We start from the raw sequence: 57,671 nt of genomic DNA on the forward strand, positions 1-57,671 counted from the left end.
ACCTCCGGGTGCAGGGTGGTCAGCCACGGGGGCGGCGAGGAGGTGCCGGTGCCCAGGTTGAGCCGGATGCCGCCGGCGTGCAGCAGGCCGACGACCTCGTCCAGGTCGTCGAACTCGTACCGGCCGGGGCTGGGCTCCAGGCTGGACCAGCCGAAGATGTTCACCGCGACCAGACCGACGCCGGCCTCGCGCATCAGCGCGACGTCCTCGCGCCAGACGTCGGGTGTCCACTGCTCCGGGTTGTAGTCACAACCCAGGACGATCTCGCTCATAAAACTCCTGGTCACCGATGTGTGCACGTGCACACATGTCGCCGCGCCGACGAGCGTGTTACGGATGTGTGAACGTGCACACAGTAGGACCGGGTTGGCGGAAGGTCAATAGCGCCGCCGGCGCTATCGTGATCGCATGCCCCAGCCCCCGAAACGCGCCACGGTGCACGACATCGCGGCCGCCGCGGGCGTGTCCCGGGGCACTGTCAGCCGCGTCCTGAACGGCGGATATGTCTCCGCCGAGGCGCGCGCCGCCATCGAAGCCGCCATCCTCGAGGTCGGCTACGTGCCGAACACGGCCGCCCGCACCCTGAAGATGCGCCGCTCGCAGGCGGTCGGCTTCGTCGCCCTGGAGCCGCACTCACTCTTCCTCGACGACCCGAACATCGGGGCGATCATGCTGGGCGCCAACGCCGCTCTCTCCCTCGCCGACCACCAGATGGTCAGCCTGGTGGTCGAGTCGGCGCGCGACATGGAACGGGTCGGCCGCTACCTGAGCGGCGGCTTCGTCGACGGGGCGATCGTCGTCTCGGCCCGGACCCACGACCCGATCATCCGGGTGATCAGCGACCTGCGGCTGCCCGCCGCGTTCGTCGGGCATCCGCCCGACCTGGAGCGGACCATTCCGTACGTCGGCATCGACAACCAGGGCTCGGCCCGCGCCGTCACCGCCCGCCTCGCCGCCACCGGCCGCCGCCGGATCGGCATGATCGCGGCCGCTCTGGACCGGGACTCCGGCATCGACCGGCTGGCCGGGTTCCGCGCGGCGCTCGGCGCGACCTTCGACCCGGAGCTGGTCGCCGAGGTCCCGCACTACGACTACGGCTCCGGGGTGAAGGGCATGCGCCTGCTCCTGGAACGCGACCCGGCCATCGACGGCGTCTTCGCCGCCTCCGACGCGATCGCCGCCGGCGCCCTGGAAACCCTGCGCGAGGCCGGCCGCACGGTCCCGGGCGACGTCGGCCTGGTCGGCTTCGACGACAGCACCTGGGCGGTCCGCACCCAGCCCCAACTCTCCACCGTCCACCAGCCGGCCAAGGAGATCGGCGCCGTCGCCGCTCAACTGATCCTCCGCCAGCTCTCCGGGGAGCAGCCCACCCCGGCCGGCCAGCTGCTCCCCACGCCGGTGATCTGGCGCGACTCCGCCTGACCCGCACCGGACCACGGCGCGCCGACGGCACGGCTCGGCGTCCGGGCGAGCCGACGGGTCCGCCGAGGCGGCGGGCGGGGCGGATCGGCTGCGGGCGGGCCGGTGAGGGTGGCTCAGGTGCCGGCTGTCGAGGTAGGCGAGGACGGCTCGGAGGTGGTGGCACGCCAGTCAGGCGCTCGGCCTGCACCTTGCGCTTGACCTTGGTCTTGCCCTCCTTCTTGGACTTGGTGGTGACCGTCTCCAGGCTGACCTCGCGCGGTCCGGAAACGACCAGCAAGACAGCGGCGAATCGCTCGGCCGGCAAGGTGGCGGTGAGGACCGAGAAGGCCGAGCACCTCGTGACCGACGGCCGGGTCCAGGGTGCCGGTCGGCTCGTCCGCGCAGATCACCTCGGGACGGCCGGCGGTAGAGGGGGGCCGGGAAGGTGGCCGAGACACCGGCCAGGGCGCGCACGCCGGGGTAGCTCTTCGTGACGTCGATCAGCTCGACGGCTGGGGTGTTCCGCATGCCGTCGAGCCTGGTCGAGACGAGGGCCCCGGAGAACACGGTGAGCCCTTCACCCGGGGTAGGGCAGACCCTACCTTTCGCCCGGCGGAGCGCTCATCGCGTACCCGAGAGCGGGTTTCAGGGTTTGAACGCGGAGCGCAGGCGGTGGGCGAGCGAGGAGGGTGACGGCGGCGGGGCCGGGCGGCCACCCGGGGCTGGGGTGGAACGGCCGATCGGGCGGTCGTAGTCGGCGGTGGCGACGGCGGTGATGATCTCGTCGTCGGTGAAGTGCTCGGAGCCGGGGATCGACGGGACGAAACCGACCAGGACACCGTCGCGCATGACCTGCGCCTCGAGGCCGGCGGTGCCGTCGTTGTCCCAGATGGCCTCGCGACCGTCGGGGAGCACGACCCGGATGCCATATTGCGTCAGGCCGGCGTGCGGAAGTTTCAGATGGGCGAAGACGTTGCGCTCGCGCAGTCGCTCGACGACCCGGCGGGCCCGGTTCTCTTCCATGCCGGCGACCGTAGCCCGGTTTTCTGGAGACACGCTGAAGGGCGGCTCCGCAGCCGTTGAGAACTCGTGACAATCCGCTCATGTAACATCACCCGGAGCCATAACTCCAGGTCACATCGATGCATGTTACTACCCTGTAACAGGAAAGTCACCGGATTCCATTTCTCACGCCCTTGACTTACTGTGCGGTAACCGAAGCGCTTCGGCCCCACCATCCCCTCGGGATACCGGAGGCCATCGATGAGTAGGGCTACCGTCCTCGCCTGTCTCGTCTCCTCGTCCATCCTCGCGCTCACCGTCGCCGCCTCCCCCGCCCAGGCGGCCGGCGCCGACTACGTCGCCCTCGGCGACTCCTACTCGTCCGGGGTCGGCGCGCCCGGGCAAAGCGGCAGCTGCCTGCGCAGCAACTACAGCTACGCGGCACAGTGGGCCGCGAAGAACAGCCCGGCGTCCTTCCAGTTCCTGGCGTGCAGCGGCGCGGTCACCGACGACGTCGTGAACACCCAGGTGCCGGCCATGAGCAGCGGGGCCGACCTGGTCAGCATCACCATCGGCGGCAACGACGCGGGCTTCGCGCCGACCGTGCTGACCTGCCTGACCAGCAGCGACGCCACCTGCGTCAGCAAGGTGAACGCGGGCAAGGCGTACGTCGCGAACACCCTGCCCGGCAAGCTCGACGCCGCCTACCGGGCCATCCGGGCGAAGGCGCCGGCGGCGAAGGTGGTGGTGCTGTCGTACCCGAACATCTTCGACACCGCGGCGGCGTTCTGCGAGATGAGCGCCACCAAGCGGAAGGCGCTGAACAGCGGCGCCCAGGCCCTCGACGACATGATCAAGTCGCGGGTGGCGGCGGCCGGGTTCACGTACTCCGACGTACGGGACAACTTCGCGGGGCACGGTGTGTGCGCCTCGAGGCCGTACCTGAACGGGTTGACGATCATCCCGCCGCAGAACTCCTACCACCCGAACAGCAGCGGTTACACGTACGGTTACCTACCCGCCCTGACCAGCGCCGCCTGACCGGTCCCGGGTTGCCGCGGCGAGCCAACGGCCGCCGCGGCAACGTCAGCGCAACCCCGCCGTGACCGGAACTGCCGCCCGCGGTGGGCAGGATCGCTGGCATGGCCCGAGTCAACACGCTGCTCTTCCTGGTCACCGTCGCGCTCGTCGTGGTGGCGGCGATCGACTGCCTGGCTACCGACGAGTCCCGGGTGCGGCACTTCCCGCGCGGCGCCTGGCTGCTGCTGGTGCTCTGCTGCCCGGTGGCCGGGGCGATCGCCTGGTTCCGGGCCGGGCGGGCGAGCGCCGGCGAGGTAGCGCCCGCCGCGGTGCGCAGCGCGCCGGTCGGGCCGGAGGACGACCCCGAGTTCGTGCGGATGCTCGCCGAGGTCGTCCGGAACCGCTGAGCCGCGACGTCAGCCGAACAGCCGGCGCCAGACGTGCCGGCGCTTCCAGGCCTCGTCGCCGGCGAGGAACTCGACGAGCAGCCGCTCCGCCTCGGCCCGGTCGGCCGTCTCGGTGCGGAAGTGCCGTTCCGGGCCGCCCTCCCGGTACTCCAGGGCGTACTCCCCCGGCGCGGCCCCGGCCGCCGGGCCGTAACCCACCTGCACGAACCACCCGTCCGCCCGCTCCAGGATCGCGAAGTGGTCATCCGGGCCGAGCCGGCCGACCATCCGCGCGATCCGGTCCGGGGTCGGGTCCGGGATGTCCGGGCCGGCCGCCGTCGTCAGGGTGAAGCCGGCGGTGTGGCTCGGCGCGTTCGGGTTGAGCAGGTGCGACTGCGGCTCGTAGCAGACCAGTCCGTGCTGGCGGGCCAGGGCGACCACCGCCGCGCCCACCTCACCGGCCCGGGACCAGTCCACGGTCAGGTGCAGGACCAGGTCGGACGGCACCGGGGCGCCGCTCCACGCGCCGGAGTCCGGCGGGAAGCTCGCCAGCAGGGCCGCGTGCATGGCCAGAACCGCGGGGTGCGGCCGGAAGACCCCGGGTTCCTCCTCGAGCCAGCGCCGCAGTTTGGTCTCTGCGATCGCCGGCGTGATCGACTCCGGCTCGTGCCAGACGTACAGGTCGAAGCTCATGACGGGTAGCCCCCTCCCGTGGTATTGATGGATCTTAGTGGGCTACGTCACCAGGTGAAGACACGGCCTCGTGCGGTGTTGGTCGACGACTGGCCGTCGCGCTCGTACCGGTACGCCATCACCACCGTGTAGTCGCGCCCCCGCCGTGGCGCCGCCCCCGCCGGACCGCACTCCCTCGTCATCGCGCCCCGGGTGAACGTCAGGCCGGCACACCTGGTCGGCCCGGCCACGGTGGTCCCGGTGTCGGCGTCCCGCAGGGTCACCTCGATGTCGGCGCGACCGCCGGCCGGCGCGGTCAGCGACGCCTGGAAGCGCACGTTCCGGCCGACCGAGTGGCACGGGCGCGGGACCAGCGGGCTGCGGGTGGACAGGTCGATGACGAAACCCTGGGCGCACTGCCAGGGCCCGTATGCCTCCGGCTCCGGCGACCGGGTCGTCCGATGCGGCCGGGCAGCGGGTCGTTTCACTCGCACCGCCGCCTTCTTCCGCGCCCGCGACGGGGCCGGCGAGTGCGGCGCGACCCGGGCCGGGTGCGGCTTGCTGGACATGGACGCCACCTGCGGCTGAACGTGCGGCTCGAGGCCCGGGTGCCACCACGACGTGGCGATGCCGGTGGCGAGCAGCACCCCGGCCAGCACGGCGATCAGGGCGCTGGACCGGAGCCACCGGTGTCGCGGGGCCACGTTCCGGGGCCGGCGCGCCTGCGGCACGGCATGCCGCCCCGGCAGCCGGATCCCGTCGCGCAGTTCGGGCGGGTCCACCGCCATGTCGTCCGGGTCGGCCGGCGCCAGGCGGGGTGGCGGGGGCGGCGGCAGCGCCGCGATCCCGGCCAGTTTGCGGGACAGCAGGCGCAGGTCGCGGACCAGCGCCGGGGCGGCCGGGCGCTGCCGGGGCTTGGCGTGCAGGCAGGCCCGGATCAGTTTCCACAGCTCGTCCGGGATGCCCCGGCGGCGGTGCGGGCGGCCCTCGGCGTGCAGGCGCATCAGCTCCGGGACCGAGTCGCTGAGGTAGGGCGGCTGCCCGGAGACCAGCTCGTAGAGGAGCACGCCGAGGGCGTACACGTCGGTGGCCGGGCTGGGCGTGACGCCGTGGAACGCCTCCGGCGCCATGTAGTGCGGCGTGCCGACCACCGCGTTCGGCGTGGTCATGCTGGGCACGTTGAGGATCCGGGCGATCCCGAAGTCGGTGAGCCGGGTCTCGAGCCGGCCGTCGCGCTCCAGCACCAGGATGTTGTCCGGTTTCAGGTCCCGGTGGATGATCCCCAGCTCGTGCGCCTCGGCGAGGGCGTCGGCGACCTGCGCGGCGAGCCGGGCCGCCTCGGCCGGGGCGACGGTCCGCACCCGTTCCAGGTGGTCGCGCAGGCTGCCGCCGGCCACCAGGTCCATCACCAGGCCGAGCGTCTCGCCGACGCTGAACAGGTCGCGGACCCGCACCACGTTGCGGTGCCGCAGCATCAGCAGGATGGTCCGTTCCTGCACGAACCGGGTGACCAGCCGGGGCTGGCGCAGCAGGCTCTCGTGCAGCAGCTTGACCGCGACGGGTTCCTCGGTGGCGCTGTCCACACCCTGCCAGACGGTGCCGGTCGCGCCCTGCCCGATCGGTTTCACCAACCGGTACGAATTTCCGACCGAGCGTCCGGCAAGTTCCACGCTGTCCGTGGGATCCTGCATCAGTCCGGGGTTCCTTCCACCTGACGGCAGTGCCCCGGAATACTGCGTTTTGTCCGGATGAGCTGGCAAGTCCCCCGCCGCAGATTCGCACGGTCCGGGAGGACTCCCACGCTCGCCGTCACGGATTCCGCCAGCGCTCGTTCCCCCGTACAGACCGGATCGCGGTCCCTATGGCGCCTTCCGGCACGGATCGCGGTCCGCTTCGACTTCTTCCGGCACGACGGATCGCGGTCCGCTTCGGCTTCCGATCGCCATTTTCCGGTACGACTCGGAGTCCCGTGGCCGTCGGCTCGCGAGGCCCGGCCCCCTTCCGGCCGCCACGCGTGTCGTGCGGGCCCGCCGCCCCTCCCGGTCAAACCCGGCTGGTCACCACGGTCCCCTCAGACCCCACGACACCACCACCACAACCAGCCGCAGCCGCCCGGCTGGCCACCACGGTCCCTTCACACCCCGCGAGACCACCACCACGACCAGCCGCAACCGCCCGGCTGGCCACCACGGTTGCCTCAGACCCCGCGAGACCACCATCAGGACCAGCCGCGGCCGCCCGGCTGGCCACCACGGTTGCCTCACAACCCGCGACACCACCACCACGACCAGCCGCAACCACCCGGCTGGCCACCACGGTCCCCTCACACCCCGCGAGACCACCATCAGGACCAGCCGCGGCCGCCCGGCTGGCCACCACGGTCCCCTCACAACCCACGACACCACCACCACGACCAGCCGCAACCACCCGGCTGGCCACCACGGTCCCCTCACACCCCGCGAGACCACCACCAGGACAAGCCGCGGCCACTCGGCTGGCCACCACGGTTGCCTCACGGGACGGGGGACCACCATCGGGAGCGGTCGGAGGGGTGGGTGCGCTCGGGGACGGTGCTCCGGGCGTACCGTGAATCGGTCTACTCTCGGGTGGGCTGGGGGCCGCACAACGAGCGGATCGCGCCCAGCAGCGTCGATCTGGTGAACGGCTTCTCCAGCAGCATGCTGTTCTCGTCGAGGTGCAGCTGCGGGCCGAGCGAGGCGGCCGTGTAACCGGACATGTAGAGCACCGGCAGGTCCGGCTGGTGGGTGCGCAGCGCGCCGGCCAGTTCCGGGCCGGTCATCGTCGGCATCACCACGTCGGTGATCAGCAGGTCCGGGCGGGCGCCGGAGGCCACCTGGGTGACCGCCATCAGCGCGTCGGTGGCCACCGCGATCTCGTAACCGGCCGGCGCGATCAGCCGCTGCACCAGCTGCGCCACGTCCGGCTGGTCCTCGACGATCAGCACCCGGCCGATCACCGCGTTCTTGTCCTTGCGCTCCCCGGCCGGCTGCGGGCGCTCCTCGGCGGCCGGCAGGTAGATGTGCACGGTGGTGCCCATCCGCGGCTGCGACTCCAGCTCGATGTGCCCGCCCAGGTTCTGCACGATGCCGGCGGTGGTGGCCAGGCCCAGGCCGGCCGCCGTCGGGCGGGTGGTGAAGAACGGTTCCAGGGCCCGCTTGCGGATCGCCTCGTCCATGCCGGTGCCGGTGTCGGTCACCACCAGGTGCACCAGCTTGCCGGTGGGCGCGCCCTCGGCCAGCTGGCCGGGCTCGACCACCTCGTTGGTGGCGGCCACCCGCAGCATGCCGCCGTGCAGCATCGCGTCCCGGGCGTTCGCCGCCAGGTTCACCAGCGCCTGTTCCAGCGGACCGCGCTCGGCCCGGACCGGCCAGACGTCCGGATTGAAGGTGAGGTCGAGGCCGATCCGCTCGCCCAGGGTGCGGCTGAACAGCGACTGTACGTCGGTCAGCAGGTCCGGGATCGGGATGACCTCCGGCCGGTTCCCCTCGCTGCGCCCGAACGCGAGCAGCTGATGGGTGAGCGTCCGCCCGGTGGCCACCGCGTCCATGATGTCCTGGGCCAGCTGGTGCTGCTGGCTGCCCTCCTCGGACTGGCTGAGGATCATGTCGGCCGAGCCGGCCACCACCGTCATCAGGTTGTTGAAGTCGTGTGACAGGCCGCCGATCAGCTGGCCCAGGCTGTCCAGCCGGCGCAGGTGGTCGAGCTGCCGTTTGAGGCCGCGGGCGTCGATGTGGTCGGTGGTGTCGGTGATCATGCACAGCACGCCGCCGAAGTCGCCGTGGTCGTCGCGGACCGGCATCATGCTCATCCGCACGCTGCGCCGCGACCCGTCGGCGCGCATCAGCCGACCGGCGCCGACGGTGGACCGGCCCTGCTTGCACTCGGCGATCCGGCGGTCCAGCTCCTTCTGGCCCACGTTGTCCAGGAAGCCGCGCAGCGACACGCCGATCAGCTCGCTGCGGGGCATGCCGAGGACCACGCCGATCGGCTCGTTGGCGTAGGTGGCCACCCCTTCCGGGTCGAGCTGCAGCACGCCCTCCGGGATGGTCTCCAGCACCCGGCGGTACCGCTCCTCGGCGGCGCGCAGCCGTTCCTGGGCGCGGGCGCTGGACACCGCGAGGGACAGCTCGCCGGCGATGTCGCGGGCCAGCTCCACCTCGGGGGTCGAGTAGAACGCGTCGGGGGTGTGCCGGGTCAGGATCAGGTACCCGGCGTACGTGTTGTCCACGATGACCGGGCTGAGCACCGCTGCCGTGATCCCCTGCTCCGGCGTGGCCAGGGCGGCGGCCGAGTCACCAGCCAGCACGATCGGGCGCCGGCTGGCGGCGAGCGTGGTCGAGTACTCGTCGTCGGGTGCCTGGCCGGCCCGGTCCAGCACCCGGGCCAGCGGGCCGGAACGGTCGTCCTCCACGTGGTGGTACGCGATCGGCTCGTACTCGCCGTCGTCGCGCAGCAGTTGGACGCCCGCGCCGTCACCGATCATGTCGGCGGCGGCACGGGCGGCGGTGGACCGCACCTCGACCGGGTCCGCCACGGCGCGGCTGAGCGCGAGGGCAAGGTCGGCGAGCGCGTACCGGAGGGGGTAAGCCATGACACCCATGTGCACATTTTTCGGGTTAAGTGACTGGCGTGCGGGGTGTTCGGCGAACTTAGTGGAAGAGAGCGCTCACCGACTCGCCGTTGTGGATCCGGCGCATCGCCTCGGCCAGCGCCGACGCCACCGAGATCACGGTGAGTTTCTCGTGCCGCTTGGCGGCCGGGATCGGCACCGTGTTGGTGCAGACGATCTCCTCGATCTCCTTCTCGGCCGCCAGCCGGCGCACCGCGTCGTTGGTGAACAGGCCGTGCGTACAGGCCACCCGGACGCTGCGCACGTTCCGCTCGCGCAGGCGGTCGAGCAGCTCGAACACCGTGCTGCCCTTGGCGATCTCGTCGTCCAGCACGATCACGTCCCGGTCGGCGACCTCACCGATGATCGAGTTGATCACCACCTTGTCGTCGGCGAACCGCTGCTTGGCGCCGGCCGCCACCTCGATGCCGAGCAGCCTGGCGAACGCCGCGGCCTCCTTGGCGTTGCCCAGGTCCGGGGAGACCACCACGGTGTTGCTCAGGTCGTAGCCGCGGAAGTGGTGGGCCAGCTCGCGCAGCGCGTGCAGGTGGTCGACCGGGATGCTGAAGAAGCCGTGCACCTGCGGCGAGTGCAGGGTCATGGCCAGCACCCGGTCGGCGCCGGCGGTGGTCAGCAGGTCGGCGACCAGGCGGCCGCCGATCGAGATGCGGGGGGCGTCCTTCTTGTCGGACCGGGCGTAGGCGTAGTGCGGCAGGACCACGGTGATCCGGCCGGCCGACGCACCCCGGGCGGCGTCGAGCATGAAGAGCAGCTCGGCGAGATGCTCCTGGGTCGGAGGGACCAGCGGCTGGATCAGGAACACGTCCCGTTCCCGGCAGTTCCCCTGCAGCTGCACCTCGATGCAGTCGTTGGCGAACCGGGAGATCTTGGTCGGCATCAGCGGGACCGCGAGATGCTCGCAGATCTCCGCGGCCAGTTCAGGATGGGCAGATCCGGTGAAGACGGCGATGTCGCGCACGGCCACATGCTAGGTGCCCCGGTTACGGGGTCGTCAGGGACGGTCCGGCACCGTTAGCGTGCTCTCATGAACGGACTGGCGGTCGCGTGCCGGCGGGTGGTGCACATCTACCGCGCCGAGGCGGGGGACGTGGTGGCCCTGGCCGGGGTTGACCTCTCCATCGCACCGGGCGAGACACTCGCCCTGGTCGGGCCCTCCGGGTCCGGCAAGTCCACCCTGATCGCGCTGCTCGCGGGCCTGATGCGCCCGTCCGCCGGCCGGATCAACGTGGGCACCTACGACATGGGCAAGCTCTCCGACGCGGAGATCTCCCGGCTGCGCGGCACCGAGGTCGGCGTGGTCCTCCAGGGCGCCGCCCGCAACCTGCTGCCCTATGCCACGTTGCACCGCAACATCTGGCTGGCCCAGCGCCGCGCCGCGCACACCCGCGGCATCAAGCTCGACGATCCGGACCGCATCCTGGACCTGGTCGGCCTGCCCGGTCAGGGCCGCCGCAAGCTGGCCGACCTCACCCCGGGTGGCCGGCAGCGCGCCGCCCTGGCCGTCGGCATCGCCACCGGCCCGGGACTGCTGCTGGTCGATGAGCCGACCAGCCGCCTGGACACGGCCGGCCGCGACGAGGTCCTGGACGCACTCGAAACGGTGAACCAGGAACGGGAGACCACGATCGTGGTGGTCACCCACGACAACGAGGTCGGCTCCCGCCTGGGCCGCGCGGTCACCATCCGCGACGGCCGGGTCGGCGCGGAGGGCCGCGACGGCCAGGACTTCGCCGTGGTCGCCGGGGACGGCACGGTCCAGCTGCCGCCGGAGGTGCTGGGCTCCTATCCGCCCGGCACCCTGTTCACCGTCCAGCACGTGGACGGCGAGGTCACGCTGGTCCCCGGCGGCACCGAGGCCGCCTGACGGTCCGCGCGGCCTCCGGCGCGGATCCGGCCCGCTCGGCGGTCACGGATCCAGCATCACGCCAAACCCGATTCGGTACGCCTGTGCGGAGTCCCGCCGAGCAGCGCGAGGCAGTCCCGCCCCCGGACCGCCCGGCGACCGCCGGGCGGATCGTCAGTAATAGCGGCGCCGGCGGCGCTGGCCGGGCCACATCTTCCGGGTGAACAGCAGCGCCGCGCCGAAGCTGGCGACCACCACCACGATGACCAGCGGGGAGCTGAGGCCGCCCGAGCTCTGGTTCGTGCCGACCGCGGCGAGCGCCGGTGCGGGCGCAGCCGCCGAGGTCGTGGCGGCGGCCGGCGGCGGCGCGGTGGGCAGCGCGGCGAAGTCGACGATGTTGCTGCTCTCCAGCAGGGTCATGTGGGTCATCACGAACTGGTTGGCCCGCTGCGCCAGCTTCCGCACGCTGTCGTTGCGGGTGCTGGCCCGGATCGTCGCGATCGCCGGGAAAATCTTGCCGTGCGCGGCGCGCAGCCGGTCGATGTAGATCTGGTCGAAATCGGCCCCTTCGGCGTTGCGCATCTCGCCGAGCCAGCCCTGCTGATCGGCGTTGGGCGCGTTGGGCAGCGTGATGCCCAGCTTCTTGGCGGCGGCCCGGTCCATCCGGTCCAGCACCACGTGCTGGGCGGCGATGTTCTTGCCGATCTGCTGGATCCGCGGGTCCTTCGACTTCTCCTGCGCCATCTGACCGGCCGGAATCTCCCACAGACCGGCCAGCCGGACCTTCACCACGAAGTCCCGGTCGGCCGCGGAGACCGCGCCGTCCCCGGTGTCGGTGATCAACTGGTTCGGTGGGTCCGGCACCCCCGGCTCGCTCGCCTGGGCGGCCTGAGACTGCAACAGGACCAGCGCCAGGACGGCGAAGACGAGCCCGATCCATCTCCGTTCGGTGGCGGCCACACGAACCTCCTTCACAGCCCTCGCACAGCTTCTTATGCACGAGAACGGATCCGGACCACCCGATGGATCAATCCGCGCCAGAGTCTTTCGGCCCTGGCGAAATCTTCGTCGAACCGCTAGCCCGTCTCCGGGTCCTCACCCGGCCGCGATCCCGCACGCCGCACCACGGAGGCTCGGAGTCACCTCTAGACCGAGGCTACGGCGTGGACCCGCATCGCGCCCGGCAGCAGCCGCCGTACACCTAACCGCACCGCACGCCGACCCTCGCCGCACACCTAACCGCACCGCACGCCGAATCGCAGCGCACGCCGGACGCCGCCGCACGCCGCACGCCGGACGCCGGACACCGGACGCCGCCGCACGCCGCCGCGCGCTCGGCCGGCTGCCGAAACGCCGCCTAACCGACCCGGCGGCGGAGATCCCGCCCGCCGGCCACGGCCGCCACCAGGTAGGGCAGCAGGACCGCACCCGTCCACCAGAGCAGCACACCCCATCGGGGCTGACCCGGCAACGGCAGGTCCGGTGGGTTCACCCCGGCGAGCGGCAACGCCCACCCGGTCAACCGCCAGCCGGCCACCCCGACCAGCATGCCCACCAGCACCGCGGCCGTCACCAGCACCGGATAGGTCCAGAACGTCGCCTGCCCCGCCGGCCCCCGCCGCAGCCCCTGGATCCGCATCGCCACCAGGTCCTCGGTGCGCCGCCCGCGATCCACCGCGACGGTCAGCACCAGCGCGCCCACCCCGAGCAGCGTCGCCAGCCCGGCCGCCAGCAGATAGAACCCCAGCGACAGCGCCGGCCCCTGCCGGTCCAGCCGCTCCCGCACCGCCGCCGTCCCGGTGTCGTCCACCACCGTCAGCCCCTGCGCGGTGAGCCGGTCCACCACGTCCGGCGGCGCCGCCGGGTTCAGCCACACCTGCGCGGCCTGGGCGCGTCTGGTCCCGGAGGTGAGCAGCCCGGTGTATCCCAGGTCCACCAGGTACGCTCGCCGGCCCAGCTGCGGCACGGCCGGCAGCGCGGCGACCGGATCGACGCGCAGGGTGTCGTCGGCCAGCCCCTTGATCGCCTCGGGGGCCGCTCCGGCGTACGCGATGGGCAGCGGATCCGGCACCCCGGCGGGCCGCAGCCGGGCCACCTCGCCGTAGGAGGGTGCGACGGTCACCGCGAGGGTGACGCCGTCCGGCCCGGTGGTCAGCTCGCCGGACTTGCCGGCCAGCCACCGGTCCCCCAGCGAGTGGATCGTCATCCGCGCCTTGACCTGTGTCGCCCCGCTGCCGCCGACCTGCAGCCCGTTGATCCGGCAGCCGTGGCGGCAGACCAGTGGCTGCTGCCGGTACGTCGCGCGCCCGGCCCGCAGCCGCCCGAGGTCGACGGTCGCCTCGCCGTCCGGGGAGGAGACGCTGACGCTGAGCTGGAGCCGATCGCTGTCGCTGGTGACGTCGACGGCGAGTTCCGGCCCCTCGATCACCGTCGGTTCCGCCTCGACCGGGCGCAGCCGCTGCGCCACGGTGGCCGGCGACTCGGCGTCCAGCGGCCAGGTCGCCACGGCGGCCAGCGCCCGGCTGTCCACGGCGAGCCCGGCCACCGGGACGTCGGTGCCGCTGGAGAGCTGGGTGACCGCCATCGCCCACCGCCCGTCCGGGTCGGCCCCGCGCACCGCGGCCAGCAGCTGCCGGGCGGAGACCGGCTGCACGGTCAGCACCCGGGCCGCGCCGGAGCCGAGCCGGGCCTGGGTGTCCCGCCCGCGCGCCCCGGTGTCGATGGCACAGGCCGCGTAGCCGGCCACCGCGGCGGCCGCCACCAGCAGCGCGAACAGCCGGGACGCGCCGGGCCGGCGGGTGACCTGCAGGCCGGCCAGGGCCGGGCCGAGGCGGCCGCGGCGGAGCGCCCCGGCGGCGAACCGGCCGAGCACCGGCAGCAGCGCCCGGGACAGCAGCAGGGCCAGGGTGAGCAGGATCAGGGCGGGCGCGAACAGCCCGATGCCGGTCAGCGAGCCGTCCGACAGCACCAGCTGGACGCCGGTCAGCACGGCGAGCACCAGCAGCACCGCCTCGCCGAACGGGACCCGGCCGGCGCCCGGCGCGGGAATCCGCCGGAGCAGCGCGGCGACCGGGCGGGTGAGCTGGCGTCGCTGGGCGGCGACCGCGGCGAGCAGCGCGATCAGGGCGGCGATCGGGGCGTAGCGCAGCGAGGACCAGTCGGCGGCCTGGCCGACGCCGGGGAACCGGACGGCGGCCACCGCGTTGATCAGGACCTGCCCGGCGAGGCAGCCGGCCAGCGCGCCGGCCAGCACCGCGACCAGGCTCTCCCCCGCCGCCAGCCACCAGCGCGACCACCACCGGGCGCCGCGCAGCGCGACCACCGCCAGCTCGCTCTGCCGGCCGTCGGCGCCGTAGCCGACGGTCAGGTGGATGCTGAAGCAGGCGAGCAGCACCAGCGGCACGGCCAGCACCGGGACCAGCAGCCGGGACGCGGCCCGGCCCTCGTCGATCCGGTCCAGCAGTTCCGGGATGTCGGTGTCGATCTGCAGGGTGTCGTCGAGCTCGGCGGCGGCCTGGTCGAGGCGGCGCAGCTCGGCGCGCAGGCCGTCGATCCGGTGCACGTCGAGCACCCCCGGGGCGGCGACCCCGTCGATCGCCATCTCGGTGCGCACCCGGTCGGTGGCGGGCATGGTCATCGAGGTGGTGAAGACCGGCTCGCCGGAGCCGACGTCGGCGCCGCCGACGAAGTAGCCGTGCCGCCCCCAGTACGTCCCGCCGGGCTGCACGGCTCGATAGGTCCCCGCCACGACCAGCGCTTTCGGCTTGCCGGCCGGCACGAAGCGCGGGACGCCGGCGGAGCCGTCCGGGCTGGCGGCGGCCAGGGTGATCTCGTCGCCCGGGGCCAGGCCGAGCCGGTCCGCGGTCCGCTCGCCGAGCAGCACGTCGCTCTCGCCGAACAGGCAGCGGCCAGCCACTATCGTGACGTGGGCGCAGACGTCCTGCCGGAAGACCAGCCGGGTCGGGTACCGGTCAGTTTTCTCCAGCCCGACGGTCGGCGTCTCGGCGGAGTAGAAGTAGCGGAAGCCGGGCAGCGCGATCAGGGTGCCGCCGAGGTTGGCGAAGTCGTCGGTGCCGCCGCCGGCCGTCGCGTCCTGCACGCCGCGGACGGTAAGGGTCAGCTCGCCGGTGGACGCGGTGGCGACCTGCCCGGCCGCGACCGCCCGGTCGGCGGCGATCAGGTACGCCGGGGCGGCCACCGCCGAGGCGACCGCCAGCAGCGACAGCAGGGCGAGCGTGACCGCCTGGCCGCGGCGGTGCCAGACCATCGCCAGGACCAGCGTCAGCATCGGTGCAACCCCCGGATCAGGGGGCGCAACGCGAGCCAGCCCACCAGGCCGAACAGGATCAGGGCGGCCAGCGCGGCAAGTGTCACCACGCCGGGCGACAGCGGCGCCGGCGTGGACAGCACCCGCCAGCCGTCGGTGAAGGCCGGCACCGGGGTGCCGGTCGCCGCCACGCTCAGGATCGCGGCCAGCACACCGGTCAGCACGCCGGTGACGATCAGCGCGGCCGGGCCGGAATAGCCGGCCCCCACCGCGACCCGGGCGGGCAGTCCCTGCCGGCGCAGCGCGGTCAGCTGGTCGGCGAGCGAGCGCCGCTCGGCGGCGATGCCGACCGCGACGGTCACCGCGGCCAGCAGCATCGCCGCCGTCCCGGTCAGCAGCGCGAACCGGACCACCGCGGCCGGGCCCTGCCCGCGCAGGCGCTCGGCGAGCTGCCCGGCGGTGGTGTCGGTGCCGATGGTCAGGCCGGCGGCGGTGAGCGCGTCGACGATCCCGGACGGGGCGCCCGGGGCCAGCCAGACCTGGAACTCGCCGCCCGGGTCGGCGACCCCGGACAGCCGCCGGGTGGCGTCCAGGTCGACCAGCACCCCGGACCGCCCGACCACCGGGAGCGCCGGGACGGTGGCGGTCACCTGGACCGGGGCCGGTTCCCCGTACGCCTCCAGCAGCGCGTCCGAGTACCGCCACGCCTCCGGGGTGGGGCCGGCCAGCACCACCGGCAGCGGCCCGCGCGTCCCGGCCGCCCACAGCTCGGCGCCGACGTGCTGCTGGCCACCGGAGTTCCGGTCGGCGATCAGGCGCAGCGCGCCGCCGGTGGCGGCCACGTCCAGCGCCGACCCGACCGTGCCGGGCCGCCACCTGGCGATGTCGCCCAGTGTCGTAACGTCCAGCACCACCGGCTCGGCCCCGTCCTGGCGCAGCTCGCGAACGGTGACCGCGGCACCGGGCGGCGGTGGCCGGGTGCGGCCGGTCCGATCGGGTGCCGAGGTGAGCGACCAGTTGACGATCTGGCAGCCGGGCGCCTCGGCGCAGCCACCGACCGGCACGTCGACGGTCCGCTCGCCGGCGCCCAGCACCCCGAACGAGACGGTGACCGGCGCCCCGGTGGCCTCGTGCCGCAGGCTCAGGCTCAGCGCCACCGGCTGCGACCCGTCCCGCCGGTAGCGCAGGGTCAGCCGGTCGCCGGTGATCGGTGGCAGGCCGCCCTGGTTCGCCGCGGCGGTGGCCAGCGGCAGCGCGGTGACCGGGCCGTAGTCCGGGCGCCAGGCGGCGATCGCGGCGAGCCGGGTGGTGTCCACCTCGAGCACCCGCACCTCGCTGTCCTGGCTGACCACGGCGGCCATCGCCGCCCGGCCACCCGGGTCGGCCCGGCGAACCGCTTCGACGAGCGCGGTGCGGTTGGTGCCGGGCACCGTGAGGACCCGGACCGCGCCCAGGTCGGCGGTGCTGCGCTCGGTGCGGGCCGCGCCCTCCGCCCACTGACCGCCGGCCGCCGTCAGGAACCCGGCCACGCCGACCACGACCAGCGCGAAGAGACGCTCCGCGCCGGCCGAGCGGGACAGTTGCAGGGCGCTCAGGCCGAGCCGCAGCCGGCCGCCGCGCAGTGCCGCGCGACCGGCGCGGGCCGCGACCCGCCCCAGCAGCCGGGCCGCGAGCAGCCCGACGGCCAGGGCGACGAGGGCCGGCGCGGCAGCGTCGACGCCCACCGCGGCGCTCCCGGACCGGGCCTGGAAGAGCGCGGCCGCGGCGACGGCGAGCAGCAGCGCGTCGGCCAGGGCGGCCCACCACGGGTTGCCACCGGGGGCCACCGGGCGCAGCAGCGCCGCCACCGGCCGGCGCAGCACCGCGGCCTCGATCAGGGCCAGCACCGCCAGGCCGCCGAGCAGCACCGCGCCGGCCGCGACCGCCGACCAGGTCAGCGCGGCGGACCGGTCACCGGCGCCGGGGACCCCGCCGATCAGGACCCGGGCCAGCAGGACGCCGATCGGGGCGCCGAGCAGCACACCGAGCGTGAGCGGCACCAGGTGCTGGCCCCAGACCAGCCGGAGCACCCCGGAACGGCCGACGCCGCGCAGTTTGAGCAGCGCGGCGTCCGCGCGCCGGGCCCGGGACGTGTAGCGCCCGGCCAGGCCGATCGCGAACCAGGTGAGCACGACCAGCTGCACCCCGGCGGTGAGCACGCCGCGCAGCACCGTGGACCGGTCCCGCGCGATGGTGCCGAGCAGCCGGCGGGTGTTCGTGCTGAGCTGCACCTCGTCGACGCCGAGCCGGCCGTCGGCGGCGGCCAGCTCGGCGGCCAGCGCCCGGTCGCCGCGGATCATGGCGTCCGGCAGGACGACGTCGTAGACGCTCGTCGCGGTCCACAGAGTCTTGTCGCGGAACGTGGCGACCGGGACGAAGACCGGGTCGAGCCCGCCGGAGCCACGGAACGGATCGCTCGCCCAGTAGGGCCCGTCCGGGTCCTGCCGGGTGTAGAGCGCGACGACCCGGACGGTGACCGTCCCGGAGACCATCGAGGTCTGCGTCTCCAGCGTGCCGCCCCGCCCGACGCCGAGCCGCCGCGCCGACTCCTCGCTGATCGCCGCCTCGCCCGGCGCCGACGGGCACCGGCCGTCGAGGCGGGCGTGCTCGCAGAACCCGTCCCGGAACGCCACTCGCACCGGCACCCCGGACGCGCCGCGCACCAGGGTCAGCGAGGCGAACAGGCCGGTGACCGGCTCACCGATCGGCAGGCGCAACCGGTCGCGGACCCGGCCGGCGAACGCCGTCAGCGCGCCGGCCGGATCGCCCGCGGTGTTCACCCCGCGCTGGGCGGTGAGCACCCGCTCGGCGGCGCCGGCCGCCGCCAGGTCGGCGGTCGCCGACCTGTCGGCCGAGGCATAGGCGAACCACGGCCCGGCCACCGCGACGGCGGCCGCGACGGTGGCCAGCACCAGAATCGTCAGCACCTGTGCGGTCCGGGTCCGCACCGCGCCGAGCACGAGCGCGAACATCGATCCTCCCCGTTTCTCCGGGCAGGTTACGCGCTCGACGCCCGCCGTGGTGCCCGCAAGTTCCGGCCTGTGGACAACTCAGCCGCGAGCCCAGGTCGCGGCGCCGTCGACCAGGTGCAGTTCCCGGTCGCAGACCGCTGCCGCCTCCGGGTCGTGGGTGGCCAGCACCACCGTCGCGCCGCGGTCCGCCTCGGCGCGGAGCAGCTCCAGGACCTTCTGCCGGTTGGCCGCGTCCAGCTCGCTGGTCACCTCGTCGGCCAGCACCACCTCGCCGCGCAGGGCCAGTCCCCGGGCGATCGCGGCGCGCTGCTGCTGGCCGCCGGACAGCTCCTCGATCAGCTGGTTGGCCTGCCCGGCCAGGCCGACGGCGGCCAGCGCGTCGGCGGTCCGGCGGCGGGCGTCGGCGGGCGATCCGCCGGTCGCGATCACCGCCACCGAGATGTTCTCGGCGGCGGTGAGGATGGCGGCCAGCCCGTTCTCCTGCGGGATCAGCACCACCCCGCGGCCGACCGCGGCGTCCCGGTCGCCGAGTGGGTCACCGGCCACCGTCACCGCGCCCGAGCGGGGTGCCAGCAACCCGGCCATCGCGCTCAGCAGAGTCGTCTTGCCGGCTCCGGAAGTTCCGGTGATCGCGAGCACCTCCCCGGGGCGCGCGCTGACTGTCACGTCGCGCAGCACCGGTTCACCCGTCCCGTACCCCAGATCCACCGACGCCAGGTCCACCGAAGTCATCCGTTCCTCCCGTTCACGGTCTTCGCCTCAACGCGATTGCGCAGGTCACGCCCGGTGGCCAGGGCCACCAGGAAGAGCACGGCGGCCACCGCGCCGCAGGCGCCCAGCATGGCGCCGGGCCGCGGCCAGGCCGGCAACGGCAGGTCCGGCGGGGTGAGCCCGGCCAGCGGCAGGGTCCACCCGGTCAGCGCCCAGGCGCCCAGGGCGACGAGCAGGCCGACCACCGTCGCGGCGAAGACCAGGACGGCGTACGTCCAGAGCGTCGCCCGCCCGGCGGCACGCCGTCCCAGCCCCTGCACCCGCAGCGCGGTGAGGTCCTCGACGCGCCGCCCCCGGTCCACCGCCGCCGCGAGCACCAGCCCACCCGCGCCGAGCAGCACCGCGAGACCGGCCGCCAGCAGGTGGAACCAGAGCGCGAGCGCCGGACCCTGCGCGGCCAGCCGCAGCGCGGTCAGGCCGGCCCGATGGTCGCCGGTGACGGTCAGGCCCCGCGCCGACAACCGGTCCACGATGTCCGCCGGGGCCCGGTCGTTCAGCCACACCTGGGGCAGTTGCGCCTCGGCGGCGTCGACCGCCACCCGGTCGGCGTACTCCAGGTCGACCAGGGTGCCGTGCCGGCCGAGCAGTGGCACCGCCGGCAGCTCGGCGACCGGTACGGCCGGCAGCGGATCGGCGTCCAGCCCGGTCAGCACCGCGCCGGGCGGCAGCGGACCGGCGTGCGCGACCGGCAGCGGCCACGGCGTGTCGGCCGGTTGCACCCAGGCCGCCGCGGACAGCCCGCCCGAGGCGTCCAGGTCGATCCGCAGCCCGTCCGGGTCCGCCGCCAGCCTGCCGTTCGCCGCCATCCGCCACCCGCCAGGGTCCCGCAGGCGCTCGGCCGGCACCGCCGTGGCGACCGGGTTCACCGTGCCCAGCTCGTTGATCACCACGCGGCCGGTGATGCCGAGCGCGGTGCCGACAGCGGTCAGCCCGATCCCGTTGAGCCGGCAGCCGCCCTGGCAGAGCCGCACCCGCTGCTGGTACACCCGCCGCCCGGGCTGGAGCAGGCCGAGCTGTACCTCGGTGTCGCCGCGCCCGTCCACCGAGCTCAGCGCCAGGCTCAGCCGCAGCCGCCGGCCCACGCCCAGGCCGGTCGTGGTGGCCGCCACGCTGATGTCGGTGCCGGCGAAGGCCGCCGGCTCGGCCGCGTCCGGGCGCAGCCGGGCGGCCACCGCCCGCACCGCCGGAGCGCCGTCCGGCCAGGCGGCGACCGCGGCCAACCGGGTGCTGTCCACCGCCAGGCCACTCGGCACTGCCGGGCCGCCGCTGGGCAGCCGGCTGACCGCCATCGCGAAGTCGCCGTTCCGGTCGACCGCGCGGACCGCGGCGAGCAGCTGTTGCCGGTAGACCGGCCCGATGTCGAGCACCCGGGCGGCGCCGGTGCCGAGGACCGCCTCGACGTCCCGGCCGCGGGCCGCGGTGTCCACCCCGCAGGCGGCGTACCCGGCCACCCCGACCGTGGCCACCAGCAGCGCGAACAGGCGTTCGGCGCCGGGCCGGCGGGACAGCTGGAACCCGGCCAGGGCGGTGCCGGGCCGGCCCCGGCGCAGCGCCCGGGCCGCCCCGCGGGTCAGCACCGGGACCAGCAGCCGGGCCGCCACCAGCGCGAACGCCAGGATCAGCAGGGCCGGGGCGAACAGGCCCAGGCCGGTCAGCGAGCCGTTCGAGAGGGCCAGCTGGAGGCCGGCGACCACGGCGAGGACCACCACCACCGCCTCGGTGATCAGCACTCGGCGGCCGCGCCGGGCCGGGTTGCGGCGCAGCAGCGTGCTGACCGGGCTGAGCAGCTGGCGGTGCTGGGCGGCGACCGCGGCGGCCACCGCGGCGACGGCGGCGAGCGGGGCGTAGCGCAGCGACGACCAGCCCGGGTCCACGCCGACGCCTGGGAACCGGCTCGCCGCCACCACGTTGACCAGCAGCTGCCCGGCGAGACAGCCGGCCACCGCGCCGGCCAGGACGGCGACCAGGCTCTCCCCGGTGGCCAGCCACCACCGGGTCCACCAGCGGGCGCCGCGCAGCGCGACCACCGCGAGCTCGTCCTGCCGTCCCTCGGCCCCGTAGCCGACCGCCAGGAAGATGCTGAAGCAGGCGAGCAGCACCAGCGGCACGGCCAGCACCGGGACCAGCTGGCGGGCGGCGGCCCGGCCGGCGTCGATCCGGTCGAGCAGGCCGGGCAGGCCGGTGCTCAGCTGCACCCCGGAGCCGAGCTTGGCGGCCGTGTCGCCGAGCCGGTCCACCCCGGCGCGCAGGTCACCGAGGCGGTCCACGTCCAGCGCCGCCGGCCCGGCGGTGCCGTCGATCGACACGTCGCTGCCCGGATGGTCCATCGCGGCCACCGTCGCCATGAGCGTGAAGACCGGCTCGCCCGGCCCCCGGCCGGGCGTCGCGGTGAAGTAGCCGTGCGAGCCCCAGTACGCCTCGCCGGCGTCCCGGATCGTGTAGGTGCCGACCACGGTGAGCCGCTGCGGCACCGCCGCCGGCACGTACCCCGGGGTCTGCGCGTCGTCGTTGAACCGGGCCCCGGTCAGCGTGACCGGGTCGCCGGGGCGCAGCCCGAGCCGGGCCGCGGTGCGCTCGCCGAGCAGCAGCTCACCCTCCCCGGCCGGACAGCGGCCGGCCCGCAGGGTCAGGTGGTCGCAGACGCCCTGCCGGAAGACCATCCGGGAGGCGAACTCCAGGCTCGGCTCGATGCCGACGGCCGGATACTCGGTGGCGTAGACGTAGTCGAACCCGGGCAGGTCGACGAGCGCGGCGGCGACGGTGGTGAAGTCCAGCGGCGGCGGGGCGAGCGGGTCCGCACCGGCCCGCGGGTTGAGCGACGCGGCGATACTCAGACCCAGCTCGCCGGGGGCGGCGGTGGAGATCTGCCCGGCCGCGACCGCCCGGTCGGCGGCGATCAGGTAGGCCGGCGCGGCCACCGCCGACGCGACCGCCAGCATCGCGAGCAGGGCCAGGGTGACCGCCTGGCCGCGGCGCCGCCAGACCATGGCGAGGACGAGGCCGGTCACAGCGCCGCTCGCAGGCGCCGGACGAGCGGCTGAACGGCCAGCCAGCCGGTCAGGCCGAGCAGGGCGGAAGCGGTCAGCAGGCCGAACCCGAGGGCGAGGCCGCCGAGCACCGGGGGCAGCGGCAGCACGTCCCAGCCGTCGGTGAACGGCGGCACCCGGGTGCCGGTCAGCGGCCCGGTGAGCAGCGCGGCGAGGGTGCCGCCGAGCAGGCCGGCGAGGATCGGCGCGGCGGTTCCGGCGTACCCGGCGGCGACCGCCACCCGGGTCGCCAGTCCCTGCACCCGGAGGGCGCGCAACTGGTCACCGGCGCCGCGCCGGTCCACCGCCGCGGCCACCGCGCAGGTGGCCGCCGCGAGCAGCAGCCCGGCCAGCCCGGCGAGCAGCCCGAATGCGGTGACCGCGGCCGGGCCCTGCCGCCCCAGCTGGGCGAACCGGCCGGCCCGGGTGCTGTCCCCGGTCACCTGCAGCCCGGCCGCGGTCAGCGCCGCGACCAGGCGGTCCGGCGCGCCGGCCGCCAGCCACACCTGGTACTCGCCCGGCGGCTCGGTGTCGCCGGTCATCCGGCGCAGCGCCTCCAGGTCGGTGAGCACCCCGGAACGGCCGAGCACCGGCAGCGCCGGCACGCGCCCCCGGATGCTGATCGGTATCGGACCGGACCCCAGACCGAGGACCGGGTCGTCGAGCTGCCGGGCCTGCGGTCCGGGCCCGGCCAGCACCACCGGCAGCGGCAGCGTGACGTCCGCCGCCCAGGCCTCCGCGCCGGCCACCGGCAGCATCATCGCGTTCTGGTCGGGGGCCAGGCGCAACACCCCACCGGCGGTGGAGACGTCGAGCGCGGCGCCGTCGCCACCGGACCGCCACCGCCGCACATCACCGAGTTCGGCCGGGCCGAGCAGGTCCGCCGCCGGGTTCGCCTGCCACATCTTCCGTACGCCCACCGCACTCCCCCGCGGCGCCACCTCGGCCGTCACCTCCGGACCGGCGGGCGTGGTCACCGCCCAGCGGACGATCCGGCAGCCGGGCGCCGTCGCGCAGCCCCGCACCGGCGCGCTGACCTGCTGCTCCCCCGGCCCGAGCACGCCGAACGACACCGTCTCCGGCACGCCGGTCCCGTCCTGCCGCAGGGTGAGCGTGAGCTGCACCGGAGCCGGACCGTCCCGGCGCACCCGCACGGTCAGCCGGTCACCGGTGACCAGCGGCAACCCCGGCCCGGCGGTCCCGGTCCCGGGCGGTGACACGGCCAGCGGCTCGCGGTCGGCGACCGCGGCGTACCGTCCGCTGTCCACCGACAGCACCGGCGGGTCGGTGGTGGTGTCGACCACCGCGGCCATCGCGGTTCGGCCGTCCGGGTCGGCCGCGCGGACCGCGGTGAGCAGGGCGGTCCGGTTCGCCGCCCGCACCCGCAGCACCCGGGGCGCGCCCTGCTCGGCGGCGCCGCGCTCGTCCCGGGCGACGCGTTCGCCGGACCAGGCGCCGGCCGCGGTGAGGAAGACCGCTACCGCCACCACCAGCAGCGCGACCACCCGATCGGTGCCGGGCTGCCGGGACACCCGCAGCGCGGTGAGCCCGGCCGGCAGGTGCCCGCCGCGCACCCAGGCGGCGCCGCCCCGATCCGCGGCCCGGGCCAGCAGCCGGGCCAGCAGCAGCGCCACCGTCAGCGCGAGCAGCGGCGGGGCGGCGCGGGCCAGCCCGCTGCCGGCGCCACCAGCCCGGGACTGGTAGACGGCGGCGCCGGCCACCGCCACCAGCAGCAGGTCGACCAGGCCGGACCGCCAGGTCGCGGACGTCGCGGCGCCGGCCCCGCGCAGCAGGTCGGGCACCGGCCGCCGGAGCACCAGCGCCTCCAGCACGGCGAGCACGAGCAGGCCGCCGGCCAGCACGGCGGCGACCGCGGCGAGCGACAGCAGCAGCGCCGCCCGCCGGTCGCCCGGGTCGGTGACCGGGCCGGCCAGCAGCCGGGCCAGCAGATACCCGGCGGGCGCGCCGAGCAGGGCGCCGGCCAGCAGCGGGACCAGATGCTGGCCCCAGACCAGGCGCAGCGTGCCGAGCCGGGTCGCGCCGCGCAACTTGAGCAGGGCGGCGTCGGCGCGGCGGTCCCGGCCGGTGTAGCGGCCGGCCAGGCCGACAGCGAACCAGGTGAGGACCAGCGTCTGCACGGCGGCGGTGACCACCCCGTCGCGGATGGTCACCCGGTCCCGGTGCAGGGTGGTGAGCAGGCCGGCGCTGGTGGTGACCAGGCGGACCTTGGCGGCGGCCAGCCGGGCGTCGGTCTCGCGCAGCTGGGCGGCCAGGTCGAAGCCGCCGGCACCGCGGAAGAGCCGGTCCGGGATCCGGCCGTCGAGGGTGAGCGTGGGCGACTGGAGCGCCTCGGCGGCGAATGTCGACAGTGGGGTGAACGCCGGGTCGAGTCCCTGGTCCTTGCGGTACAGCGGATCACTCCAGTACGGACCGTCCGGTTCGGCGGGCGTGTAGCGGGCCACGACGGTGAGCACCACCGGGACCCGCCCCGGCGTCTCGACCAGGCTGACCCGGTCGCCGAGACCGAGGCCGAGACGCTGCGCCGCGTCCCGGCTGATCGCCGCCTCACCGGCTCGGCGCGGGCACCGCCCGTCCAGGCCGGCCCGGTCACAGAACTGCTCGCGGAACGCCGCGGCGAGCACCGGCCGGGTCGCGCCGCCGGCTACGTTCAGGGGCTTGACCAGGCCGAACACCGGCTCGTCGAGGGGCATCGGGAGCATCCGGCGTACCGAATCCCGGAAGTCCTCCAGGGCCCCGGCGGCGTCGCCACCGGTGAGCGCACCCTGCCTGATGGACAGCATCCGCTGCGCCGCGGGCGCGGCGGCGAGATCCGCCTCGGCGGCCCGGGCGGTGGCGGCCGCCGCGTACCAGGGCCCGGCGGCGACGACCGCTGTGGCCACGACGGTCAGCGCCAGAATGGTGAGCACCTGCGCGGTCCTGGTCCGCACGGCACCGAGAACGAGCGCAAGCATCCATCACCCCCGATAACCGGGGACGGTACTAGGTTCTGTCGCGGGATTCACGTGCGAGCGAGGCGAGGTTCAGGTGGGGGCTGCAGGGCCCGCGTGAATCCCGCGACAGAACCTATAGCCAGCCGCGTTTCTTGAGGTAGAAGAAGAGGGCGCTGGCCGAGACGGCGATCAGTGCGAGGCTCTGCAGGAATCCCCAGAACTTCCCGAATCCGGGATAGGGCAGGTTCTGCCCGAAGTAGCCGGTGAGCGCGGTCGGCACCGCGATGATCGCGGCCCAGGCGGCGAGCTTGCGGGTGACGTCGTTGAGCACGTTGCTCTGCTCGGCGAGGTCGGCGTCGAGCAGCTCGTTGATCCGGGTGAGCGAGTGCTCGATCGACTCGACGGTCCGCTGGGCATGGTCCTCGACATCCCGGTAATACGGCTTCAGATGGTCGTTCACCAGCTCGATCTCGGCCCGGTCGACCTCGTGGACCAGGTCCGGCATGGGAGCCACCGCCCGGCGCAGGGCGGCCAGCGCGCGGCGCAGGGCGAAGCCGCGCAGCCGGACCGGCCGGGGCGCGCCGCCCTCCCCGAGCATCACGTCCTCGACCGAGTCCATCGCCTCGTCGATCGCCCGGGCCGCCGCGTACTGCCCGTCGACGACCAGGTCGAGCAGACCGTAGACCAGGTAGTTCACGCCGCCCTGGACGGCCAGGTGCGGTTCGGTGTCCCAGCGCTCGATCAGCCGGCGCACGTCGGAGTCCGCCTTGCGCACCGTGATCAGCACCCGCTTGGTGATGAACGCGCTGATCTCGGTCTTGTCTGTCCGCGGACCGGTCTCGGCGGGCCGGTACTCCACCGCGTAGACGTTGATGAACAGGTGACCGGGATAGTGGTCCAGCTTGGGGCGTTCGTGCTCGGCGAGGGCGTCCTCGACGGCGAGCGGGTGCAGGTCGAACTCCTCGGCGACGGCCGCGAGATCGGCCGGCTGCGGCTGGTAGAGGTCCACCCAGGCGAACGACGCGGGATGCTCACGCAGGTGGCCGGCGAGTGCGTCGAACCCGAAGTCCTGCTCGATCACCCGGCCCTCGGCGTAGAGCCGGGTCTGCACCGGACAGGAGATCACTGTGGTCACCGTCCCACTATGCCCAACGGGGGAAACGGGTCTACCTTGAGCCGTGACTTGGCTCGACCATCTGCTGACCTCGTTCTACACCGCCAAGTGGCAGGTGACCCCGGACCAGGCGATCTACTGGCGCGAGATCGTCGGTAACGCGTTCGGGCTCGGTTCGGCGCTGTTCGGCCTGCGCCGCAACGCCTGGGCGTGGCCGGTCGGGATCGTCGGCAACGTGCTGCTGTTCACCGTCTTCCTGGGCCAGGCGCTCGGCAACGACCAGGGCACCCCGCTGTACGGCCAGGCCGCCCGCCAGGTGTTCTTCCTGATCACCAGCGTTTACGGCTGGTGGCGCTGGCAGCGCAACCGGCGGCTCGACCACGGCACCGCGGTGGTCCCGCACTGGGCCGGCCACCGGCAGCGCCTGATCTTCGTTCCCGCCGCGCTGGCCGCCGTGGCCGGCTGCTTCTTCGTGTTCCGCGCGATCGGCGCCGGCTTCCCGGTCCCCTGGTGGTACTACCTGGCCGACTCGTGGATCTTCGTGGGGTCGATGCTGGCGACGTTCGCGATGGCCCGCGGCTGGGTGGAGTTCTGGCTCTGCTGGATCGCCGTCGACCTGGTCGGCGTACCGGAGCTGCTGCACTTCGGCTACTACCCGTCAGCGGTGCTCTACGCGGTCTACGCGGGCTTCGTCATCTGGGGTTTCGTCGTCTGGCTGCGGCTCTCGCGGCGCTTTGAAACGCGTCAGGACCAGGTGTACGCCCACACCGGCGACTAGTCCCCAGAAGGCCGCGCCGACGTGCGCCACGGTCATCCCGGACGCGGTGGCGGCCAGGGTGACCAGGGCGCCCTCGCGGGCCGGCCGGTCGTCGAGGGCGCCGGCCAGGCTGCCCAGCAGCGCGCCCAGCAGGGCGACCCCGCAGACCGCGGCGACCAGCGGTTTCGGCAGCGCGGTGAAGAAGCCGACCAGGCCGGTGCCGAGCAGGCCGCAGACCAGGTAGAAGGCGCCGCAGGCGACCCCGGCCACGTAGCGCAGCCGCGGGTTCGGGTGGGCCTGCTCGCCGGTGCAGATCGCCGCGGTGATCGCCGCCAGGTTGATCCCGTGACTGCCGAACGGGGCGAGCAGCACCGAGGTGAGGCCGGTGCCGGTGAGCAGCAGCCGGTCGTCCGGCTGGTATCCGCTGCTCTTCAGCACCGCGAGGCCCGGCGCGTTCTGCGAGGCCATCGTGACGATCAGCAGCGGCAGGCCGATGCTGACCAGCGCCGACCAGTTGAGACTCGGCACCGTCAGGTGCGGGAGGGTGATCCGCACCGGGATCCCGCCGAGGTGCAGGTCGTGGCCGAGCGCGGCGACCAGGGTGCCCGCCGCGAGGGCGAACAGCACCGCGTAGTTGGGCAGCAGGCGCCGGCCCAGGAAGTACCCCACGAGCACCGACAGGACGATCGCCGGCGCGCCCGGCAGCTGGCGGAACGCCTCCAGCGCGAACGGCAGCAGGATGCCGGCCAGCATCGCCGAGATGATGCCCCGCGGCACCCGGGCCAGGATCCGGCCGAACAGCCCGGAGAAGCCGAGGATGGTCATCCCGGCGGCGGCGAACAGGAACGCGCCGATCGCGTCCGAGTATCGGTACGCGCCCAGCGAGCCGACCAGCAGCGCCGCACCGGGCGTGGACCACGCGGTGATCACCGGCATCCGGGTGACCAGGCTGAGCACCAGGCCGGACAGACCACTGCCGACAGCGATCGCCCAGACCCACGAGGTGGTCTGGGCGGTGGTCAGGTGGGCGGCCGAGGCGGCGGTGAGCACCACCACGAACGGGCCGGAGAAGCTCACCAGGACGGCGACTAGGCCCGCTACCAGGGCGCTGATCGGTACCTTCACCCGGAGAAGTCGACCACGGCGGGCCGACTTCTCCGATACCGGGCGTCAGACCGTCTCAAGAACAGGGACCGGCACCCGCTCCTCGCTGACCCGCGCCCGCCGCAGCATCCAGAGGCTCACCGGTACCCCGGCCAGCACCAGCAGCGCGGCGACGACCATCGAGAACTGGTACCCGACCAGGTAGCGGTGCAGCTCGCTGCCGGTGGTGGCGCCGGCCCGGTTGCTCAGGATGGCGCCGAGCACCGTCACGCCGAGCAGGCCGAAGACCTCGCGGGAGACGTTGAGCATGCCGGAGGCGACACCGGCCCGCTCGGGCGGGAGCGCGCCGACCACGACCTGGCTGAGCGGGATCAGCAGGCCGCCGCCCACGCCGTAGAGGGCGAACCAGGGCAGCAGGTCGAGGTACTCGGTGCCCTCGCCGTACCGGGCGATGCCGGCGATCGCGGCACCCATCACGGCCAGACCGAAAGCGGTCACCCGGGCGACGCCGAAACGGGCCTCGAAGCGGGGTGCCAGGACCGCGCCGACAGCGGTGATCAGTGCCAGCGGGACGAAGCCGGCGCCGGCCTCGGTGGGCGAGAAGCCGAGCACGTTCTGCAGGTAGATGGCCATGTAGAAGTAGATGCCGAAGACCCCGAAGGCCCACAGGCCCATGGCCAGCAGGCCACCGGTGAACATCCGCAGGCGGAAGAAGGCCAGGTTGACCATCGAGTCGGCGGTGCGGGCCTGCTGGACGACGAAGGCCACTGCCGCGGCGGCGGCGACCGCGAATGATCCGAGGATGAGGCCCGAGGTCCAGCCCTTGGCGTCACCCTCGATGAGGGCGTAGGTGAGGGCGAACAGCGCGAGCGAGGAGAGCGCCAGGCCGAGCGGGTCCAGCCGGCGCAGCGAGCCGGCGGCCCGGGTGGCGCCGGCGCGGCGCGGCATGGCGATCGCCGACAGGGCGAAGGTGGCCACGCCGATCGGCAGGTTGATCAGGAAGATCCAGCCCCACGACACGTGCTGGCTGAGCACGCCGCCGGTGAGCGGGCCGACGGCGAGGGCGAGCGCGCCGACCGCGCCCCAGATGCCGATCGCGGTGCCGCGCTCCTTCGGATCCGGGAAGAACTCTTGCAGCAGCGCCAGGGCGGCGGGGGAGAGCAGCGCCGCCCCGATGCCCTGGACGGCGCGGGCGCCGATCAGCAACTCCTGGCTACCGGCCAGGCCGGCCGCGACCGACGCCACGGTGAAGATCCCCAGACCGGAGAGGAACACCATCCGGTGTCCCAGGACGTCGCCGATGCGGCCACCGGCCAGCAGCAGGCCGGCGAAGACCAGGATGTACGCGCTGGTGATCCACTCCAGTCCGGAGATGCTCAGGTCGAGCTCCCGCTGAATGCTCGGCAAGGCGACGTTGACCACGTTGTTGTCGAGGTAGGTCATGAAGGTGCCGAGCGCGACAGCTACCAGCGCCCACCACCGGCGGTTCTTCTCCATCGGTCCCTCTCCCCTGTACGACGTACCTGTACGCCGTCCTTGTACGTTGTACATGTACCTCGTATATGAGACCTGTACGTTGTATGGTTGTCAAGTGACTCCGGCAGAACGACTCAGCAAGGCGGCCGTGGCCGAGCGCGCGCTGCGCCTCGGTGACGAGGAGGGCCTGGACGCCATCACCATTCGCCGCCTGGCCAAGGAGCTGGGCGTCACCCCGATGGCGCTGTACTGGCACTTCAAGAACAAGGACGAGCTGATGCTGGGCGTGGTCGACCACGTGCTCAGCGGGGTCCGGGCCGACCGCAGCGCCGGCGATCCATGGCAGAAACAGCTGCGCGCCATCGTCGAGACGGTGGTCGGGGTGATGCGCGCCCACCCGTGCCTGCCCGACCTGCTGCACGCGGCGGACAAGACCCGGGCGGACAGCTTCACCCGGGCCACCAACGACACGCTGACCCTGCTGGCCGAGGGCGGATTCGACGTCGAGCAGTCCTACTGGATCGCGACGTACCTGCTGAACGGCGCGATGGGCCTGGTCGCCGGTCAGCCCGACTGCCCGGCGAACGTGCCGCCCGAGCAGGCCGAGGAGTGGCGCCGCCAGAAACGGATCTCGCTGGAGTGCCTGCCCGCCGACAAGTTCCCCATGATGATCGAGTTCGCGAAGACCTATCGGCAGGCGCCGGACGTCGAGCGCTACTACAACTTCGGCCTCGACCTGCTGATGTCAGCCGTGGAGGCGATGGCCACCCGGGCCCGCTGATCCCCGGCCCGCCGAGGTTCCCGGCCGCCGGAGACCATCCTCGCTGCCGCGATGCCGCCCTGGCATTTCCGGATCTTCATTCGGTACGACTCGGAGTCCCGTGCCGATCGGCTCGCGATGTCGCGGCCCGGTCCGGACCGCGGCGCGTGTCGTGCGGGTCCGCTCGGCGCACGCGACACTCCGGCCCGCTCACGACCGCAACGCGCCCCCAACCCCGGCTGGCCCCCACGGTGGCCTCCGGACCCACGAGACAACCACCACGACCAGCCACGGAACCCCGGCTGGCCCCCACGGTGGCCTCCAGACCCACGAGACAACCACCACGACCAGCCGGGGAACCCCGGCTGGCCCCCACGGTGGCCTCCAGACCCACGAGACAACCACCACGACCAGCCGGGGAACCCCGGCTGGCCCCCACGGTGGCCTCCAGACCCACGAGACGACCGCCAGGACCAGCCGGGGAACTCGGGCTGGCTCTCACGGTTGCCTCCGGACCAGCGAGACAACCGCCAGGACCAGCCGCAGGACCTGGTGGCGGTTACTGGGTGTAGGTGGACAGGAAGGTGCGGATCCGGCCGACGGCGTCGTCCAGGACCTCGGTGGGTGCCAGGAAGACCAGGCGGAGGTGGTCCGGGGTGTCGATGTTGAAGCCGGTGCCGTGCGAGATCAGCAGGTGCTGCTGTTCGAGGAGGTCGATGACCAGCCTCTCGTCGTCGTGAATCTTGTGGACCTGGGGGTCCAGCCGGGCGAAGAGGTAGAGGGCGCCGGACGGCTTGACGCAGTCGACGCCGGGGATCGAGGTGAGCTGGCGCCAGGCGTGGTCGCGCTGTTCGAGGAGGCGGCCGCCGGGACGGATCAGCTCCTCGATGCTCTGGTAACCGCCGAGCGCGGTCTGGATGGCGTGCTGGGCCGGGACGTTCGGGCAGAGGCGCATGTTGGCGAGCAGCTGCAGGCCCTCCAGATAGTCCGCGTCACCACCGGGGAAACCGCTGGTGGCGAGCCAGCCGGAGCGGAATCCCGCGGCACGGTAGGTTTTCGACAGGCCACCCATGCTGACCACCGGCACGTCCGGGGCGAGTGCCGCGAGGGTGTGGTGCCGCGCCCCGTCAAAGACGATCTTGTCGTAGATCTCGTCCGCGAAGATCATCAGCTGGTGCTGGCGAGCCAGCTCGATCATGCCGAGCAGCGTCTCCTCGGAGTAGACGGCACCGGTCGGGTTGTTCGGGTTGATCACCACCAGGGCGCGGGTGCGCTCGGTGATGCGGGACGCCAGGTGCTCCAGGTCCGGCTGCCACCCGGTGCTCTCGTCGCAGCGGTAGTGCACCGCCCGGGCGCTGCACAGGTTCACCACACCGGTCCACAGCGGATAGTCGGGGCTCGGCACCAGCACCTCGTCACCGGTGTCCAGCAGCGCCTGCAGGCACATCACGATCAGCTCGGAGACCCCGTTGCCGAGCAGCACGTCGTCCGGCTGCACGCTGGTCACGCCCTGGTTCTGGTAGTACTGCGCGACGGCGACCCGCGCCGAGTAGATGCCCCGCGCGTCGCTGTAGCCCTGCGCGTCCGCCAGGTTGTGGATCACGTCCGCCATGATCGGCTCCGGCGTGGCCAGGCCCCACGGCGCCGGGTTGCCCAGGTTGAGCTTGAGGATCCGGTGCCCGGCCGCCTCCAGCTCCTGTGCCCGGCGCAGCACCGGGCCCCGGATGTCGTACTTGACACTCTTCAGCCGCTGCGCCTGCCGCATCGGAACTCCTTCAGCTCGGCATTGCCGGAACCACCCGGCACACCCCGGGAACGATGCCAGCCCGAGCCGGGTTCCTCCAGCGAACCACCCGACAAGGAACCGCCGGCCTCGGCGAACGCCGCTGTCCGCGTCCCGGATGGTGAGCGCGGACGGCGTACCGGAAGCGGGTCTCGATCGTCTCAGGGGTGCTGGGCGAGAGCGGAGTAGTCCGGGAGGTCGATGGCGTTGGCGGCCTGGTGCAGCGGCGCCATCATCGCGGCCATCATCCGATCGCGGCCGGGCAGGCGGGACAGCACCGCGAGCATCACCATCGACATCCGCACCTGGCCGGCGCTGCGGAGCACCATGCGCTTGATGTTGGCCGGGCCGAGTCGCTGGTTGCGCTCGGCGAACTGGCGCATCCGGCTCTCGTAGGCGGCGAAGCCGGCCCGGTGATCGCCGCCGGCCGCGGCCAGCTCGCCGGCCAGCAGATAGGCCCCCACCAGCGCGAGGCTGGTGCCCTGGCCGGAGGCCGGGGAGGCGCAGTGCGCCGCGTCGCCGAGCAGCGCGACCGGACCGGCCGACCAGCTGTCCATCCGCACCTGGGCGAGCCGGTCGTAGTAGAGGTCGGGGGCCTCGGTCACCGCGTCGAGCAGCCGGGGCACCTCCCAGCCCTGCCCGGCGTAGGCCTCGCGCAGGGCCCGGCGCGGGTCGCTCTCGTCGATCCCGGCCGGCTCGGTGAACAGGAACATCGCCTTGGCGGTGGACTGGCCGGCGGTGCTGTAGACGAGCGTGGTGCGGCCGGGGCTGACATAGGTCACCTCCTCCCGGTCGAGGCCCAGGTGGTTGGGGACCGTGCAGATGGCGACCCGGTGACCCATGTCGTGGACGAAGCCGGACTCCGGGCCGAAGGCCAGCTCCCGGGTCCGCGAGTGCACCCCGTCGGCGCCGACGATCAGGTCGAAGGTCTCGGTGCGGCCGCTCTCGAAGGTGACCGACGTGCCGTCCAGGGCGGCGATCGCGTCGCCGAACCGGTAGTCCACCTCGTCGCGGGTCAGGTCGAACAGCAGGCGGGTGAGGTCGCCGCGGAGGAGCTCCGCGTCGTGCTCCTCGCGACCACCGAAGGTGTCCCCGTTCATGCTGGCCACCCGCTTGCCGGTGCGGTCGACCACCGCGCCGGAGCGGACGTCGGTGCGCAGCTCGCGAGCCCGCTCCAGGATGCCGGTCCGGCGGGCCACCTCGAGGGCGGCACCGCGGATGTCCACCTTGTAGCCGCCGTCGCGCAGGGCCGGGGCCCGCTCGACGACCGTCGGCCGGAAGCCGTGGCGGCGCAACCAGTACGCCAGCGTGAGGCCGGCGACACCGGCGCCGGAGATCAGGACCGTCTTCGTCATGGGAGCGACGATACACATGTGTGAGACAGTTGTGCAAGACAGTTGTCCCAGCACTCTGGACGGTTGAATTGCACGCTTGTTTCAGAGGGACGTCTCAGACGGATACACTCCCTGCCATGGGAAATCGTGAGGCTCTGCTCGACGGCGCGAAACGCTGTCTCTACGAGAAGGGCTACGCCCGCACCACGGCCCGGGACATCGCCACCGCCGCCGGCACCAGCCTGGCCGCCATCGGCTACCACTACCGCTCCACCGAGGCGCTGCTCAACGCCGCGTTGTTCCAGGTCATGCGGGAGTGGGGCGACGAGATGGCCAAGGCCCTCACCGCCGACGACCTCGACGACGCCGGCCCGCTGGAGCGATTCCAGGGCGTCTGGGCGCGCATCATCGAGTCGTTCCGGACACAACGGGCCCTGTGGGCGATGCAGCTCGAGGTGGTCACCCAGAGCCAGCGGCAGCCGGAGATCCGCGAGCAGCTGGCGGCCGGGTTGTCCGAGGCCTATCTGGGGCTGGCCGAGCTCTTCGACACGGCGCCGGCGCCGGCCACCCCGGCGGAGCGGGCCGCCGTGGGGGCGTTTCACCAGGCGCTGCTCACCGGGGTGCTGACCCAGTGGCTGATCGACCCGGAGAAGGCGCCGTCGGCGGCCGATCTCACGGCGGCGCTGCGGCGGATCGCGGGGTCCATCGCCACGTGAGGCGGGCGCGGGGCTCAGCCGTACCGGAAAAGGGTCTCGGGTTTCACACCGCCTGATCGGGGTGGTGGCGTTCGAGCTGACCGGCTGGCGGCCCCTGCTGCTGATCTTCCCGAACACGTTCGAATACTTCTTCATCGCCTACGAGGCGTACCGCTTGTTCTGGAATCCGGCCCGGGTGGCGTTGCGGTCCTGGGTGATCACCGCGGCCGCGATCTGGGTGTTCGTCAAGCTGCCGCAGGAGTGGTGGATCCACATCGCACAGCTCGACTTCACCGACACGGTCGCCGAGGTCCCGTGGTTCGGCCCGGCGGTCGTCGCGGCGGTGGTGCTGCTCTACCTGGTCTACTGGTTCGCGGTACGCCCGCGGCAGCCCGATCCGGACTGGTCGTGGCACGTCGCCGCCGACCCGTTGCCCGCCGCGGCGGCAGGCGTGGCGGAGCGCAACCGGTGGACCGCCGCGCACAGCCGGGTCGTCTCCGCCGGGACGCTGGAGAAGGTGACGCTGATCGGCCTGCTCTGGGTGATCTACTCGCAGGTGCTGCCCGGCACCGCGGCGACACCGGTGCAGCTGTTCCTCGGCACCACGCTGATCGTCGTCGTCAACGCCGTGATCAGCCTCGGCGTCGCCCGGTCCGGGCGCGGGAGCCAGTTCATGCTGATCGCCTTCGGCATCCGGGTGGTGCTGAACGCGGGCCTGGTGGTGGCGGCCGGATGGCTGCTGGACAATGCCGGCCGGCACTTCGACCCGGCGGGCGCGCTCTTCTTCGTGCTGCTGCTCAGCCTGCTCACCCTCGTCGACGACAGGTATCGGCCGATCTACGAGATGCGCTTCGCCGCGGCGCCGGAGCCGATAGGTCACCGGATCGACATGCCTTAGGCTCTGCGGCCGTGTGGTCGATCAAGAAGAAGAGTGACGTTCCGGAGTTCTGTCGCTTCCTCGACGAGGACGCCGAGCGCCTGCGCCGCGCGCTGCGGGCCCAGGACTGGCCGGCCGCCCGCGGGATCCTCGAGGCGACCGATCCCGAGCATCGCTCCTACTACTTCGCGGTCGCCGCGGCCACTGTCGGTGTGGAGCGCTGGGTCACCGACACCCCGGACTCGGTGCTGCCGCTCCTGCTGCGGGGCGCCGGCCTGCTGACCTCGGCCTGGCAGCTGCGCCGGGACGGCCTCGCCAGCACGATGAGCGCCGCCGGGACGGAACTCTGGTCCCGGCTGGTGCGGCGGGCCGAGGAGTGCGTCGAGGAGGTGCTCCGTCGGGATCCCGGCCGGGCCGACGCGTGGACCTGGTCGATCGCCCTCAGCCGCGCCCTGGAGCTGCCCGAGCAGGAGCGCCGGCGGCGGTTCCAGCGGCTGATCGAGATCGAGCCGGACCACTGGTTCGGCCACCAGCAGATGCTTCTCGCCCTGTCCCCACGGTGGGGCGGCAGCTCGGAGGCGATGTTCGAGTTCGCCCGTACGCGCGCCGCGGCGTTCCCCGGCACGCACCTGGCCGCCCTGATCGTGCTGGCCCACCAGGAGGAGATCGAGCATCGGGCGTACCTCGCCGAGCCGGACGATCCGGATCGCTCGGAGGACATGGAGTACTGGGAACCGGCGGCCGTGATGGACGAGGTCTGGGAGGCGGCGCAGGCTTCGTTCTGGCACGACGACTACCGGATCTCGCTGCTGACGCCGATCGTCTGGAACCACTTCGCCTGCGCGTTCGCCTGGGGCGACTTCCACGAGCCGGCCTGGAGCCTCTTCGAGTCGATCGGCGACGACTGGATCACCAGGGAACCCTGGGGCACCGTCACGTTCTTCGCCCGTACCCGCGCCTACACCGAGAAGAATCGCTGATCAGTCATGTGGCCTTTCAAGAAGCAACAAGACAGTTCGCCGTACGCCGAGGGCCCCGACCGGCTCGAACTCGCACTCGGCAACCGTGACTGGCCGGCGGTCCGGGACATCCTCACCGCCTCCGATCCGGAACGCCTGATGTTCCGGCTGAGGTGGCTGTCGCATCATCAGGGCCTGGAGGAGTGGATTCCCGACGTGGTCCGCGCCGAGCCGGACGCCACCCTGCCGCGGCTGGTCTACGGCGCCCGCGCCATCTCCTGGGCCTGGGAGGCGCGCGGCAACGGCGGCTCCGAAACGGTCGGCCAGGACCAGTGGAAGATCTGGTTCGATCGGCTCAAGCTGGCCGAGAACTGCCTCGACAAGGTGGTCGACCGTGCCCCGGACTGCGCCGAGGCCTGGCACTACCTGGTGATTCTCGGCCGGGCCCGACAGCTGCCACTGGCCGAGCAGTGGCGCCGGTTCGACCGGCTGATCGCGATCGACCCGACGCACTTCTACGGGCACGAGCAGATGCTCGAGAACCTGATGCCGAAGTGGAGCGGCAGCACCGAGGCGATGTTCGACTTCGCCCGGACCAGGGCCGCCGCCTGTCCCGGCACCGACATCCCGCTCCTCGTCGCGAAGGCGCACCTGGAACATCGCCGGTCCGCCGGTGGTGCCGGTTATCTGCGGCGCAACGAGGTGGCCGGCGAGATCTACGCCGCCGCGCACAACTCGTTCTGGCACGACGACTACCAGCGGTCGCGGGCGACCCCGCAGGTCTGGAACCACTTCGCCTACGGCCTCACGATGGGCCGCTACTACCGGGAAGCCTGCGCCGTCTACGACCTGATCGGCGACGACTTCGTCCGCACCGCCCCGTGGAACTCCACCGAACGCTTCCTGGAGCTGCGCGACCGCGCCCGCGACCGGGCCGACGACCTGATCTAGGCCGTGGCCCACTGCCGGGCGCCGAGCACGATGAGCCGCAGCTGACGCCCCGCGGCGTCGATCACCCGGGCCGCGGCGTCGGCGTCGTCCGGCGGGGCGTCGAGCAGCGCCGCGGCGGTCCACACCATGTGGTTGACCATCAGGCTGGTGACCATCCGCAGGTCGGCGGCGATCCACCGGTCGAAGCGCGGGCCGCCGCGCAGCTTGTCGGCGGCCAGGTCGGCGGCCAGGTCGGCGGCGAACAGGTCGAGCTGCTCGGCGATCGCGGCGCGGACGGCCGGGACGCCGCCGTGGCGTTCCCGGGCGACGAACCGGAAGTGCTCCCGATGGTCGTGCACCTGCCGGGCGAGGACGCCGATCGACCTGGTGATCACCTCGTCGCTGGAGCTGAGCCCGTCCCGGACCGTCCGGATGGTGGCTCGCAGGCTGCCGAGGGACTCGTCGACCAGGGCCACACCGAGGCTGTCGACATCCGGGAAATGCCGGTAGAAGGCGGCCGGGGTGACGCCCACCGCACGGGTGATCTCGCGCAGGCCGATGCTGCTCAGGCTCCGATCCTCCATCAGGCCGAGCACCGCGTCGAGCAGGGCCTGTCTGGTGCGTGCCTTCTGCTCCGGCCGGGTGATCCGGTCGGGCGGCGTCGAATGGCGGTGGCTCATGTCACTCAGTAAACACCTGTGCACTGAGTTGGCGTAAGCCTATGGTGGATTCAGTAAACAGTTGTCAACTGAAAGGGGGTCGCAGATGGCCGCCCTGATGGCCGCTCTCGCGCTGATCGCCCTGTTCGTCGGCCCGGCCCTGCTCACCGGGCAGCCGATGCTCGTCGCGGTCGGCGTGCTGCTGGCCGCCACCGTTCTCCTCGTCACCCGGCGGGCCGCCGCGCTCGCCCGGCGGCGCTGACCCGGGAGGGATCGTCATGAACTTCGTCAAACGCGTCGGCAGCCTCGACGACCGTGCCGTGGGTGCGCTGGCCCTGGGCGTGGCCGGCCTGTTCTTCTTCAACATCGTTCTCGGCCCGACAGCCATCGCCCTCGGCGCCGTCACCGCCCGCCGGCACGGCCACGGCACCCCCAGCCGCAACGCTGGCCTGATCGGCATCGCGCTCGGCGCGGCCGACCTGCTGGTGCTGTTCGCCCTGATGGCCGGCCAGTTGCGCCACGGCGGCCTGGTCTGGCACTGAGGCAGCCGGTCAGCGCAGCGGGATCGGCCGGCGGAAGCGGATCTCGGCCGGCATGGTCACCTCGCCCTTGCGGTTCGCGATCACCTGACCGGCCAGTTCCAGCGTGCCGGTGCACTCCCAGGTCCCGGCCCGGATCGCGGTGAGCGCGCCGTCGGCCACCACGCCGACCAGCCCGCGCAGGGTGAACTCGAGCAGCGCGCGCATGCCGACGGCGGCGACCGGCAGGTCGGCCAGATGCACCTCCACGCTCGGCCGGTAGTCGACGGTAGCGGTGTGCGTCGCCATCTCCACCAGTTCCCGGCCGCCGGGGTTGGCCAGGCTGCGGGTGGCCGCGTCGACCAGTGCGGTGTACCGGTTCCAGCCCTGCTCGACCATGTCGGCCACGCCCATGTCCAAAATCCCGTCAGCGACCCTGCCGACCTCGGCGAGCACCGCGTCCTTGCCGGCCGCCGGCATCCGGCCGAGACCGTCGCGGATCTCGCCGGCGGCCGCGCCGGTGCGCACGGCCTCGGCCAGGGCGGTGACGGCGTCGCCGGGGCTGTCGAAGAACAGGGCTCGGACCGACGGGCCCGTGGGTCCGGTCATGGTGGCTCCATAAGGTCGTGGACGGCGGGCGGCGGGTGCCGTACGACCAGCCGGACGACCCGGCGCGGGGCGGCCCCCGGGTTGCCGGGCGACACCGCGACCGGCCCGGCCGGCAGGACGGCGACCACCGCGACGCCGGCCGGCAGCGAGGTGCTCCCGGCGTCCCGGCGGGTCCGCCCGGACCACCGGCGGAGCACGGTCCGCCCGCCGATCAGGACCACCCCGACGAGCGCTACGGCACCGCTCTTCCAGACCATTCGCCAGAGCTTCTGCCACCAGGATTCGTGCTCCTCCTCGGCGGCCAGCACACCGATGCCGGTCCGGCCGTCCGCCGTGCCGGGGCCGGCCTGCCCGGCATAGGTCACCTGCCAGAGCAGGGTCGCGATGCCGCGCGGCGCCCCCTCGGGCACCACGACGTCGGTGACCCAGCCCCGCGGGGTCCTGGTGCACGCGGCCAGCACCCCGCCGGGCGCGATGCCGGCGTTGCAGCCGGTTATCGCGGGCCCGCCGGCGTAGGACCGGTGCGTGACACGGACGTGCTGGCCGGGCCGGACCGAGGCCGGCTCCACCGCCGCACCGAACTGCGGATCGGCCCGCTCGCGGTCCAGCACCCGGTACGCGATGGTGCCCTGCCCGGCCCCCGCCCCGGAAGTCACGTCCCAGAGCAGCGGCAGGTCGCCGGGCTCGGCGCTCCTCGGCACCCGCAGCATCGCTGTCCACCGGCCGCCGACGCCGTCGCATCGCGCGATCCTCCCCCCGTCGAAGGCGGCCCGGCAGCCGGTGACGGTCGTCCCGGGAGTGACGGCGGTGATCGTGACGCGCACCGCCTGGCCGGGCTTGGCGACCTCCGGTTCGGTGCGGGCCACGAACTCCGGCCGCGGCGCCCCACCCTTCCCGGCCGGCGACGGGTCCCGGACGGGCAGGCTGGGCAGGATGGGCGGTGTGGTGGCCGGGGCCACGGTGGGCGACTTCGTCGTTCCCGTCTTGCGCAGGACCTCGAACGGCAGGTCACCGTCGTCGACGAGGGGTTCGCCGGCCTCGTTCACCGAGGCGACACCCCAGCGCAGCAGGGTGGCGCCGGCCGGTGTCCCGTCCGGCACCACGGTGTGGACGAGCCAGCGTTCGTCGGTGGCCTGGCAGGTGTCACCGGGCTGGTTCGGGAAGAACCCCAGGCATCTGACGATGGTGACGCCCGGAACCGCCGGGCCGATCGTCAGTGTCACCTCGTCACCCGGGTAGCCGCTGCCGGGCTGGGCGGTCACCGTGAAGTGCACCGGTACCGCCACCACCTCGACGTCGAGCGTGCCCGCGGCGGAGCCCGGCTTCTCGTTGGGCCGGGTGCTCCGGTAGGTGAGGGTCCACGGGATCCGCAGGATGCCGCCGACCCGCGCGGTGGCCGGGACGATGAGCACCGCGGTGTGCCCGGCGCCGCACCCGGCCGCGCCGCGATAGGTGAGGGCGCAGGTGTCGACGGTGACGCCGGTGGTGCCGCTGCGGAAGGTGACGACCAGCGGCAGGCCGGGTTGCGCCGTCGAGGGCGTCACGTCGAACCTCGGTGGCGCCACCGCCACCCAGACCCGCAGGTGCCCGTCGCCCTTGTCGAAGTCCTCACCGTCGCGTCGCAGGGTGAAGGTCCACGTCAGAGTCAGCTGCCGGCCCCGCGGGGCGTCCTGCGGCACCACGATCCGGACGGTCCTGGTGGTGGCGGCCTCCGGGGCGCACTCCCCGGTCACCCCGGCGAAGGTGGCATGGCAGTCGGTGAGGCCCACGGCGGCGTCGTTGACCGCGAGGGTGACGTCGAGGGGCCGGCCCGGCTCGGCGATCCCGGGATCGGTGGTCCCGTCGACCCGCAGGACGGTGAACGGCACGATGCCGGACTCCGGGGCCGGGGGCTCCACCCGGAGGACGGCGGGAGGCTTCACCGTGGCGATGCCACCGCGGGTGAAGGTCATCTCCCAGTGCAGTTCACCGCTCTCCGGCACGTCGACCGACACCGAGGCGGACCGGCCGTCGATGGCGACGCATTCCACCGCGTCCTGCCCGTCGAAGCGCACCGCGCAGGTCGATATCACCCACTCCTCTTTCGTCTCGCGGACGGTCAGGTCGACCCGGGTCCGGCGGCCGGGTAGCGCCTGCGCCGGTGTCGCTCGCGCACCGGCAAACGGTGCGGCCGCCGCGGCCGGGACGTCGAGGGAGGACGCCGGCCGGGTGAACGGGGCCGGCGCGAATCCGAGAAGAACCACGACGCAGGTCAACCAGCGCGTGGCGAAACCCTCCACCCTCGCCACAGTGAACCCGTCGGCCGTGCCCGTCAGTCATGTCATGGACACCGGAGAGTGAGCGACGGCTCCACCGGACGGCCACGCCGGTTGAGCATGGCCGTCGGCGAAGGGCAGGCCGGCCGGTGCATCACGGACCAAACGGTGGATAGCAGAATTCATCGCCACCGACTTAGCTGTTCTCAGCAGCCGATCTTGGCTGCCGGGAAGCAATGATCTGCCGGGCATCTGGTCGCCCTCGGTCCGGCAGGGAGCTAGAGGCGAAACCGGCCCCGAAGGATTCTCGACCACTGGTCGAGATGCCCATCGAGGAGTACGGACATGAAGGTCATCTTCCGCACGGCGCGTCGTTCTCGCAGAGAACTCGACGGGTAACGACCCGCAGCCGTCCCTTCCTTTTCGCCTCGCGACCGCGGACTCCGCTGCCCACGCGAGCGCTGCGTCACTGCGAGTTCGCGCCTTCGTCGCGCGCGGCCGCGGTTCTCCGATCTACCGCCTGCCGCGGTAAGACCAGAAAGCACATTCACATGCTCGGACAGCATCTCGGCATGCCCGGGGAAACCGGCATCGGGAAGATTGTCATCGCCTGCTTCCTGCTCCTTTTCCTGGCCGTTTTCACCTACCGGTTCGTCGCCCGCGGTTTCGGGCTGGGTCCGGAGGACACCTGAGATGAGCCTGCTCACCTCCGGTCCGGACCAGGACACCCTCGTCGAGGCGGCGCCGCGCCGCGCCGACCGCCACCACGCCGCGCGCCCGGCACGGCCGGCGTCGCTGGCCACCCGCCAGTGGCTGGTTTCGATCTTCGTGGTCGTCGTGCTCGCCGCCGTGACAGTGCTGGTCCTCGAACAGACCAGCGATCTCGCGATGATCGGCTACTGGTGCCTCGGCGCGTTCATCGTCGCGGCCTGTGTCGTGGCGTTCAGCAAGGGTCGCCGCTACCTGCACCTCCCGCCGGCGCCGGGTCGCGTGCTGTGCATCGTCCCCGCCTACAACGAGGATCCCGAGGGCCTGCGCAAGACGGTGCTCGCGCTGCTGCGGCAGACCGTCCCGGTGCGGATCGTCGTCATCGACGACGGCTCCCAGGTGCCGGTGGTGCCGAGTGTCGACGATCCGCGGGTCGAGTGGCGCCGGCAGGAGAACACCGGCAAGCGGGGAGCGCAGGTCAGCGTGCTGCGCAGCTTCAACCGGGACGACTTCACGTTCGTGCTGACTGTGGACTCCGACTCCGAGCCGCACCCGGACGCGTGTGAGCAGCTGCTGCGCGCGATGTCGGATCCGCGCGTCCAGGCCGCGACCGGCATGATCTACATCCGGAACCACACGTCCTCCTGGGTGAGCATGGCCGCCGACATGGACATCGGCACGTCCTGCGTGATGATGCGCGCCTCGCGGTCCATGCTCGGCGCCCTGGAGACCACCTCGGGCGCGCTGGCGCTGTACCGCAGCGAGCTGCTCTACGACCACCTGGACGCCTACGCGGTGGAGTGCGGCACCGGCGACGACAGGTGGCTGGCCCTGCGCGGGTTGCGCCGGGGACAGGTCGTCGCGGTGGCCGAGGCCCTCGTCGAGACCGACATGCCGGACACCCTGCGCGGCACGTACAAGCAGCGGCTGCGGTGGGCGCGGTCCTGGTGGTGGATGCTGCCGTACGTCTTCAAGTACCTCGACGGCCGCCAGCTGCTCAGCCCGCTGTACGGCATCCTCCAGCTGCTGATCACCCCGCTGATGACGCTGTACATCGTGCTGGCCACGGTGACCAGCTTCGGCACCCGGTACGCGAGCCACCCAGTCACCCTGCTGGCCTACGTCTGCGCGTACGTCGTGGTCCGCTACTCCCTGGCGGCGCTGTACCTGATGGGCCGGCCCGGACTGTCCCGCAAGGAGCGGACCCGCCTCTTCTTCCTCGGCACACCGGCGGCCATCCTGCTGAACGTGATCCTGCTGCTTCCCACCCGCTACCTGGCGCTCGGCAAGCTGTTCGACAACCGCTGGCAGACCCGGGAACTTCCGCCGGCACGGTAGCGCGTTCCCCGTCACGCCGACCCCGAAAGGAACCGCTACCTTGCACTCCCGAAAAAGCCGACGCCTCGGCGGACTGGCGGCCGCGTCGCTCCTCTTCGCCGGGCTCGGCATCGCCCCGGCCGCGGCCCGGGCCGACGACTTCCGCCCGATCGCCAACGACTGTTCCGCGGGCTATGTCACCTTCACCTTCGACGACGGCCCGGACACCAACACCCCGGCGGTCCTGAACACCTTGACCGGGCTGAATCTCAAGGGCGTCTTCTTCGTCCTCGGGTCCAAGCTCACCAGCGACCCGGCCAACGCGGCCATCGTGGCCGGCGCGGTGGCCGGCGGGTTCTCGATCCAGAGCCACGCGTTCGACCACTCGTCGTGGACCGGGGCGTCCACCGGATCGGATCCGCTGACCGAGGCCCAGATCATCAACGAGCTGGACGCCGCGTCGGCGGCCATCGTCGCGGCCGGCGCACCCAAGCCGACCCTGTACCGGCCGCCGTACGGCGACATCAACGCCTGGGCCGACAACATCGCCGAACACCGCGGTTACCGCATCGTCATGCCGTGGGGCACACCGGGCGGCAACATCGTCGACTCGCGGGACTGGACCGGGATCTCCGCGACGCAGATCGCCGCGAACGTCACCAACGGCTACACCGCCAACGGCAACTCCTACCCGGGGATCAGGAACGAGTCGATAGTCGTCATGCACGACGGCGAGTACGACACGACCCGGAACGCCATCGCCGCGCTGCAGCCGATCGTCGACTACATGAACGAGCACCACCTGTGCTCGACGTCGACGATCCGCGACGACGCGACAGGCGGTGTGGTGCCGCCGCAGGCCTCTCCCCCGCCGGCCACCGGCAACCTGGTCAAGAACGCCTCGCTCGAACAACTGCGGAGCACCTCGGCGACCTCCGAGCCGGCCTGCTTCCAGCAGTCCGGGGCGGACCTGGCGAACAACGTGGCGACCTGGTCGACCACCGCCGACGCGCACACCGGAGTCGTCGCCGAACGGGTCGACGTGACCGGTTGGACGGCCGGTGACCGCAAGCTCGTCCCCAGCCAGCGCGCCTCCGAGGCGGCCACCTGCGTCGCACCGGCCACGCCGGGCATCCGGTACTCGGCATGGGTCTGGTACAAGGGCGCCTGGGCGTTCACCGGCACGACCCCGACCAAGGTCAGCATCGCCACCTACTACCGCAACGCCGCGGGCACCTGGACCTACTGGGCCTCCAGCCCGACGTACGCGCCGAGTTCGGTGTGGAACCTCGCCAACTACGTCACGCCGCCACTGCCCGCCGGCGCCACCGCCATCAGCTTCGGCCTGGCGATCAACGGCAAGGGCACCCTGATCACCGACGACTACACGCTCCTCGCGAAGTAGCGACGTCCCCCCACCGTTCCAGAACCAGAAAAGGAACAACCATGTCCTTGGACCTTGTCGTCGTCGGTCTCGGATACGTCGGACTCCCGCTGGCCCAGGAAGCCTGCCGGGTGTCCCTGGCAGTGGCCGGGCTCGACCTGTCGGCTCGCGTCGTGGACGGTCTCAACGACGGGCGCTCCCACGTGGGTGACCTGTCCGACGAGGACGTCAGCCGGATGCTGGGCGCCGGTTTCCGCGCCACCACCGACCCCGCCGTCATCGCCGAGGCGCACACGGTGGTGATCTGCGTGCCGACGCCGCTGAGCGCGGACGGCGGCCCGGACCTGAGCGCCGTCCGCTCGGCCGTCGCCACCGTCGCCGCCCACCTGCGCCCGGGGATGCTGGTGATCCTCGAGTCCACCACCTACCCGGGGACGACCGAGGAGGAGGTGCTGCCCCTCCTGCAGGCCGGCGGGCTCCGGGTCGGTGAGGACTTCTACCTGGCCTTCAGCCCGGAGCGCGTCGACCCCGGCAACACCGAGTTCGGCATCCGCAACACCCCCAAGGTGGTCGGTGGTGTGGACGAGGCGTCGACCACCGTCGCCGCGGCCTTCTACGGCAAGTTCGTGGACTCGGTGGTGACGGCCCGCGGTTCCCGGGAGGCCGAGATGGCCAAGCTGCTGGAGAACACGTACCGGCACATCAACATCGCGCTGGTCAACGAGATGGCCCAGTTCTGCCGGGAGCTCGACATCGACCTCTGGGACGTCATCCGGTGCGCGTCCACGAAGCCGTTCGGTTTCCAGGCGTTCTACCCCGGCCCCGGTGTCGGCGGGCACTGCATCCCGATCGACCCGAACTACCTGTCCTACCAGGTCCGGGCGAAGCTGGGCTATCCGTTCCGGTTCGTGGAGCTGGCCCAGGAGATCAACAACAGCATGCCGGCGTACGTCGTCCAGCGCGTTCAGGAGCTGCTGAACGAGGACTCCAAGCCGCTGCGCGGCGCCGAGGTGCTGTTGCTCGGCGTCACCTACAAGGCGGACATCGCCGACCAGCGTCAGTCGCCGGCCGAGCCGCTCGCCCGGCAGCTGCTGAGCCGCGGCGCGCGGGTGTCGTACCACGACCCGTACGTGCCGGTCTGGCAGCCGGGCGACGAGGTGCTCACCCGGGTGGCCGACCTGGACGCGGCGCTGGCCGGCGCCGACCTGGTCGTGCTCCTGCAGACGCACGGCAGCTACACGCCGGCGGACATCGCCGACAAGTCGCGGCGGATCCTGGACACTCGCGGCACCCTCGCCGGGGCCGGGGTGGAACGGCTCTAGCGATACCCGCACGCCGGGGACCTGGATCGACTGCCGATCCAGGTCCCCGGCTTGTCACATCTGCGGCGCCTGGTACGGGGCCGGCAGCTGGCCGTGCCCGCCCTGCTGGCTCGCCTGCCACGCGGCGTACTGCTGCGCGGCCTGCGCGTAGGCGGCCTGCGCGGCCGCCACGAACTGCGGATGCGCCTTCGGGAAGTCGACGGTGGAGCCGTCCCGGGACGTGAAGCCCCACGGCAGCACCCGGTAGGTGCCGCGGCTCTGCAGGATCAGGCCGATGAAGGCGAGCACGAGCGCCACCAGGATCAGCACCGGGCCCGCGTCCCCGAACGAACCCCCGACGGCGATGCTGAGCGGGAACAGGAGCATCAGGCCGATCCCGATGATCAGCCGATTCTTGTGCAGCTTGGCGCACTCCGGGCAGAACGGCCAGGCCTCCGCCCGCACCTCCTTGCGGATCACCAGCGTCACGATCAGGAACGGCAGCGCCCCGAAGGCGATCAGGAAGTACGACCAGACAGGCGGCTTGGACCAGAACTTGACCGGCTTGCGCAGCGCGGCGGGCTGGCCGTGCCGCGAGCAGACGTCGGGTATGCCGGTGCCGTTCTGCACCAGGCTGGACGGAATTGCGATGCTCATGAACGCCTCTGCATAGTGAAATCGTGTCGGGCGCGAGATGCTATCGCGCCGCCCCGACCGGCAGGGGGCCAGCTCACCGCTTCCCGGCCGCGCGCCGGTCAGCCGAGGACCAGGTCGGCGACCTCGTCGGCGCAGCCCCACGACATGGTCATGCCGGCGCCGCCGTGTCCGTAGGCGTGCACGATCCGCCCGTCCGGACCGTCGACCGCCTCGACCCGCGGCCCGCCGCGGCGGGCGGGACGCAGCCCGACCCGATCCCCGAGCACCCGCGCGCCGCGTAGTTCCGGTACCAGGGCGGTGCACCGGTCGATGATCGCCGCGCGTTGCCGCGGGTCGGGCTCCAGGTCGGTGCGATCCGGTTCGAAGGTGCCGCCGAGGACCGTGTCACGGCGACGCGGGTGGACGTACGTGATGCCCGCGGGGTTGTCCTCGTCGCGTATCGACTCGTCGAGTCCGGGATTGGTCACCAGGACGAGTTGGCCGCGTACCGGGTAGAGGTCGGGATCCGGCGCGGCCAGGCCGGTCGCGTTGACCACCGCCGCCGACCGGTCGAGGAGCTCCGCCGGGTCCTCGACGCGGCGCCGGACGAAGCGGCCACCGGACGCGACGATCCGGTCGTGCAACCACGGCAGGTACCTGTCCATCTCGGTCAGTGGTGCGGTGAAGCGCAGATCGTGCGCCGTGGTGGTCGTGCCCGGCGGCGCCCACCAGGGCGGATCCGCGCGGACCAGCATCCGCGTACGTCGCAGCAGTACGCCCGGAACGCCCGCCTCGGCCTGACCCAGGAATTCGGCGTAGCTTCGCTCCACCCACCGCCGCACCCGCGGCTCCGGATCGGTGTGGGTCGGGTACCAGACCGCCGCGGCGACCGCCGACACCGTCTCCAGCGTGCCGGCGGCGCACACGACTGTCACCCGTGCCCCGCGTTGCTGCAGCCGGATCGCCGCTGTCATGCCGATGATCCCGCCGCCCAGAACCGTCACGTCTGTCATTGACGCATCGTGTGCGGGGCGCGCGCCGGCAGGCCAATAACCGGTGCCGCATTGCCCATAAGAAACGGCTATCACGGCGATTCACCTGCGCGGATAAGGTCGGCGCATGGCTGACGAGCGGATGACCGGAGTTGACCTGGACCGGCTGCGGTCGTTCCGGGTCCTCGCGGAGGAGCTGCACTTCACCCGGGCCGCCGCCCGCCTGCACCTGACCCAGCCGGCGCTGAGCCAGCAGGTCCGGGCGCTGGAACGCCAGCTCGGCGCCGAACTGGTGCGACGCGACGCCCGCGGTTGCACCCTGACCGAGGTGGGCCGGATCGTCGCCGCCGAGGCGCAACGCCTGCTGGCCGAGGTGGACGCGGGTGCCGCCCGGATCAGGGCGGCCGCCGGCGGTTTCGACGGTCGCCTGCGGCTGGCGTACACCCGCTCGGCGCGCGGCGGCCGGGTCGATGCCCTCATCGCCCGGTTCCGGGAGAGGTACCCGCAGGTCGAGATCGTCGCGGAGACGGCGTGGACCGCGCCGAACGTGGCGGGTCTGCTCGCCGGGCGCTACGACGCGGCGTTCGTCCGCCCGCCGATCGAGGAGCCGTCGCTGACCTGCCGGCACGTCGACAGCGAGGAACTGCTGCTGGCCGTGCCGCAGCGGCATCGCCTGGCCGCGTGCCGGCGCGTCCAGCGCAGCGACATCGTGGAGGAGCCCGCGGTGATGTGGCCACGCGACAACGGCCCGGGAATGTACGACCGGATCATCGCGCAGGTCTGGCCGCACGGCGGCTTCCGCCTGGCTCACCACGAGCCGGACGACGAACAACTACTCCGGGCCGTGGCCGGGGGCACGGTGATCGCCGCGGTGCCGGCGGGCCGCGCCCGGGCGCTGACCATGCCGGGGGTACGCCTGCGCCGGTTCGCCGCGCCGGTCCCCACCGTGGACACCGCCCTGGCCTACCAGACCAACTCCACCAACCCCGCCGTGCACCGCCTGGCCGCCCTGCTGGCGTAGGCGTGGCCGCGGGTTGGCGGGAAAGCCGACGACAAGGAGGACGCATGGCGCAGTCGAGAAGTGGTGGCAGTCTCCCGGTGTGGCGAGCGATGGTGCTCATCGGCGCCGCGGGGACCGCGGCCGGCCTGATCGGCAAGCTCCCGTGGCTCGGGCTGGTGGCCGGACCGCTGAGCATCATCGGCGTGGTGGGGCTGCTGGTCGCGCAACGCACCGCCCGGGTGCGGCCGGGGCGCGAGAAATCCCGGGCCCGCCCGGGTGCGGCGGGCGCCGCGCGACGGTGGCCGGCCCGGGTGTGGGTCGGGGCGGGTGCCGCGGTCGCGGTGGCGATCGGAGCGGCGGCACTGCTGGCCCACCCCTGGTCGCGGGACGACCACCTGGCCAAGCCGGGGGCGGCCCGGACACCGCTGAGCCTCTACATGGTCCGGGACGTCCTGCCGGGGCCGTGCGAGCCGGGTCTTCCGGACAGCACGACGCGGTACACCAGTGCCGACGGCAGTGAATGCGTACGGGTGTCGGCCGACGGCGGGCTCACCGCGCGGCAACTGGAGCAGGTGCGGGTGGACGACGACAGCGCGCAGGGAAACGGCTGGACGGTGACGGTGACCTTCGGGAGCGAGGACGCCGCCCGGTTCACCGACCTGTCCGGGCGCCTGAGCGTCCTGCCGCGGCCCCGCAACCAGCTCGCCGTCGTTCTGGGCTCCCGGATGCTCAGCGATCCGATGATCGAGGATCGCTTGACCGCCGGCACCGCGACGATCGCCACCCGACTGACCCGGGACGAGGCTCAGGCCGTGGCCGGCGAACTGGGCGCACGCTGAGCACACGCCCCGTCGTACCGGACGCGCCGCCGATCCACGAAACGCCACCGGTCCGGGCGGACTGCGCCGTCATTCCCGTCCGGCCGGGCCCCCGGCGACAATCAACGCCTTACCGCATTGCCGCATTGTTGTCCACGACCGGTCGGCCCTTTCCGGCAACGATACCGGTCAGTCATTGGTTACATCCTTTACACCAGACATTGCCCGCAGACGATCCACGAAACGCACAGATCCCACCGCGTATCCGGCCGATGTCCCAGCTCAGCTGAGTTGCCGAGATCCACACCAGGGCGGGAAGTCTGATGTAGACATAATGTCGACGAAGTCCTTTCCATACTGTCGGATATTGTCGAAGATGGACCCCTGGACTTAGACGTCCATCGCTTTACAATCCAAGCTGCCATCGGGGACGGTGGCCAAGTGGTCTGTCTCAGGTTCTCGCGGTGGAGGGCTCCCCATGACTGACGGCCGGCTGCGGTGAGAGGCTGCCACGGGCCACGGGTCCGTCTCCAGGTCCTCGGGCCGCTGCTCGGCTGGCGCGACGACGAGCAGGTCAGCCTCGGTCCGTTGCGCCAGCAGGTGGTGCTCGCCGTGCTTGCCCTGAGTGCGAACCGGCCGACCGGCCGCGCCGAGCTGATCGAGGCGGTCTGGGGCGAGTCCACCCCGGCGTACGCGGTGAATCTCGTCCAGAAGTACGTGTCCGGTCTGCGCCGCGTGCTGGAACCGGTGCGGCCCGGCCACCACCCGTCGCAGGTGCTGTCCTGGACCGACGCCGGATATCTCCTGTCGTTGCCGCACGGCGCACTCGACCTCGAGGAGTTCGACCGCGGGGTGGCCCGCGCCCGGGCCGCCGTCGCGGAGGGTGACCTGAAAGCGGCGTCCCGATCGCTGCACGCCGCCCTCGAGCTGTGGCGCGGCCCCGCTCTCAACGGCTTGTCGAGCCCGTTGCTGGACGCCGAGCGCAACCGCCTGGCCGAGCGGCGGATCAGCGCGCTGGAGGAGCGCATCGAGATCGACCTGGCTCTGGGCGATCGCCGTGACCTGGCCGAGGAGGCCGGCCGCCTGGTGGCCGAGCACCCCCTGCGGGAACGGCTGCGGGCCTTGCTCATGCGGGCGCTGTACCAGCAGGGACGGCAGGGCGAAGCGCTCGCCGCCTTCCGCGCGGCCCGCGACCACCTGCGCTCCGAGCTCGGCGTGGAGCCCGCGGCGGAACTGCAGGCGCTGCACAAGCGGATCCTCAACGGCGATCCGGACCTGCTGGCCCCCGGGCCGTGGCCGCCGCCGGCGCCCGCGCCGGTCTCCCCCCGACCGGACCAGCTCCCCCTCCGCCCGGCCCAGCCGGCACCCCGACCGGCTCAGCTGCCCCACGGGCTGCCCGAGTTCGTCGGTCGCCGGGCCGAGCTGGACCGCCTCGACGCCCTGGCCGCCAGCGGGCAGAGCGTGATGATCGCGGCCATCACCGGCACCGCCGGTGTCGGCAAGACCTCACTGGCCGTGCAGTGGGCGCACCGGATCAGCGACCGGTTCCCGGACGGCCAGCTGTACGTGAACCTGCACGGTTTCGAACCGTCCGGGTCGCTCGCCCGACCGGGCGAGGTGCTGCGCGGCTTCCTCGACGCGCTGGGGGTCGGTGCGCAGCAGATCGCGGGCACGGTCGACGAGTTGGCCGCCCGCTACCGGAGCCTGCTCGCCGGCCGGCGCCTGCTGCTGGTGCTGGACAACGCCCGCAACACCGAGCAGGTGCACCCGCTGCTGCCCGGGACGCCCGGCTGCATGGTCGTGGTGACCAGCCGCAGCCGGCTCGCCGGCCTGGTCGCGGCCGGCGCGGTCCCGGTGACCGTGGACCTGCCGACCGCCGAGGAGGCAGCGGAACTGCTGAGCCGCCGGATCGGTCCCGAGCGGGTGGCCACCGAGCCGCAGGCGGCGGCCGCGGTGGTCGCGGCCTGCGCCCGGCTCCCGCTGGCGCTGGCCCTGGTCGCCTCCAGGGCCGCACCGCACCCGCAGTACCGGCTGTCCGCGCTGGCGGCGGAGCTGCGCCCGGCCCGCGCCGACGTGCTGGACGCGTTCATCGGCGAGACCGAGAGCACCGACGCGCGGGCCGTCCTGTCCTGGTCGTACCACCAGCTCAGCGACCCGGCGGCCCGGCTGTTCCGGCTGCTCGGGCTGCACCCGGGACCGGACATCACCGCGCCGGCCGCGGCCAGCCTCGCCGGGGTCCCGGCGCGACAGGCCCGCCGGATGCTGGCCGAACTGTCCGGCGCCCACATGCTCGAGGAGCACACCCCCGGCCGCTTCGCCTTCCACGACCTCCTGCGGGCGTACGCGGCCGAACAGGTCGAGGAGGAGGAGTCGGCGACCGAGCGGCAGGCGGCGACCGAGCGGCTGCTCGACCACTACCTGCACTCCGCGCATGCCGCCGACCGCACCCTGTATCCGTACCGGACGCCGATCATCGTCGGTCCTCCCGGTCCGGCCGCCACGGTGCTCGCCTTCGCCTCCCCGGACGAGGCGCTGGCCTGGTTCACCGCCGAGCAACCGGTGCTGCTGAACGCTATCGCCCACGCCACCGGGGCCGGATTCACCGCGTACACCAGCCTTCTCACCTGGACGGTCACCGCGTTCCTCAACTACCAGGGTCAGTTCCACAGCTGGGCCCGGTGCCTGCGGGCGGCCCTGCTCGCCAGCCGCCAGCTGGGCGACCGGGCCGGCGTGGCGCAGGCCCATCAGCTGCTCAACATCGCCTGCCGTCACCTGGGCCTGATCGCCGAGGCCGACACCCACGCCGGGCGCGCGCTCCAGCTGTACGACCAGCTCGGTGACGGGTCCCGCCAGGGCCGGCTGCTGCTCGACATCGCCCGCGGACTGGAACACCGGGGCGAGTACGAACAGGCCCTGCGGCGGGCCACCCGTGCCCTGTGCCAGTTCCACGACGCCGGCGACCGGATGGGCAAGGCCGACGCGCTGAGCTGGGTCGGCTGGTACTACAGCCGGCTCGGCGACCACGACGCGGCGATGCGCCACTGTCACGACGCGCTGCGCCTGCACCGCGAGGGCAACTGGCCCGGCCAGGCCGACACCTGGGCCATCCTCGGCAACGCCCACCACCACCTCGGTCACTACGACGAGGCACTGAACTCCTATGCGCAGGCGCTCGCCCGGTGGGGTGAGCTCGGCGACCGCTACGAGGTGGCGATCACCCTGCAGCGCCTCGGCGACACCCAGGAGGCAGCCGGCCGCCTCGACCGGGCCCGGAGCCGATGGCAGCAGGCCCGCACGATCTTGGAGGAGCTCGGCCACCCCGACGCCGCACTCCTGCAGGCACGGTTGGACGCTCACGGCGCCGTCGGCGCCGCTAACGAAAGGTGAGAAGGTTGTCACAGAGAGAATCGGAGAAGGACACCGGGAGCACACGCGCCCGGCGGGCCGCTGTCGTCATCCTGCGCGGCCTCGCCGCCGGGGCGGTCCTGAGCGGCGGGGCCGCCGTGGCCGATCCGGCACCGTCCGTCCACGACCAATTCCAGTCAGCCTTCGTGGCGGGCGCGGCGCAGAGCGACGACGGTCTCAGCCTCCAGATCGTTCTGGGGGAGTAACGGCAGTGGTCACCGAACTGCCGCTGGTCAGCGGGGACGCCCCGGCCGTCCCCGCGGGTCTCCCCCACCTCGGTGCCGGGCAACGGGCGGACTGGCCGGTGGTGCTGGTGGCGATGCCGTTCCTGGAGACCGGCTGGCCCTCCATCCAGATCGGCCTGCTCGCGGCCATCCTGCGGCAGCACGGCTATCCGGCGCGGACCCTGCACGCGAACCTCGACTTCGCCGCCCGGCTGGGAGCCGACTACTACCACCTCCTGGCCGGGCGCCAGGCCCGGATGGTCGCGGACTGGCTGTTCTCGCTGGAGGCGTTCGGGTCCGCCGCCCCGGACCCGGACGCCCGGCTGCTGGACGACTACGCCACCGAGCTGGCGGTGCTGGGTGACGCCGGCGAGTCGGAGTGGCGCGATCGGCTGCTGCGGGTCCGGCACGAGGACACGCCGGCCTACCTGGACGCGCTCGCCGCCGACCCGGTCTTCCACGGCGTCCGGGCGGTCGGGTTCACCACCACGTTCCAGCAGAACTCCGCGTCGTTCGCCCTGGCGCGCCGGCTCAAGCAGCGCTACCCCGGCCTGGTCACCATCTTCGGCGGCGCGAACTTCGACGGCGAGATGGGCCCGGAATGGGTCCGGGCGGTGGACTGCGTCGACATGGCAGTGGTCGGGGAGGCCGACACCGCCCTCCCCCGGCTGCTGGACTGCCTGGTCGCCGGGGCCAGCCCGGGCACCGTCCCGGGTGTGGTGTACCGGGACGGCGGCGACGTGGTGATCACGCCGCCGGCCCCGCCGCTCCGTCACCTGGACGACCACCCGCTGCCGGACTACACCGAGTATTTCGAGCGGGCCGGCCGGCTCGGCGTGCTGCCCCGGACCGGCCCGAGCCCCGTACCGATTCCCTTCGAGACCGCTCGCGGCTGCTGGTGGGGTGAGAAGCACCACTGCACCTTCTGCGGGCTCAACGGCTCCAGCATGCAGTTCCGGTCGAAGTCCCCGCAGCGGGTGGCCGACGAACTGCTCGCCCAGGCCCGCCGGTACCGCAGCTTCCGGTTCCACGGCGTGGACAACATCGTCGACATGGCCTATCTGACGGACCTGTTCCCGGTGCTGGCGCGGGCCGGCATCACCCTGGACATCTTCTACGAGGTCAAGGCGAACCTGAACCGCGGTCAGGTCCGCGCGTTGGCCCAGGGCGGGGTGACCGGGATCCAGCCGGGCATCGAATCGCTGAGCTCGAACGTGCTGCGGCTGATGAACAAGGGGGTCCGCGCCGCGCAGAACGTCAACCTGCTGCGCTGGGCCGCGTACTACGGCGTCGGGTGCGGCTGGAACATCCTCTGGGGTTTTCCGGGCGAGACCGAACAGGATTACCGCGACCAGGCGGCGGTGCTGCCGCATCTGGTGCACCTCGCGCCGCCGTCCAGCGCCGGGCGGCTGTGGATCGAGCGGTTCAGCCCGCTGTTCACCGCGTCGCCGACGAAGACCCCGGAACAGGCGTACGCCTATGTCTACCCCGCCGAGGTCGACCTGCGCCGGACCGCCTACTTCTTCGAGTACGACCTGCCCGGCGCGCTGCCCGACCACGCCTACGACGGCGTACGCCAAGGGGTGGCCGACTGGGTGTCGGCCTGGAACGACGGCGGCCGGCCGACGCTGACTTTCTGGTCGTCGCCGGGACTGGTCCAGATCTACGACGGCCGGCGTCCGGGTAGCGAGGGCACCTACACGTTCGAGGGACCGATCGCCGATCTGTACACGCTGTGCAGCGACCGGCCGATCGGCGCGGCCGCGGCCCACGAACGGCTGGGCGGGCGCCTGTCCCCGGACGAGATCCGCGAGGCGTTCGACGAGTTCCAGCAGCGTGGCCTGATGTTCCTGGACGAGTCGCTGGCCTTGTCCCTGGCGCTGCCGGCCGGCCCGCCACGCTGACCTGACGGCCCCATCTCCTCTGCCGGCCCCCGCTTCGTCCACCTGGACGAGTCGGGGGCCGTCGTGTGCCCGCGGCCCGTTCCAGCCCGAGTTCCCGGTCGCTTCCAGCGGTCCTTCCGGCGGGTGTTCCAGGGGCACCCCAGACGATCGGGGTGCGGCGGTCGAGAGCGGTTCCTCACCGGAACGGGCCGATCGCGGGCACGAGCGATAAGTCGAGGTGAGATGCATGACAGACCATGAGGTCGGCATTCTGGCGATCGGCGCGGGGCCGGCCAATCTGGCTCTCGCAGTGGCGCTTGAGGACTCCGGCCCGGCGGATCTGGCCGGCAGCACGATGCTGCTGGAGCAGAGCCCGGACATCAAATGGCAGCGCAATCTCCTGATGCCGTGGGCGCGCAGCCAGGTGTCGTTCCTCAAGGACCTGGTGACGTTGCGCAACCCGCGCAGCCGGTTCTCGTTCCTCAACTTCCTGCACGAGAGCGGCCGCCTGAACGAGTTCGTCAACATGGGCACCTTCCACCCGTTCCGGTGGGAGCTGTCGGACTATCTGCAGTGGGCCGCCTCCAACCTGGAGCGGGTACGCATCCGCTACAACGCGCGGGCGTCGGCGATCGAGGCGACCGTCGCCGCCGACGGATCGATCGCCGGCTGGCAGGTCACCCTGACCGACGGCGACACGATCCGCTGCCGTGACCTGGTCATCGGGGGCGGACGGGATCCGCACATCCCGGAGGTCTTCGGCGCGCTCCCGGCCGACCGGGTCATCCACAGCACCAAGTTCCAGAGCCGGATCGGCCAGATCCCCGACGACCGGCCGGTCCGGGCGGTGGTCATCGGCGGAGCCCAGAGCTCGGCCGAGATGTTCTACGCCATGCACCAGAACCTGCCGATGAGCCAGCTGACCTGGGTGATCCGCTCGGTGGGGCTGCAGAACTATCAGACCAGCAAATTCGTCAACGAACTGTTCTTCCCGTCGTTCGTCGACGAGTTCTACTCCAGCGCACCGGAGACCCGGGCCCAGATCCTCGACGAGATGCGCCTGACCAACTACGCCGGGCTCGCCCCGCCGTTCCTCGACGAGCTGTACACGATGCAGTACCAGCAGAAGTTCGTCGGACCGCACCGCTCGTCGATCCGCCCGATGTGCGAGGTCGTCGGGGCCACCATGGACGGCGGCGACGTGGTGCTGGACCTGCGCGACCGGACCAGCGGCAAGACCGAGCCGTTGCGCTGCGACGTGGTCCTGCTGGGCACCGGGTACGACCAGCGGATGCCCCGGATGATGCGGGACCTGGCCGGCCGGATCGGCCTGGACAGCGTCACGGTCAGCCGGTCCTACCGGGTCGACATCGGCGACTCGGCCTGGGGTGCGCTGTATCTGCAGGGCTTCAACGAGCAGACCCACGGCATCGCCGATTCGCTGATCAGCGTGCTGGCCCACCGCTCGCAGGACATCCTCGACGATCTGCTGGCGCGCCGCGCCGAGCAGCCGGTCTCCTGATGACCGAGCGGCTGATGATCGTCGCGCCCGGCCCGACCGCCAACGGCGATCTGCATCTGGGCCATCTCGCCGGGCCGTTCCTGGCCGCCGACATCTGCGCCCGGTACGCCCGGGCCGTCGGCCAGGACGTGCTGTTCGGCACCGGGATCCACTCGACGCAGAACTACATCGTCACCACGGCCCGGCGGCTGAACGAGGTACCGGAGGAGCTGCGCGAGCGCGCCGTCGGGCTGGTCCGCGAAAGCCTCGCCACGCTGCGGGTCCAGGCCGACGGGTTCGTCACGTTCGACGACCGGTACGTCAAGACGGTCATCACCTTCTTCGAGCGCCTGCACAGCCTGGGCAAACTCCGGCTGCGGCGGGTCCGCTTCCCGTACGTGGCCCGCACCGGCGAGTACCTCACCGACGCGTACGTCCGCGGCAGCTGCCCGGTGTGCCTCGCCGACGGCTGCGCGGGTCTGTGCGAAAGCTGCGGTACCTGGGTGGCCTCGGGCGACCTGATCGAGCCGCGGTCCACGCTCGACCCCGGCGACGTGGTGGAGCTGCGCGAGGCGACCGTGCTGGTGCTCCCGGTCGAGGAGTACCGGGCGGGGCTGACCGCGTACGTCGAGAAGCACGGGTCCACGATGCGGCCGCGACTGGCCCGGATGATGGAGGAGATGCTGTCCCGGCCGTTACCGGACTATCCGGTGACGCTGCCGATCTCCTGGGGCATCCCGGCGCCGTTCCCGGAGGTCGCCGGGCAGGTCATCTACTCCGATGCCGAGACGATCGCCTGGAGCATGCGGTGCACCGCGCTGGCGGCGGAGGCGCGGGGTGAGGTACCGACCGGCGAGGACGAGCTGTGGGACGCCGACGCCGACGGCCGGGTGATCTACTTCTTCGGCTCGGACGCCACCTACGCGTTCGTGGTGGTGGGCACCGCGATGCTGTTGGCGCTCGGCGGATACGTCCTGCCCGAGCAGTTCGTCACCAACGAGTTCTACGAGCTGGACAGCGACAAGTTCTCCACCAGCCGCGGACATCTGGTGACCGGCCGGGAGCTGGCCGCCGAGGTTCCCCGCGACCTCATCCGCTTCTACCTGGCCTCGACCGGGCCGGAGTTCCAGCGCACCAACTTCACCCGCTCCGCCATGGACCGGGTGACCGGGCAACGGCTGGTCGAGCCGTGGAACCGGGTCGCCGAGAGGGTCAACGCCCTGGCCGGGCGCGGACCACTTCCGGTGTCGCAGGCCTCTCGGGACCGGGCGCTGCTGATGATGCGGCGGTTCGGCGGGGACCTCGCGCCGCGCCGGTTCAGCGTCAGCGCGGCCGCGTTCACCCTGACCGAGCAGCTGTCCCGGCTGGACCGGTGGGAGACCGGCGCCGACGACGCCGGCGACTTCTGCCACGAGGTCGAGATGTTCCTGCGGTGCGCCGCGCCGATCCTCGTCGATCTGGCGGAGCAGGCGTTGCCGGACACCACCATTCCGGACCGGCCACGGGCCACCCGGATCACTCCCCGGCCGATGCCGCTGCTCACCCTGTCGGCGGCGTGACCATCGTGGCCGGGACTCGCCGGGTGCTCGTCGTCGGTGCCGGGGTGACCGGTCTGCTGACCGCTGTCGCCTGTGCCCGCGCCGGGTACCGGGTGACGGTGCTGGACCGGGG

Annotated in this window: 45 protein-coding genes (2 of these 45 running past the window's edge); 23 read left to right on the plus strand and 22 right to left on the minus strand. The window is 72.8% G+C overall.

The features are described 5' to 3' along the window. On the minus strand, positions 1-272 hold the start of the coding sequence (locus tag Actob_RS35085; RefSeq protein ID WP_284916214.1) for a beta-galactosidase. 1,708 nt of this gene lie to the left of the window's left edge; only the first 272 of its 1,980 coding nucleotides appear in the window; the start codon lies at positions 270-272; its stop codon lies off the left edge, out of view. A 136-nt stretch (positions 273-408) separates the two neighbouring features. Between Actob_RS35085 and Actob_RS35090 the strand changes: the two genes are divergently transcribed. Then, positions 409-1,422 (plus strand): LacI family DNA-binding transcriptional regulator, encoded by a 1,014-nt coding sequence (locus Actob_RS35090; RefSeq protein ID WP_284916215.1) that lies wholly within the window; start codon positions 409-411, stop codon positions 1,420-1,422. A 624-nt stretch (positions 1,423-2,046) separates the two neighbouring features. Here the strand turns inward: Actob_RS35090 and Actob_RS35095 are convergent. Next, on the minus strand, positions 2,047-2,424 hold the full coding sequence (locus Actob_RS35095) for a hypothetical protein (RefSeq protein ID WP_284916216.1): 378 nt from the start codon (positions 2,422-2,424) through the stop codon (positions 2,047-2,049). Between the two features lie 240 nt (positions 2,425-2,664). Between Actob_RS35095 and Actob_RS35100 the strand changes: the two genes are divergently transcribed. Continuing rightward, positions 2,665-3,444: an SGNH/GDSL hydrolase family protein gene (locus tag Actob_RS35100; RefSeq protein WP_284916217.1), complete on the plus strand. Its 780-nt coding sequence runs from the start codon at positions 2,665-2,667 to the stop codon at positions 3,442-3,444. A 101-nt stretch (positions 3,445-3,545) separates the two neighbouring features. Further along, positions 3,546-3,830, plus strand: coding sequence for a PLD nuclease N-terminal domain-containing protein (locus tag Actob_RS35105; RefSeq protein ID WP_284916218.1), 285 nt, complete (start codon positions 3,546-3,548; stop codon positions 3,828-3,830). A 9-nt stretch (positions 3,831-3,839) separates the two neighbouring features. Here the strand turns inward: Actob_RS35105 and Actob_RS35110 are convergent, their stop codons facing one another. The 4 genes from Actob_RS35110 to Actob_RS35125 all read right to left on the minus strand — a co-directional run bounded on the left by Actob_RS35110 (position 3,840) and on the right by Actob_RS35125 (position 10,090). Further along, positions 3,840-4,502 (minus strand): hypothetical protein, encoded by a 663-nt coding sequence (locus Actob_RS35110; protein ID WP_284916219.1) that lies wholly within the window; start codon positions 4,500-4,502, stop codon positions 3,840-3,842. Between the two features lie 47 nt (positions 4,503-4,549). Continuing rightward, positions 4,550-6,109 carry a serine/threonine-protein kinase gene (locus Actob_RS35115; protein WP_284922443.1) on the minus strand — a complete coding sequence of 520 codons (1,560 nt, stop codon included), beginning with the start codon at positions 6,107-6,109 and terminating at the stop codon, positions 4,550-4,552. Positions 6,110-7,077: 968 nt separating this feature from the next. Next, positions 7,078-9,093, minus strand: coding sequence for a hybrid sensor histidine kinase/response regulator (locus Actob_RS35120; RefSeq protein WP_284916220.1), 2,016 nt, complete (start codon positions 9,091-9,093; stop codon positions 7,078-7,080). 58 nt (positions 9,094-9,151) lie between these two features. After that, positions 9,152-10,090: a ribose-phosphate diphosphokinase gene (locus Actob_RS35125; protein WP_284916221.1), complete on the minus strand. Its 939-nt coding sequence runs from the start codon at positions 10,088-10,090 to the stop codon at positions 9,152-9,154. A 66-nt stretch (positions 10,091-10,156) separates the two neighbouring features. On the opposite strand from Actob_RS35125, the gene Actob_RS35130 reads away from it, so the two are divergent. After that, complete coding sequence (locus tag Actob_RS35130) at positions 10,157-10,996, plus strand: ABC transporter ATP-binding protein (RefSeq protein ID WP_284916222.1); 840 nt, start codon at positions 10,157-10,159, stop codon at positions 10,994-10,996. Between the two features lie 153 nt (positions 10,997-11,149). On the opposite strand, the gene Actob_RS35135 is transcribed toward Actob_RS35130, so the two are convergent. From Actob_RS35135 to Actob_RS35165, 7 genes are all read right to left on the minus strand, one after another. Continuing rightward, a complete protein-coding gene (locus Actob_RS35135; protein ID WP_284916223.1) occupies positions 11,150-11,935 on the minus strand; it encodes a DUF4142 domain-containing protein in 786 nt (261 codons plus the stop codon). Positions 11,936-12,332: 397 nt separating this feature from the next. Further along, complete coding sequence (locus tag Actob_RS35140) at positions 12,333-15,263, minus strand: FtsX-like permease family protein (protein WP_284916224.1); 2,931 nt, start codon at positions 15,261-15,263, stop codon at positions 12,333-12,335. Further along, entirely contained in the window at positions 15,257-18,253 is a 2,997-nt protein-coding gene (locus Actob_RS35145) for an FtsX-like permease family protein (protein WP_284916226.1), read from the minus strand. The genes Actob_RS35140 and Actob_RS35145 overlap by 7 nt, the downstream gene beginning before the upstream one ends. 78 nt (positions 18,254-18,331) lie before the next feature. Then, entirely contained in the window at positions 18,332-18,985 is a 654-nt protein-coding gene (locus tag Actob_RS35150) for an ABC transporter ATP-binding protein (protein WP_284916227.1), read from the minus strand. Next, positions 18,982-22,032: an FtsX-like permease family protein gene (locus Actob_RS35155; RefSeq protein WP_284916228.1), complete on the minus strand. Its 3,051-nt coding sequence runs from the start codon at positions 22,030-22,032 to the stop codon at positions 18,982-18,984. The genes Actob_RS35150 and Actob_RS35155 overlap by 4 nt, the downstream gene beginning before the upstream one ends. Then, positions 22,029-25,022, minus strand: coding sequence for an FtsX-like permease family protein (locus Actob_RS35160; protein WP_284916229.1), 2,994 nt, complete (start codon positions 25,020-25,022; stop codon positions 22,029-22,031). Before Actob_RS35160 ends, Actob_RS35155 begins: the two co-directional genes overlap by 4 nt. Positions 25,023-25,134: 112 nt before the next feature. Further along, complete coding sequence (locus Actob_RS35165) at positions 25,135-26,136, minus strand: magnesium transporter CorA family protein (protein ID WP_284916230.1); 1,002 nt, start codon at positions 26,134-26,136, stop codon at positions 25,135-25,137. Between the two features lie 43 nt (positions 26,137-26,179). Between Actob_RS35165 and Actob_RS35170 the strand changes: the two genes are divergently transcribed. Beyond that, complete coding sequence (locus Actob_RS35170) at positions 26,180-26,893, plus strand: nicotinamide mononucleotide transporter family protein (protein WP_284916232.1); 714 nt, start codon at positions 26,180-26,182, stop codon at positions 26,891-26,893. Here Actob_RS35170 and Actob_RS35175 read toward each other — a convergent pair. Together Actob_RS35175 and Actob_RS35180 are read right to left on the minus strand one after the other, a co-directional pair. Continuing rightward, a complete protein-coding gene (locus Actob_RS35175) occupies positions 26,774-27,997 on the minus strand; it encodes a benzoate/H(+) symporter BenE family transporter (RefSeq protein ID WP_284916233.1) in 1,224 nt (407 codons plus the stop codon). The genes Actob_RS35170 and Actob_RS35175 overlap by 120 nt on opposite strands. A 45-nt stretch (positions 27,998-28,042) precedes the next feature. Further along, positions 28,043-29,473, minus strand: coding sequence for an MFS transporter (locus tag Actob_RS35180; RefSeq protein WP_284916234.1), 1,431 nt, complete (start codon positions 29,471-29,473; stop codon positions 28,043-28,045). A gap of 94 nt (positions 29,474-29,567) precedes the next feature. Here Actob_RS35180 and Actob_RS35185 point away from each other — a divergent pair, with 94 nt between their 5' ends. Continuing rightward, entirely contained in the window at positions 29,568-30,233 is a 666-nt protein-coding gene (locus Actob_RS35185; protein ID WP_284916235.1) for a TetR/AcrR family transcriptional regulator, read from the plus strand. 538 nt (positions 30,234-30,771) lie between these two features. On the opposite strand, the gene Actob_RS35190 is transcribed toward Actob_RS35185, so the two are convergent. Further along, positions 30,772-31,977, minus strand: coding sequence for a pyridoxal phosphate-dependent aminotransferase (locus Actob_RS35190; RefSeq protein ID WP_284916236.1), 1,206 nt, complete (start codon positions 31,975-31,977; stop codon positions 30,772-30,774). Positions 31,978-32,156: 179 nt separating this feature from the next. Next, positions 32,157-33,350: an FAD-dependent monooxygenase gene (locus Actob_RS35195; RefSeq protein ID WP_284916237.1), complete on the minus strand. Its 1,194-nt coding sequence runs from the start codon at positions 33,348-33,350 to the stop codon at positions 32,157-32,159. 116 nt (positions 33,351-33,466) lie between these two features. Here Actob_RS35195 and Actob_RS35200 point away from each other — a divergent pair, with 116 nt between their 5' ends. The 4 genes from Actob_RS35200 to Actob_RS35215 all read left to right on the plus strand — a co-directional run bounded on the left by Actob_RS35200 (position 33,467) and on the right by Actob_RS35215 (position 36,811). Further along, on the plus strand, positions 33,467-34,045 hold the full coding sequence (locus Actob_RS35200) for a TetR/AcrR family transcriptional regulator (RefSeq protein WP_284916239.1): 579 nt from the start codon (positions 33,467-33,469) through the stop codon (positions 34,043-34,045). A 64-nt stretch (positions 34,046-34,109) separates the two neighbouring features. Beyond that, a complete protein-coding gene (locus Actob_RS35205) occupies positions 34,110-34,922 on the plus strand; it encodes a hypothetical protein (protein WP_284916241.1) in 813 nt (270 codons plus the stop codon). An 11-nt stretch (positions 34,923-34,933) separates the two neighbouring features. Then, positions 34,934-35,881, plus strand: coding sequence for a hypothetical protein (locus Actob_RS35210; RefSeq protein WP_284916242.1), 948 nt, complete (start codon positions 34,934-34,936; stop codon positions 35,879-35,881). Positions 35,882-35,887: 6 nt separating this feature from the next. Further along, positions 35,888-36,811, plus strand: coding sequence for a tetratricopeptide repeat protein (locus tag Actob_RS35215; protein WP_284916243.1), 924 nt, complete (start codon positions 35,888-35,890; stop codon positions 36,809-36,811). On the opposite strand, the gene Actob_RS35220 is transcribed toward Actob_RS35215, so the two are convergent. Continuing rightward, positions 36,808-37,470: a TetR family transcriptional regulator gene (locus tag Actob_RS35220; protein WP_284916244.1), complete on the minus strand. Its 663-nt coding sequence runs from the start codon at positions 37,468-37,470 to the stop codon at positions 36,808-36,810. The two genes, Actob_RS35215 and Actob_RS35220, sit on opposite strands and share 4 nt — an antisense overlap. An 85-nt stretch (positions 37,471-37,555) precedes the next feature. Between Actob_RS35220 and Actob_RS35225 the strand changes: the two genes are divergently transcribed. Then, a complete protein-coding gene (locus Actob_RS35225; protein ID WP_284916245.1) occupies positions 37,556-37,711 on the plus strand; it encodes a hypothetical protein in 156 nt (51 codons plus the stop codon). A gap of 16 nt (positions 37,712-37,727) precedes the next feature. Further along, the gene (locus Actob_RS35230) at positions 37,728-37,991 is read left to right on the plus strand and encodes a hypothetical protein (protein WP_284916246.1); all 264 of its coding nucleotides are present in this window, start codon (positions 37,728-37,730) and stop codon (positions 37,989-37,991) included. Between the two features lie 9 nt (positions 37,992-38,000). Here the strand turns inward: Actob_RS35230 and Actob_RS35235 are convergent, their stop codons facing one another. Both Actob_RS35235 and Actob_RS35240 read right to left on the minus strand, forming a co-directional pair. Then, entirely contained in the window at positions 38,001-38,576 is a 576-nt protein-coding gene (locus Actob_RS35235; RefSeq protein WP_284916247.1) for a hypothetical protein, read from the minus strand. After that, positions 38,573-40,855, minus strand: coding sequence for a hypothetical protein (locus Actob_RS35240; RefSeq protein WP_284916248.1), 2,283 nt, complete (start codon positions 40,853-40,855; stop codon positions 38,573-38,575). Before Actob_RS35240 ends, Actob_RS35235 begins: the two co-directional genes overlap by 4 nt. A gap of 669 nt (positions 40,856-41,524) precedes the next feature. On the opposite strand from Actob_RS35240, the gene Actob_RS35245 reads away from it, so the two are divergent. Genes Actob_RS35245 through Actob_RS35255 form a run of 3 tightly spaced genes read left to right on the plus strand, consistent with a single transcriptional unit; the run spans position 41,525 to position 45,562 of the window. Beyond that, positions 41,525-42,877 (plus strand): glycosyltransferase family 2 protein, encoded by a 1,353-nt coding sequence (locus Actob_RS35245; RefSeq protein WP_284916250.1) that lies wholly within the window; start codon positions 41,525-41,527, stop codon positions 42,875-42,877. Positions 42,878-42,917: 40 nt separating this feature from the next. After that, a complete protein-coding gene (locus tag Actob_RS35250; protein ID WP_284916251.1) occupies positions 42,918-44,261 on the plus strand; it encodes a polysaccharide deacetylase family protein in 1,344 nt (447 codons plus the stop codon). 41 nt (positions 44,262-44,302) lie between these two features. After that, positions 44,303-45,562 carry a nucleotide sugar dehydrogenase gene (locus tag Actob_RS35255; RefSeq protein ID WP_284916252.1) on the plus strand — a complete coding sequence of 420 codons (1,260 nt, stop codon included), beginning with the start codon at positions 44,303-44,305 and terminating at the stop codon, positions 45,560-45,562. A 54-nt stretch (positions 45,563-45,616) separates the two neighbouring features. Here Actob_RS35255 and Actob_RS35260 read toward each other — a convergent pair whose 3' ends face one another. Continuing rightward, positions 45,617-46,198 (minus strand): hypothetical protein, encoded by a 582-nt coding sequence (locus Actob_RS35260; RefSeq protein WP_284916253.1) that lies wholly within the window; start codon positions 46,196-46,198, stop codon positions 45,617-45,619. A gap of 98 nt (positions 46,199-46,296) precedes the next feature. Then, positions 46,297-47,190 carry an FAD-dependent oxidoreductase gene (locus tag Actob_RS35265; RefSeq protein WP_284916254.1) on the minus strand — a complete coding sequence of 298 codons (894 nt, stop codon included), beginning with the start codon at positions 47,188-47,190 and terminating at the stop codon, positions 46,297-46,299. Positions 47,191-47,296: 106 nt separating this feature from the next. On the opposite strand from Actob_RS35265, the gene Actob_RS35270 reads away from it, so the two are divergent. From Actob_RS35270 to Actob_RS35305, 8 genes are all read left to right on the plus strand, one after another. Next, positions 47,297-48,190: a LysR family transcriptional regulator gene (locus Actob_RS35270; RefSeq protein ID WP_284916255.1), complete on the plus strand. Its 894-nt coding sequence runs from the start codon at positions 47,297-47,299 to the stop codon at positions 48,188-48,190. Between the two features lie 44 nt (positions 48,191-48,234). Next, positions 48,235-49,008, plus strand: a complete 774-nt coding sequence (locus Actob_RS35275; protein WP_284916256.1) for a SecDF P1 head subdomain-containing protein — start codon at positions 48,235-48,237, stop codon at positions 49,006-49,008. Positions 49,009-49,485: 477 nt separating this feature from the next. Continuing rightward, entirely contained in the window at positions 49,486-52,374 is a 2,889-nt protein-coding gene (locus Actob_RS35280) for an AfsR/SARP family transcriptional regulator (RefSeq protein WP_284916257.1), read from the plus strand. Between the two features lie 5 nt (positions 52,375-52,379). Further along, the gene (locus tag Actob_RS35285) at positions 52,380-52,598 is read left to right on the plus strand and encodes a hypothetical protein (protein WP_284916258.1); all 219 of its coding nucleotides are present in this window, start codon (positions 52,380-52,382) and stop codon (positions 52,596-52,598) included. Positions 52,599-52,603: 5 nt separating this feature from the next. After that, the gene (locus Actob_RS35290; protein WP_284916260.1) at positions 52,604-54,520 is read left to right on the plus strand and encodes a RiPP maturation radical SAM C-methyltransferase; all 1,917 of its coding nucleotides are present in this window, start codon (positions 52,604-52,606) and stop codon (positions 54,518-54,520) included. 226 nt (positions 54,521-54,746) lie between these two features. Further along, positions 54,747-56,021 (plus strand): lysine N(6)-hydroxylase/L-ornithine N(5)-oxygenase family protein, encoded by a 1,275-nt coding sequence (locus Actob_RS35295; protein WP_284916261.1) that lies wholly within the window; start codon positions 54,747-54,749, stop codon positions 56,019-56,021. Beyond that, complete coding sequence (locus Actob_RS35300; protein ID WP_284916263.1) at positions 56,021-57,559, plus strand: class I tRNA ligase family protein; 1,539 nt, start codon at positions 56,021-56,023, stop codon at positions 57,557-57,559. Before Actob_RS35295 ends, Actob_RS35300 begins: the two co-directional genes overlap by 1 nt. Further along, positions 57,556-57,671, plus strand: the 5' portion of a protein-coding gene (locus Actob_RS35305) for an NAD(P)/FAD-dependent oxidoreductase (RefSeq protein ID WP_284916264.1). The gene runs 943 nt beyond the window's last position; 116 of the gene's 1,059 nt are visible here — the first part of the coding sequence; the start codon lies at positions 57,556-57,558; its stop codon lies beyond the right edge, outside the window. The genes Actob_RS35300 and Actob_RS35305 overlap by 4 nt, the downstream gene beginning before the upstream one ends.

This window comes from Actinoplanes oblitus (assembly GCF_030252345.1).
Lineage (GTDB): Bacteria > Actinomycetota > Actinomycetes > Mycobacteriales > Micromonosporaceae > Actinoplanes > Actinoplanes oblitus.

Excerpts from the sequence above, each read along its gene's own strand:
- Actob_RS35220 (WP_284916244.1), bottom strand. The coding sequence starts at position 37,470 with ATGAGCCACCGCCATTCGACGCCGCCCGACCGGATCACCCGGCCGGAG.
- Actob_RS35195 (WP_284916237.1), bottom strand. The coding sequence starts at position 33,350 with ATGACGAAGACGGTCCTGATCTCCGGCGCCGGTGTCGCCGGCCTCACG.
- Actob_RS35160 (WP_284916229.1), bottom strand. The coding sequence starts at position 25,022 with ATGCTTGCGCTCGTTCTCGGTGCCGTGCGGACCAGGACCGCGCAGGTG.
- Actob_RS35245 (WP_284916250.1), top strand. The coding sequence starts at position 41,525 with ATGAGCCTGCTCACCTCCGGTCCGGACCAGGACACCCTCGTCGAGGCG.
- Actob_RS35260 (WP_284916253.1), bottom strand. The coding sequence starts at position 46,198 with ATGAGCATCGCAATTCCGTCCAGCCTGGTGCAGAACGGCACCGGCATA.
- Actob_RS35275 (WP_284916256.1), top strand. The coding sequence starts at position 48,235 with ATGGCGCAGTCGAGAAGTGGTGGCAGTCTCCCGGTGTGGCGAGCGATG.
- Actob_RS35140 (WP_284916224.1), bottom strand. The coding sequence starts at position 15,263 with ATGCTGACGCTGGTCCTGGCGATGGTCTGGCACCGCCGCGGCCAGGCG.
- Actob_RS35200 (WP_284916239.1), top strand. The coding sequence starts at position 33,467 with ATGGGAAATCGTGAGGCTCTGCTCGACGGCGCGAAACGCTGTCTCTAC.
- Actob_RS35150 (WP_284916227.1), bottom strand. The coding sequence starts at position 18,985 with ATGACTTCGGTGGACCTGGCGTCGGTGGATCTGGGGTACGGGACGGGT.
- Actob_RS35120 (WP_284916220.1), bottom strand. The coding sequence starts at position 9,093 with ATGGCTTACCCCCTCCGGTACGCGCTCGCCGACCTTGCCCTCGCGCTC.
- Actob_RS35145 (WP_284916226.1), bottom strand. The coding sequence starts at position 18,253 with ATGTTCGCGCTCGTGCTCGGCGCGGTGCGGACCCGGACCGCACAGGTG.
- Actob_RS35225 (WP_284916245.1), top strand. The coding sequence starts at position 37,556 with ATGGCCGCCCTGATGGCCGCTCTCGCGCTGATCGCCCTGTTCGTCGGC.
- Actob_RS35090 (WP_284916215.1), top strand. The coding sequence starts at position 409 with ATGCCCCAGCCCCCGAAACGCGCCACGGTGCACGACATCGCGGCCGCC.
- Actob_RS35255 (WP_284916252.1), top strand. The coding sequence starts at position 44,303 with ATGTCCTTGGACCTTGTCGTCGTCGGTCTCGGATACGTCGGACTCCCG.
- Actob_RS35270 (WP_284916255.1), top strand. The coding sequence starts at position 47,297 with ATGGCTGACGAGCGGATGACCGGAGTTGACCTGGACCGGCTGCGGTCG.
- Actob_RS35190 (WP_284916236.1), bottom strand. The coding sequence starts at position 31,977 with ATGCGGCAGGCGCAGCGGCTGAAGAGTGTCAAGTACGACATCCGGGGC.
- Actob_RS35295 (WP_284916261.1), top strand. The coding sequence starts at position 54,747 with ATGACAGACCATGAGGTCGGCATTCTGGCGATCGGCGCGGGGCCGGCC.
- Actob_RS35180 (WP_284916234.1), bottom strand. The coding sequence starts at position 29,473 with ATGGAGAAGAACCGCCGGTGGTGGGCGCTGGTAGCTGTCGCGCTCGGC.
- Actob_RS35095 (WP_284916216.1), bottom strand. The coding sequence starts at position 2,424 with ATGGAAGAGAACCGGGCCCGCCGGGTCGTCGAGCGACTGCGCGAGCGC.
- Actob_RS35105 (WP_284916218.1), top strand. The coding sequence starts at position 3,546 with ATGGCCCGAGTCAACACGCTGCTCTTCCTGGTCACCGTCGCGCTCGTC.
- Actob_RS35215 (WP_284916243.1), top strand. The coding sequence starts at position 35,888 with ATGTGGCCTTTCAAGAAGCAACAAGACAGTTCGCCGTACGCCGAGGGC.
- Actob_RS35235 (WP_284916247.1), bottom strand. The coding sequence starts at position 38,576 with ATGACCGGACCCACGGGCCCGTCGGTCCGAGCCCTGTTCTTCGACAGC.
- Actob_RS35130 (WP_284916222.1), top strand. The coding sequence starts at position 10,157 with ATGAACGGACTGGCGGTCGCGTGCCGGCGGGTGGTGCACATCTACCGC.
- Actob_RS35100 (WP_284916217.1), top strand. The coding sequence starts at position 2,665 with ATGAGTAGGGCTACCGTCCTCGCCTGTCTCGTCTCCTCGTCCATCCTC.
- Actob_RS35230 (WP_284916246.1), top strand. The coding sequence starts at position 37,728 with ATGAACTTCGTCAAACGCGTCGGCAGCCTCGACGACCGTGCCGTGGGT.
- Actob_RS35110 (WP_284916219.1), bottom strand. The coding sequence starts at position 4,502 with ATGAGCTTCGACCTGTACGTCTGGCACGAGCCGGAGTCGATCACGCCG.
- Actob_RS35265 (WP_284916254.1), bottom strand. The coding sequence starts at position 47,190 with ATGACAGACGTGACGGTTCTGGGCGGCGGGATCATCGGCATGACAGCG.
- Actob_RS35300 (WP_284916263.1), top strand. The coding sequence starts at position 56,021 with ATGACCGAGCGGCTGATGATCGTCGCGCCCGGCCCGACCGCCAACGGC.